General features: G+C 62.5%; 48 protein-coding genes, 1 tRNA gene, 3 pseudogenes and 2 riboswitches (1 of these 54 cut by a window edge). Of the genes and pseudogenes, 17 read left to right on the forward strand and 35 right to left on the reverse strand.

The genetic code is table 11. The features are described 5' to 3' along the window. Positions 1 to 72: 72 nt before the first annotated feature. Positions 73 to 313, reverse strand: a riboswitch (cobalamin riboswitch). A gap of 172 nt (positions 314 to 485) precedes the next feature. The 9 genes from MPZ60_RS10585 to MPZ60_RS10625 all read right to left on the reverse strand — a co-directional run bounded on the left by MPZ60_RS10585 (position 486) and on the right by MPZ60_RS10625 (position 13396). After that, positions 486 to 1106: a VWA domain-containing protein gene (locus MPZ60_RS10585; RefSeq protein ID WP_241781276.1), complete on the reverse strand. Its 621-nt coding sequence runs from the start codon at positions 1104 to 1106 to the stop codon at positions 486 to 488. Between the two features lie 44 nt (positions 1107 to 1150). Beyond that, positions 1151 to 2365, reverse strand: coding sequence for an ATP-binding protein (locus MPZ60_RS10590; protein ID WP_034351880.1), 1215 nt, complete (start codon positions 2363 to 2365; stop codon positions 1151 to 1153). Continuing rightward, positions 2362 to 6198 (reverse strand): cobaltochelatase subunit CobN, encoded by a 3837-nt coding sequence (gene cobN, locus MPZ60_RS10595; protein WP_034351881.1) that lies wholly within the window; start codon positions 6196 to 6198, stop codon positions 2362 to 2364. Before cobN ends, MPZ60_RS10590 begins: the two co-directional genes overlap by 4 nt. Before the next feature lie 63 nt (positions 6199 to 6261). Then, on the reverse strand, positions 6262 to 7308 hold the full coding sequence (gene cobW / locus MPZ60_RS10600; protein ID WP_034351882.1) for a cobalamin biosynthesis protein CobW: 1047 nt from the start codon (positions 7306 to 7308) through the stop codon (positions 6262 to 6264). Between the two features lie 21 nt (positions 7309 to 7329). Continuing rightward, positions 7330 to 8187 carry a (2Fe-2S) ferredoxin domain-containing protein gene (locus MPZ60_RS10605; protein WP_034351883.1) on the reverse strand — a complete coding sequence of 286 codons (858 nt, stop codon included), beginning with the start codon at positions 8185 to 8187 and terminating at the stop codon, positions 7330 to 7332. Then, positions 8184 to 8999 carry an ABC transporter ATP-binding protein gene (locus tag MPZ60_RS10610; protein WP_080746065.1) on the reverse strand — a complete coding sequence of 272 codons (816 nt, stop codon included), beginning with the start codon at positions 8997 to 8999 and terminating at the stop codon, positions 8184 to 8186. Before MPZ60_RS10610 ends, MPZ60_RS10605 begins: the two co-directional genes overlap by 4 nt. Beyond that, a complete protein-coding gene (locus tag MPZ60_RS10615; protein ID WP_034351885.1) occupies positions 8999 to 10135 on the reverse strand; it encodes an iron ABC transporter permease in 1137 nt (378 codons plus the stop codon). The genes MPZ60_RS10610 and MPZ60_RS10615 overlap by 1 nt, the downstream gene beginning before the upstream one ends. Then, positions 10132 to 11193 carry an ABC transporter substrate-binding protein gene (locus MPZ60_RS10620; RefSeq protein WP_034351887.1) on the reverse strand — a complete coding sequence of 354 codons (1062 nt, stop codon included), beginning with the start codon at positions 11191 to 11193 and terminating at the stop codon, positions 10132 to 10134. The genes MPZ60_RS10615 and MPZ60_RS10620 overlap by 4 nt, the downstream gene beginning before the upstream one ends. A gap of 70 nt (positions 11194 to 11263) precedes the next feature. Next, positions 11264 to 13396, reverse strand: a complete 2133-nt coding sequence (locus MPZ60_RS10625; protein ID WP_242607007.1) for a TonB-dependent siderophore receptor — start codon at positions 13394 to 13396, stop codon at positions 11264 to 11266. Between the two features lie 155 nt (positions 13397 to 13551). Then, positions 13552 to 13795, reverse strand: a riboswitch (cobalamin riboswitch). Positions 13796 to 14055: 260 nt separating this feature from the next. Between MPZ60_RS10625 and MPZ60_RS10630 the strand changes: the two genes are divergently transcribed. Together MPZ60_RS10630 and MPZ60_RS10635 are read left to right on the forward strand one after the other, a co-directional pair. After that, complete coding sequence (locus tag MPZ60_RS10630; protein WP_003062966.1) at positions 14056 to 14550, forward strand: DUF2721 domain-containing protein; 495 nt, start codon at positions 14056 to 14058, stop codon at positions 14548 to 14550. Between the two features lie 14 nt (positions 14551 to 14564). After that, complete coding sequence (locus MPZ60_RS10635; protein ID WP_012838045.1) at positions 14565 to 14894, forward strand: hypothetical protein; 330 nt, start codon at positions 14565 to 14567, stop codon at positions 14892 to 14894. A gap of 1 nt (position 14895) precedes the next feature. Here MPZ60_RS10635 and MPZ60_RS10640 read toward each other — a convergent pair whose 3' ends face one another. Then, positions 14896 to 15816: an HTH-type transcriptional regulator ArgP gene (locus MPZ60_RS10640; protein ID WP_003062964.1), complete on the reverse strand. Its 921-nt coding sequence runs from the start codon at positions 15814 to 15816 to the stop codon at positions 14896 to 14898. Positions 15817 to 15907: 91 nt separating this feature from the next. On the opposite strand from MPZ60_RS10640, the gene MPZ60_RS10645 reads away from it, so the two are divergent. After that, a complete protein-coding gene (locus tag MPZ60_RS10645) occupies positions 15908 to 16558 on the forward strand; it encodes a LysE/ArgO family amino acid transporter (protein WP_003062963.1) in 651 nt (216 codons plus the stop codon). Between the two features lie 58 nt (positions 16559 to 16616). On the opposite strand, the gene MPZ60_RS10650 is transcribed toward MPZ60_RS10645, so the two are convergent. Next, on the reverse strand, positions 16617 to 16925 hold the full coding sequence (locus tag MPZ60_RS10650) for a hypothetical protein (protein ID WP_003062961.1): 309 nt from the start codon (positions 16923 to 16925) through the stop codon (positions 16617 to 16619). Positions 16926 to 17089: 164 nt separating this feature from the next. After that, positions 17090 to 17566 (reverse strand): Lrp/AsnC family transcriptional regulator, encoded by a 477-nt coding sequence (locus tag MPZ60_RS10655; RefSeq protein ID WP_003062959.1) that lies wholly within the window; start codon positions 17564 to 17566, stop codon positions 17090 to 17092. Between the two features lie 88 nt (positions 17567 to 17654). On the opposite strand from MPZ60_RS10655, the gene MPZ60_RS10660 reads away from it, so the two are divergent. From MPZ60_RS10660 to MPZ60_RS10675, 4 genes are all read left to right on the forward strand, one after another. Continuing rightward, positions 17655 to 18554 carry an EamA family transporter gene (locus MPZ60_RS10660; protein WP_034351893.1) on the forward strand — a complete coding sequence of 300 codons (900 nt, stop codon included), beginning with the start codon at positions 17655 to 17657 and terminating at the stop codon, positions 18552 to 18554. A gap of 463 nt (positions 18555 to 19017) precedes the next feature. After that, on the forward strand, positions 19018 to 20940 hold the full coding sequence (locus MPZ60_RS10665; RefSeq protein ID WP_003062956.1) for a PrkA family serine protein kinase: 1923 nt from the start codon (positions 19018 to 19020) through the stop codon (positions 20938 to 20940). 76 nt (positions 20941 to 21016) lie between these two features. Further along, positions 21017 to 22285: a YeaH/YhbH family protein gene (locus tag MPZ60_RS10670; protein WP_034352205.1), complete on the forward strand. Its 1269-nt coding sequence runs from the start codon at positions 21017 to 21019 to the stop codon at positions 22283 to 22285. Further along, complete coding sequence (locus MPZ60_RS10675; protein WP_034351895.1) at positions 22282 to 23916, forward strand: SpoVR family protein; 1635 nt, start codon at positions 22282 to 22284, stop codon at positions 23914 to 23916. Before MPZ60_RS10670 ends, MPZ60_RS10675 begins: the two co-directional genes overlap by 4 nt. A gap of 239 nt (positions 23917 to 24155) precedes the next feature. Here the strand turns inward: MPZ60_RS10675 and MPZ60_RS10680 are convergent, their stop codons facing one another. Next, on the reverse strand, positions 24156 to 24941 hold the full coding sequence (locus MPZ60_RS10680) for a MetQ/NlpA family ABC transporter substrate-binding protein (RefSeq protein ID WP_003055852.1): 786 nt from the start codon (positions 24939 to 24941) through the stop codon (positions 24156 to 24158). 167 nt (positions 24942 to 25108) lie between these two features. On the opposite strand from MPZ60_RS10680, the gene MPZ60_RS10685 reads away from it, so the two are divergent. After that, the gene (locus MPZ60_RS10685) at positions 25109 to 25348 is read left to right on the forward strand and encodes a DUF3820 family protein (protein ID WP_012838051.1); all 240 of its coding nucleotides are present in this window, start codon (positions 25109 to 25111) and stop codon (positions 25346 to 25348) included. Positions 25349 to 25571: 223 nt separating this feature from the next. Here the strand turns inward: MPZ60_RS10685 and MPZ60_RS10690 are convergent, their stop codons facing one another. Then, on the reverse strand, positions 25572 to 27401 hold the full coding sequence (locus MPZ60_RS10690; protein WP_034351897.1) for a sensor domain-containing diguanylate cyclase: 1830 nt from the start codon (positions 27399 to 27401) through the stop codon (positions 25572 to 25574). Positions 27402 to 27796: 395 nt separating this feature from the next. Between MPZ60_RS10690 and MPZ60_RS10695 the strand changes: the two are divergent. The 3 pseudogenes from MPZ60_RS10695 to MPZ60_RS10705 form a co-directional block, all read left to right on the forward strand. Then, positions 27797 to 28141 (forward strand): annotated as a pseudogene (locus MPZ60_RS10695) (sigma factor-like helix-turn-helix DNA-binding protein); the annotation flags it as partial. Between the two features lies 1 nt (position 28142). Continuing rightward, positions 28143 to 28727 (forward strand): annotated as a pseudogene (locus MPZ60_RS10700) (PepSY domain-containing protein); the annotation flags it as partial. A 68-nt stretch (positions 28728 to 28795) separates the two neighbouring features. After that, positions 28796 to 29114, forward strand: a pseudogene (locus tag MPZ60_RS10705) (DUF3325 family protein). A 292-nt stretch (positions 29115 to 29406) separates the two neighbouring features. Here MPZ60_RS10705 and MPZ60_RS10710 read toward each other — a convergent pair. From MPZ60_RS10710 to mfd, 6 genes are all read right to left on the reverse strand, one after another. Beyond that, positions 29407 to 29928, reverse strand: coding sequence for a hypothetical protein (locus MPZ60_RS10710; protein WP_034351899.1), 522 nt, complete (start codon positions 29926 to 29928; stop codon positions 29407 to 29409). A gap of 314 nt (positions 29929 to 30242) precedes the next feature. Continuing rightward, positions 30243 to 30800 carry an NADPH-dependent FMN reductase gene (locus MPZ60_RS10715; RefSeq protein WP_034351901.1) on the reverse strand — a complete coding sequence of 186 codons (558 nt, stop codon included), beginning with the start codon at positions 30798 to 30800 and terminating at the stop codon, positions 30243 to 30245. A 143-nt stretch (positions 30801 to 30943) separates the two neighbouring features. Beyond that, positions 30944 to 31657 carry a phosphoserine phosphatase SerB gene (gene serB, locus MPZ60_RS10720; RefSeq protein ID WP_034351911.1) on the reverse strand — a complete coding sequence of 238 codons (714 nt, stop codon included), beginning with the start codon at positions 31655 to 31657 and terminating at the stop codon, positions 30944 to 30946. Between the two features lie 155 nt (positions 31658 to 31812). Then, positions 31813 to 32835, reverse strand: a complete 1023-nt coding sequence (locus MPZ60_RS10725; RefSeq protein ID WP_034351913.1) for a tripartite tricarboxylate transporter substrate binding protein — start codon at positions 32833 to 32835, stop codon at positions 31813 to 31815. A gap of 181 nt (positions 32836 to 33016) precedes the next feature. Then, complete coding sequence (locus tag MPZ60_RS10730; RefSeq protein WP_034351915.1) at positions 33017 to 33688, reverse strand: hypothetical protein; 672 nt, start codon at positions 33686 to 33688, stop codon at positions 33017 to 33019. Positions 33689 to 33778: 90 nt separating this feature from the next. Continuing rightward, positions 33779 to 37270 carry a transcription-repair coupling factor gene (mfd, locus tag MPZ60_RS10735; RefSeq protein ID WP_034351917.1) on the reverse strand — a complete coding sequence of 1164 codons (3492 nt, stop codon included), beginning with the start codon at positions 37268 to 37270 and terminating at the stop codon, positions 33779 to 33781. Between the two features lie 277 nt (positions 37271 to 37547). Between mfd and ispD the strand changes: the two genes are divergently transcribed. Further along, positions 37548 to 38315: a 2-C-methyl-D-erythritol 4-phosphate cytidylyltransferase gene (gene ispD, locus MPZ60_RS10740; protein ID WP_034351919.1), complete on the forward strand. Its 768-nt coding sequence runs from the start codon at positions 37548 to 37550 to the stop codon at positions 38313 to 38315. Positions 38316 to 38437: 122 nt separating this feature from the next. After that, positions 38438 to 38920, forward strand: coding sequence for a 2-C-methyl-D-erythritol 2,4-cyclodiphosphate synthase (ispF, locus tag MPZ60_RS10745; protein WP_003070287.1), 483 nt, complete (start codon positions 38438 to 38440; stop codon positions 38918 to 38920). A 34-nt stretch (positions 38921 to 38954) separates the two neighbouring features. Here the strand turns inward: ispF and MPZ60_RS10750 are convergent, their stop codons facing one another. The 3 genes from MPZ60_RS10750 to ompR all read right to left on the reverse strand — a co-directional run bounded on the left by MPZ60_RS10750 (position 38955) and on the right by ompR (position 41833). Further along, positions 38955 to 39350, reverse strand: a complete 396-nt coding sequence (locus MPZ60_RS10750; RefSeq protein WP_034351920.1) for a GFA family protein — start codon at positions 39348 to 39350, stop codon at positions 38955 to 38957. Positions 39351 to 39410: 60 nt separating this feature from the next. Beyond that, positions 39411 to 40913, reverse strand: coding sequence for a sensor histidine kinase (locus MPZ60_RS10755; protein WP_012838069.1), 1503 nt, complete (start codon positions 40911 to 40913; stop codon positions 39411 to 39413). A gap of 188 nt (positions 40914 to 41101) precedes the next feature. Beyond that, on the reverse strand, positions 41102 to 41833 hold the full coding sequence (gene ompR / locus MPZ60_RS10760; protein ID WP_003055820.1) for a two-component system response regulator OmpR: 732 nt from the start codon (positions 41831 to 41833) through the stop codon (positions 41102 to 41104). A gap of 313 nt (positions 41834 to 42146) precedes the next feature. Between ompR and MPZ60_RS10765 the strand changes: the two genes are divergently transcribed. Next, complete coding sequence (locus tag MPZ60_RS10765) at positions 42147 to 42896, forward strand: SIMPL domain-containing protein (RefSeq protein ID WP_034351922.1); 750 nt, start codon at positions 42147 to 42149, stop codon at positions 42894 to 42896. Between the two features lie 144 nt (positions 42897 to 43040). On the opposite strand, the gene MPZ60_RS10770 is transcribed toward MPZ60_RS10765, so the two are convergent. Next, positions 43041 to 43823 carry a 3-hydroxybutyrate dehydrogenase gene (locus MPZ60_RS10770; protein ID WP_034352209.1) on the reverse strand — a complete coding sequence of 261 codons (783 nt, stop codon included), beginning with the start codon at positions 43821 to 43823 and terminating at the stop codon, positions 43041 to 43043. 76 nt (positions 43824 to 43899) lie between these two features. On the opposite strand from MPZ60_RS10770, the gene MPZ60_RS10775 reads away from it, so the two are divergent. From MPZ60_RS10775 to MPZ60_RS10785, 3 genes are all read left to right on the forward strand, one after another. Beyond that, positions 43900 to 44916: an alpha/beta fold hydrolase gene (locus MPZ60_RS10775; RefSeq protein ID WP_187771873.1), complete on the forward strand. Its 1017-nt coding sequence runs from the start codon at positions 43900 to 43902 to the stop codon at positions 44914 to 44916. Further along, a complete protein-coding gene (locus MPZ60_RS10780; protein ID WP_242881742.1) occupies positions 44913 to 47144 on the forward strand; it encodes a bifunctional (p)ppGpp synthetase/guanosine-3',5'-bis(diphosphate) 3'-pyrophosphohydrolase in 2232 nt (743 codons plus the stop codon). Before MPZ60_RS10775 ends, MPZ60_RS10780 begins: the two co-directional genes overlap by 4 nt. A 106-nt stretch (positions 47145 to 47250) precedes the next feature. Further along, positions 47251 to 47327: transfer RNA gene (locus MPZ60_RS10785), tRNA-Val, on the forward strand. Positions 47328 to 47667: 340 nt separating this feature from the next. On the opposite strand, the gene ccmI is transcribed toward MPZ60_RS10785, so the two are convergent. The 11 genes in view from ccmI to MPZ60_RS10840 are tightly spaced (at most 53 nt apart) and all read right to left on the reverse strand, a layout consistent with a single transcriptional unit that may run on beyond the window. Next, positions 47668 to 48939: a c-type cytochrome biogenesis protein CcmI gene (gene ccmI / locus MPZ60_RS10790; RefSeq protein ID WP_034351926.1), complete on the reverse strand. Its 1272-nt coding sequence runs from the start codon at positions 48937 to 48939 to the stop codon at positions 47668 to 47670. Then, positions 48936 to 49409 (reverse strand): cytochrome c-type biogenesis protein, encoded by a 474-nt coding sequence (locus MPZ60_RS10795; protein ID WP_034351928.1) that lies wholly within the window; start codon positions 49407 to 49409, stop codon positions 48936 to 48938. The genes ccmI and MPZ60_RS10795 overlap by 4 nt, the downstream gene beginning before the upstream one ends. Further along, positions 49406 to 49924: a DsbE family thiol:disulfide interchange protein gene (locus MPZ60_RS10800; protein WP_034351930.1), complete on the reverse strand. Its 519-nt coding sequence runs from the start codon at positions 49922 to 49924 to the stop codon at positions 49406 to 49408. The genes MPZ60_RS10795 and MPZ60_RS10800 overlap by 4 nt, the downstream gene beginning before the upstream one ends. Beyond that, positions 49924 to 51930, reverse strand: coding sequence for a heme lyase CcmF/NrfE family subunit (locus tag MPZ60_RS10805; protein ID WP_034351932.1), 2007 nt, complete (start codon positions 51928 to 51930; stop codon positions 49924 to 49926). Before MPZ60_RS10805 ends, MPZ60_RS10800 begins: the two co-directional genes overlap by 1 nt. Next, complete coding sequence (ccmE, locus tag MPZ60_RS10810) at positions 51927 to 52439, reverse strand: cytochrome c maturation protein CcmE (RefSeq protein WP_034351934.1); 513 nt, start codon at positions 52437 to 52439, stop codon at positions 51927 to 51929. Before ccmE ends, MPZ60_RS10805 begins: the two co-directional genes overlap by 4 nt. After that, positions 52436 to 52579, reverse strand: a complete 144-nt coding sequence (ccmD, locus tag MPZ60_RS10815) for a heme exporter protein CcmD (RefSeq protein ID WP_012838106.1) — start codon at positions 52577 to 52579, stop codon at positions 52436 to 52438. Before ccmD ends, ccmE begins: the two co-directional genes overlap by 4 nt. Next, entirely contained in the window at positions 52579 to 53340 is a 762-nt protein-coding gene (ccmC, locus tag MPZ60_RS10820) for a heme ABC transporter permease CcmC (RefSeq protein WP_187771874.1), read from the reverse strand. The genes ccmD and ccmC overlap by 1 nt, the downstream gene beginning before the upstream one ends. Before the next feature lies 1 nt (position 53341). Further along, positions 53342 to 53938 (reverse strand): heme exporter protein CcmB, encoded by a 597-nt coding sequence (ccmB, locus tag MPZ60_RS10825; protein ID WP_045839152.1) that lies wholly within the window; start codon positions 53936 to 53938, stop codon positions 53342 to 53344. 53 nt (positions 53939 to 53991) lie between these two features. After that, entirely contained in the window at positions 53992 to 54681 is a 690-nt protein-coding gene (gene ccmA / locus MPZ60_RS10830; protein WP_080746066.1) for a heme ABC exporter ATP-binding protein CcmA, read from the reverse strand. 4 nt (positions 54682 to 54685) lie between these two features. Then, on the reverse strand, positions 54686 to 55333 hold the full coding sequence (locus MPZ60_RS10835) for a cytochrome c3 family protein (RefSeq protein WP_003070157.1): 648 nt from the start codon (positions 55331 to 55333) through the stop codon (positions 54686 to 54688). A 24-nt stretch (positions 55334 to 55357) separates the two neighbouring features. Then, on the reverse strand, positions 55358 to 55759 hold the 3' portion of the coding sequence (locus tag MPZ60_RS10840; protein WP_034351940.1) for a nitrate reductase cytochrome c-type subunit. 105 nt of this gene lie beyond the right edge of the window; only the last 402 of its 507 coding nucleotides appear in the window; its start codon lies beyond the right edge, outside the window; its stop codon occupies positions 55358 to 55360.

Below are 55759 nucleotides of genomic sequence, written 5' to 3' on the forward strand. Positions count from 1 at the left end.
TGTGCAGAGGGAAATGAAGAGGTGATGAGCCGCACGCAGGCGCTGGCTATCACAAGCCACATGCAATCCCGCTGCGCCTTGTACACATCAGGCCGGTCTCCGGACTTACAGAGCCCACCTGAGGGTGGCATGTCGATGCGCCTTCCCGCTTTCGCAGTGGCGGCCATGGCCGTGGGCCAGAGCGTGCATCGCCATATATCTGATTACCGTTGCGGGTGCAGTGCAGGATTGATGGGGATTCCATTCACCTGCTTCTCGTTTCACCTCCGCGTGCAAAAGCACGCCATGAGGCACCTGTGGTGGCGCGATCTTACGCGATAACCTGGTGCACACGGCCGAACTCATCGGCCTGACAGCCGCTTTCCTGCCGCCCGTGTGGCCGCTGAATATCGATAGGGCGAGCAGGGGGAGTGTGATGCCCTGTCAGATGATTATCAAAATAGATAGCTATTAACGCTTTCCTGTTAAGCGGTAGATGCCTTTTCTTAGCTAATTTTCAGCGGCAGTCGCAGAGTATCCGGCCAGGCCTTTGCCAGCCGCTCGGCACCACCAAACAGGCGCTTGTTCTGGCCCGCAGCGGCTTCACAGTCCACCAGAATCTGCGCAAGGGCAGGTATGGGGCCGCGCTCCAGCTGCAGTACATCGGGGCTGCGGAAGTCGCTGATCAGCCAGAGGCAGGATGGTTGCCGGGAGTATCTGGCCGCCATCTGCCAGCCCGCCTGCAGGGCCTGGGCCAGCGGCGTGCCGCCACCGCCACGCAGCGGCTCGATCAGATCGGCATTCCAGCGTGGCGCCCGCGTGGGCTCCAGCAGCCAATGGAGCCGGCCTGAGCCGAAGCAGAGCAGGGCCACGGATTCGCGCTGCAGGTAGGCCCGGCGCAGCCACTGCAGCAGCAGGCCCTTGGCCTGGGCGAATGCGCCGCTCTCCACCATGGAGGCCGAGCAGTCCAGCAGGAACAGGTGTTGCCTGCGCACTGCTCCCTCGGGCTGGCGCCAGCGCAGATGTGCGTGTGCCAGTGGCTGGCCCTGGCGTTGGCGCAGGGTGGCTGTCCAGTCAATCGATGCCCCTGGCATCTTGTGGACGCTGGATACGGCATGGCTGGCCAAGGCCAGGCCATGGTTTTCGGAGCCGACTTGCCCCCGGCCGGCGCTCAGCGCAGCGGACCGGAGGCTCGGGCTTTTTTTGCGGCCAGGGCCTCCAGGGCTGCCTGTGCCATGGCGTCGGCCTGTTGAGCCTCAAATACGACGCTGCTCACGGCTTGAGCCTGTCCCCAGCCGGCAGGCGGCTGTTCGAGGCTCGGGCCTGCCTCTTGAGGCAAGGAGCTGGTGGCGCCGGGCTCGCGGTTAGCCGGTGAATGAGATGCTGGTGCCTGGGTATCGGGCTCTGTGCGGGCTGAGCTGCCCGCGGCTGACGGTGTGGCGGGCGTTGCCGGCGGCTGGGCAGAAGGCGTGGCTGCGGGGGGCTGCCGCAGCTGGCTGGAGCTGCCCGGATCTGGCTGGCTGGCGCGATGCTGCAGCACCAGTGGCGCGACTTCGGACACATGTGCGGGCGTGATGCTCTGACTGCCTTGCCAGGCCGCCAGGGCGCGTGCAGCGCGCAGCATGACCAGGTCGGCGCGCAGCCCGTCGACCTGGGCGGAAATACACTGCAGGGCCACGGCCTCGTGGACGGCATCGCTCCAGGCCAGCTCCGAGGCATTGCGGCAACGGCTGCGGGCCAGCGTCAGCCTTTGGCGAATCTCCTGCTGCCCGGTTGCATGAGATCGGGCGAAGCCCTGGGGATCCTGATCAAAGCGTAGCCTGGCTTTGACAATGCTGCTGCGCAGTTGCGGATCATTGGCATTGTCCAGTTGCACGCAAAGGCCCAGTCGGTCCAGCAACTGTGGCCGCAGCATGCCTTCCTCGGGGTTCATGGTGCCGATCAGCACAAAGCGCGCGGCATGGCTGTGCGAGATGCCGTCGCGCTCTATGCGATTGATGCCGGAGGCCGCCACGTCAAGCAGCACATCGACGATGGCATCGGGCAGCAGATTGATTTCATCGACATAGAGCACGCCGTCGTGCGCCTTGGCAATCAGACCCGGAGCGAAGCCCACTTCGTGGCCTGAGAGCGCCTTGGACAGGTCCAGACTGCCGGTCACATGCTCGATGGAAGCGCCTAGCGGCAGGGTGACAAAGGGCGCAGGGGCCAGCAGGTCCGCCAGCGCGCGGGCCGCCGTGGACTTGGCCGTGCCGCGCGGGCCTCGAATCAGCACGCCGCCCAGCTGCGGCTCTATCGCGGCGAGCAGCAGGGCCTGCACGAGGGCGGGCTGTCCCTGTATGGCAGAGAGTGGGAATACGGGTGCCGGATCGTGGTTCGGGCTCATTGGGAAACCTGTCCTTCCATGAATTCTTCGTGCTCCAGCATCTGGGTCAGCAGGCTCTGGCGATGCTCGCCGGGCTGCTCCCACATGCCGCGGTCTATGGCTTCCAGCAGGCGCGAGACGATATCTCCCAGCGCCTGTGGATTGTGCTGGCGCAGAAACTGGCGCACGCTCTCATCTTCCACATAGGCCTGGGTGACCATGGCGTAATGCTGGTCCGAGACCAGCGCGGTGGTGGCATCGAAGCCGAACAGATAATCCACCGTCGCCGCCATCTCGAAGCCGCCCTTGTAGCCGTGGCGCATGGCGCCCGCAATCCACTTGGGGTTGGTGACGCGGGCGCGCACCACGCGGCCGATCTCCTCGGCCAGGGAGCGAATCCTGGCAGACTGAGGATTGCCGTGGTCGCCATGATAGACGGCAGGGTCGCTGCCGCCCAGGTGCCGCACTGCCGCCACCATGCCGCCCTGATGCTGGTAGTACTCGCTGGAGTCCAGCAGGTCATGCTCGCGGCTGTCCTGGTTCTGTAGAACCACATCGAGTGTCTGCAGACGCTGCTCCAGCGCGGCGCGGGCCGGCACGCCATCGGCCTGCTGGCCGTAGGCATAGGCTCCCCAGTGCAGATAGTGGCGTGCAAAGTCGCCCGCGTCGGTCCACTGGCCGCTACGCAGCATCTCATGCATGCTGGCACCATAGCTGCCGGTGGGCGCTCCGAAAACGCGCCACAACGCCTGTTCGCGGGCCGCGTCGGCGCTCAGGCCCTGATCCACGGCAGCCTGCGTATCTCGCAGCACGCGCGCGCGGATGGGGTTGTCCTCGGCGTCCTCATCGAGCTCGGCCACGGCACGCACCGCGGCATCGAACATCTGCACCACGTTGGGAAAGGCATCGCGGAAGAAGCCGCTGATGCGCAAGGTCACGTCGACACGCGGGCGACGCAGCCCCACGGCGGGAATGACTTCAAAGTCGGTCACGCGCTGGCTGCCGGCCGCCCATTTGGGACGAACCCCGATCAGGGCAAAGGCCTGGGCGATATCGTCACCGCCGGTACGCATGGTGGCTGTTCCCCATACGGAAAGACCGATGGCCTGTGGATATTCGCCATGCTCCTGCAGATAACGCTCCAGCACGCGCTGCGCGGACTGCTGCCCCAGTGCCCAGGCGGTCTGGGTGGGGATGGCACGGGTGTCCACGGTGTAGAAGTTGCGCCCTGTAGGCAAGGTGTCGCAGCGCCCGCGCGAGGGCGAGCCGCTGGGGCCGGGTGGCACAAAGCGTCCTTGCAGTGCTTGCGAGAACTGCAGCAGCTCCTGCGGGCCGCAGGCATCCAGTGACGGTGCAATCTGCTGCTCTATGCGCGTCAGCACTTGTAGTGTGTGCGGCCAGTCGCGGGCCAGCGTGGGATTGGCAATGACCTGCAGGGCCAGCAGCTCGAGCCGCTCGCGCGTGTCGCCGCCATGGCGCCAGCTGCCGGCATCCTGCTGCTGCAGCGCGGCCGGGCGCGGGCCGTTCCAGGGGGCTGCGGCATCCATGTCCAGCGGGTTCCAGTCCATGGCCGGCAGCAGGTCGGCTGTCAGCGCATTGAGCAGGCCTTGCTCGCTGCCGACATTGCCGGGATAGCGTGCCAGCGAGAGCAGGGTGGATTCGCGCAACTGGCCCTGTGGCGAGCTGCCGAAGATATGCAGGCCATCGCGGATCTGGGTTTCCTTGAGTTCGCACAGATAGGCATCGATGCGTTCCAGCAGCAGCTCGTCGGCACCGGGCTGCGCGCCCGCCGCTTCGAGACCGAGTTCGCGCAGCAGATCCTGCTGTCTGGCGCAGTCCAGAATCTGCTTGCGCAGCATGCCGGAACGGCGCAGATCGACCAGCAGGGCTTCGTAGTACTCGTCCACCAGGCGTTCCAGCTCCTGCATGGGACCGTGGTTTTCGGCGCGCGTGAGCGGTGGCATCAGATGGTCGATGATGACGGCCTGGCTGCGGCGTTTGGCCTGAGCCCCTTCGCCGGGGTCGTTGACGATGAAGGGGTAGACATGCGGCAGCGGGCCGAGAATGGCATCGGGCCAGCATTGCTGCGACAGCGCGAGGCTCTTGCCCGGCAGCCATTCCAGATTGCCATGCTTGCCCACATGGACCATGGCGTCCACGCCGAACACATCGCGCAGCCAGAAGTAGAACGCCAGATAGTGATGGGGCGGCACCAGCTCGGCGTCGTGATAGCTGGCGTAGTCATTGCGCCCGTCGAGAGAACGTGCGGGCTGTATGCCGACAAAGACATGGCCCAGCTGCAGGCCCGCAATCATGAACCAGCCATCGCGCAGCATGGGGTCTTGCTCGGGCGCTCCCCAGCGCTCGGCTATGGCCTGGGCCATATCGCCGGGCAGTTGTGCCAGACGCTGTTGATAGGCCTGCAGCGAATAGCCCTGACTTGCAGGGCGCAACGGCCATTTTTTGGGGTCATTGGCGATGCCTTGCTGCAGCAGGCCCATCAGCGCCAGGCCGGAGTCGGGCCGCGCAGCAGCATCCCCCAGTTGCCAGCCGTCGCGTGCCAGCTGATCCAGCAGGGCAATGACGGATTCCGGCGTATCGAGACCCACGCCGCTGCCCATGCGTGCCTCGCTGCCCGGGTAGTTGGCCAGTATCAGCGCGGCTTTCTTCTGAGCCGCAGGCTTGCTGCGCAGCTGGCACCAGCGCCAGGCCAGCTCGGCAATCCAGGCAATGCGGTCGGGCTCGGCCTGGTAGCTGATCACATCGGTTTGCGTCAGCTCGCAGCGATGGGCCAGGCCTTTGAAGCTCATGGCGCGTGTCATGATGCGACCGTCCATCTCGGGCAGCACCACCTGCATGGCAATGTCGCGCGGGCGCAGGCCCTGGCTGTCGGCCAGCCAGTCCTCGCGGTTGCTGCCGCTGGCAATCACCTGCAGCACGGGAATGTCGCCGGCCAGCGCGTCGGCCGCCTCGCCGGTGCGCGCATGTTCTCCGAGGGCCGCAAACGCCGTGGTGTTGAGAATGATCTGCACCTGGTGGGTGATGCACAGGGAGCGCAGCGTCTGCAGGCACAGCCCGTCCTTGAGCGACTCCAGGGCCAGCGGCAGCGGGTTCAGGCCGCGCGCGAGCAGGGCGTCGGCCATGGCATCGAAGGCCTCGGTATTGGCCGCCAGCAGATGCGAGCGATAGAAGACCAGCATGGCCACGGGGGCGCCGGGCGTCCAGCGTGCCTGCAGGTCGTCCAGGCCCGGAAGATGCTCTGCATCGTCAGCCAGCCAGGCTTGAGGCACATGCACGGCCACGGGGGGCAGCACCCGCACGGGCGCTCCCTCGCGGCCCTGGTTCAGGCCCCAGGCTGCCGCCATGTGCAGGAACTCGCGTGCATTGCCCAGGCCGCCGGCGCGCAGGTATTGCCACAGCGCACGGCTTTGCTCGGGCTCCAGCGTGCCTTTGGCCAGCAGTTCGGGATCTTCCTGGTTGTCGCCCGAGAACATGGCCAGCTTCTGGCCCTTGCGGCGCGCCAGCTTTTGCAGCTGCTCGATGCCGTAGGGCCAGGTGGACTCGGCTCCCAGATGATCGACGATGACCAGCCTGGCATGCTGCAGCACCTCGTCGATATACAGATCGAGCGAGGCGCTCTGGCGCAGATGCAGCAGGTTGGCCAGGCGCAGCGTGGGCGTGGACCCTGCGGCCCGGGGCTCGGCCTGCAGCCACATCCGGTAGGCATCGGCCAGCAGCGACAGCGTGGTGTCGGCAGAGCTGAGCACCACCATGTCTGCAGGCGTCTGGTCCAGACGGGTGATGATGCTGTCGTCTTCGACAAAGCCGCCGGGGCGGGAGCTGAGCAGGTGCATGATTCAAAAAGATAGCTTTATCCGCTTGCCAGTAAAGCGATAGAGGCCGATTTGGCTAGGATTTTATGCCTGGGCGCCCATCAAGGCCTGGCGCAACATGGCGGCGTCCAGCTGCTTGCCGATGAACACCAGACGCGTGGCCGCAGCTTCGCCGTCGGCCCAGGCACGGTCGAAATAGGCATCAAAACGGCGGCCCACGCCCTGCACCAGCAGACGCATCTTCTTGCCAGGCAGAGCGGCAAAGCCCTTGACGCGCAGCACGCCATGCTGCTCCACGATGGACTGCAAGGCCTGCATCAGGCGGTCGCGGTCCACGGCACCCAGGTCGAGGTGCAAGGAGTCGAAGGCATCGTGGTCATGGTCTTCGTCATGGTCATGGTGGCTGTGCTTGTCGTCGATCGACAGCTCGGCGGCGCGATGCTGGCCCAGCAGCACGTTCAGGGGCACCTGGCCCTGCACGGCTTCGATCATCTTCACGCTGGCCGGTACTTCTTCGGCCACCAGGGCTCGCACCTGACCGAGTTGTTCGGCCGTGACCAGATCGGCCTTGGACAGCACCACCAGGTCAGCGGCCGAGAGCTGATCCTCGAACAGCTCATGCAGGCTGGCGTCATGGTCCAGATTGGGGTCGGCCTGACGCTGCTCGTCGACAGCATGCGGATCATGGGCAAACTGGCCGGCGGCCGCAGCGGGCGTGTCGACCACGGTGACCACGGAATCGACGGTGAAGACATTGGCAATGTCGGGCCACTGGAAGGCCTGGACCAGGGGTTTGGGCAGGGCCAGGCCGCTGGTCTCGATCAGCAGCACATCGATGTCGGCGCGGCGTTCTGCCAGGGCCTTCATGACGGGGAAGAACTCTTCTTGCACGGTGCAGCACATGCAGCCGTTGGCCAGCTCGTAGATCTGGCCGTCTGCGCCGCCTTCCTCCTTGCAGCCTATGGCGCAGGTCTTGAGGATTTCGCCGTCAATGCCCAGTTCGCCGAACTCGTTGACGATGACCGCCACGCGCAGGCCCTTGGCCTGCTCGAGAATATGGCGCATCAGCGTGGTCTTGCCGCTGCCGAGAAAACCGGTGACGATGGTGGCGGGGATTTTGGTGGTTTGCATGGATCACTCTCCGGATGGGGATCAACAGGGAAATTCGACAGGTAAAACTGATTCGTGCAGCGCGGGCCGTGGCCCATGCACGCGCAGGTGTTCGTGGGGGCAGTCATGCTGCTGCACATGGGCTGTCAGCACGGGCTCGATCGTCGTGGCATCCATGGGGCCGTACCACACGCCTTCGGGGTAGGCGATCATCAGCGGGCCGTGGTTGCACGGGTACTGGCAGCTGGTTTGCAGCAGCATCACCTGCTTTTTGAGCAGCGGGTTTTGCTGCACGGTGCGTGCCAGTTGCGGCCACAGCGCGACGGCTCCCTTGGCCGCGCAGCGTGGGCCCACGCACCACAGCACATGGTGCTGGTGCTCCGGCACTTGGGACCAGGCTTTGGGGTCGCGCTCCCAGTCTTCATCGGCCAGCAATTGCGGCACATCGGGCTGTTGCAGTGCGCTGGGAATGGTGGCGGCCAGCAGCTCGGCCAATGCCGGCAACTGCAGCAGGGGTTGAGCAAAAACGATGCGAGGGGCGTATTTGCCGGGTTGCCCTCCAGCCTGTTGCTTGGCGCGCCAGCGCATGATGAGCTTGTGCAGCCAGCGGCGCAGCGAAGGCTCGTCGGGCACCATGACGGGCAGGATCAATATCTGATCGGCATCGGCGCACAGGTCCAGCGCTTCGGGCAAGGCAGGCTGTGCTCGGTCCACAAAGGCCGGCTGCACACGCAGCACAGGCGTTTGTGCGGCAGCCAGCCGGGCCTCAAGCTGCGTTGCCAGATCGCTCAGTTCCGTCAGGCCGCCCGCATAGGCCGCACCGCGGCTGAGCACCACGATGGCCAGGCCGGCGTTGGCTGCAGGTAAAGAGGGCGTGGGCTCAGTGCAGGTCTGGGTCATAGCAGCTCATCCGGCATGAATTCGATCACGGGCTTGCCCGTGCGTGCGCTGGTGTGCACCTGGGCGCGCACGCCGTAGACACGGGCAATGGTCTCTGGCGTCAGCACTTCGGTCGGAGTGCCTTGCGCCACCAGTGCACCGTGCTGCAAAAGGTAGATGCGGTCGCAGTAGTGCGCGGCCAGCGGCAGCTCGTGCAGAGCGGCCAAAGTGGTCAGGCTCAGGCCGCGAATCAGATTCATCAGCTCGAACTGGTGGCGCACGTCGAGGTGGTTGGTGGGCTCATCCAGCACCAGCAGCGGTGCCTGCTGGGCCAGTGCGCGGGCCATGAGCACGCGCTGCTTCTCACCCCCCGAGAGCGTGGAAAACATGCGCTCGGCCAGTGGCTGGGCCTGCACCCGCGCCAGCGACTGGGCGACGATGGCAAAGTCTTGCGCGCTGTCTTTGTCAAAGGCGCTTTGGTGCGGCGTGCGTCCCATCAGCACCACATCGCGCACGCGCAGATCGAACTCGCTGGCATTTTCCTGTGCCAGCACGGCCATGGCACGGGCGTTGTCGCGGGCACTGTGCCGCCAGACGTCGCGCTCCTGCATACAGACCGTGCCGCTGGCGGGTCTGAGGATGCGGTAGATCATGCGCAGCAGCGTGGACTTGCCACTGCCGTTGGGCCCGAGCAGGCCCACGAACTGGCCACGCGCCACTTGCAGGCTGACATCACGCACGATATGCGCCGCTGCGGCCTGAAAGTTGAGCTGACTGGCCTGCAAAAGCAGCTCGCACTGGCTGGGTGCCTGAGCTTGATGGGCTTGGAACATCACAGGCTCAGCCTTTCCCGGGCATTCTTGCGGCACAGCATCCAGACAAAGAAGGGGCCGCCCAGCAGCGAGGTGATGACGCCCACAGGCACCTCGGCCGGAGCAAAGCTGATGCGCGAGAACACATCGACCCAGACCAGAAAGATGGCGCCAACCAGCGCCGCCACGGGCAGCACGCTGCGATGCTCGGCCCCCACAAGCATGCGCGTGACATGGGGCACGATGAGGCCCACGAAGCCGATTGGGCCTGTCAGCGCCACCAGCACGCCGGTGACCAGGGAGACCAGTACAAACAGCCAGCGCCTGGTGCGCGTGGTGTCCACGCCCAGCGTCATGGCGGTTTCTTCGCCTGCGAGCAGGGCATTGAGTGAGCGCGCCTGCGTCAGCAGCAGCACCACGCCCGCCAGCAGCAGCAAGGCTGGCAGACCCAGCTCGTCCCAGCGCGTGCCGGCCAGGCTGCCCAGTGTCCAGGTCAGCACCGAGTTGGCCAGTTCGCGCTGATCGGCCGTGAGCACGATCAGGCTGGTGACGCCGCCCAGGCAGTAGGCAATGGCCACGCCGCCCAGAATCAGGCGCGAGGCCAGTAGCCTGCCGTGGGCATGGGCGAGAAAATACACCGTGGTGCAGGCGGCCAGCGCGCCGCCAAAAGCGCCCAGCGGCAGGGCCAACTCGCCCGCAAAGGCCAGTGTGCCAAAGGCCAGCACGCTGACCGCGCCTACCGAAGCGCCAGACGACACGCCCAGCAGATAGGGGTCGGCCAAGGGGTTGCGCACCATGGCTTGCATGGCCACGCCCACCACGGCCAGTCCTGCTCCGGCCAGAGCGGCGAGCAGCACGCGCGGCAGGCGCACGCGCCAGACGATTTGCTGCTGGGCCACGGTCCAGTCACCTCCGGACCCGCCAAAGTTCAAGCCCAGGTTGTTGAGCTGCAGGCCTATTTCATGCGCCGTGATCTGCCATGCCAGTTGCGGCGCCATGCGCACCGGCCCCAGCGTGATGGCTAGCGTGAGCGAAAGCAGCAGCAGCGCGATCAACGCCGCCAGCCACAGTGCCAGTTGACGGCGCTGGGCCGAGAAAGCATTGGCGGTGGCGCTGACCGAAGCCGCACTGCTTGGGTGCTCGGCGGTCTGCATCATGGCTCGCTCACCTGCTCGGGTATCTGCTCAGGGTGCAGCGCATGGGCCAGGCGCTGGGTGGCGGCGACATTGCGCGGGCCTGGCGTTGCCTCGGCAAACTCCAGCAGCACGAACTTTTGCTCGCGTATGGCCTTGAGGTGGGCCAGCTCGGGCTTGGCCAGCAGAAACTGGCGTTTGCCGTCGGTCACGGGTCTGTCGTTATCGACGATGACTATCCAGTCCGGTTCGCGGGCAATCACGTCTTCCCAGTTGCCGCGCATCCAGCTGCTGTCCAGATCGTCAAAGATATTCGTTGCGCCCGCGGCCTCGATCATGGCCTGGGGCATGGCATAGCGGCCCGTGGTGACGGGGATGTCTGTGCCGCTGTCAAACACAAAGACCTTGGGTTTGTGGCTCACGTTCTGGAGGGCATCGGTCACGCGCTGCAGCTGGGCGCGCTGCTTGCCCACCAGCGCCTGGGCGCGTGCCGCGATGTCAAAGATGCGGCCCAGGTTGAGCAGGTCGTTGAAAGTGTCTTCCAGCGAAACGCGTTCGCGAGCCACCTGCCGTATGCAGGATTCGCTGAGCACATAGCTGGCGATGCCCAGCTCCTTGAGGCTGGCAGGAGTGATCTGGCCGGGTCTGAAGCCATAGGACCAGCCGCTGAAGACAAAGTCCGGCTGTGCGTTGAGCAAGGTTTCCAGGTTCATGCCCTGGCTGGACAGATCGGGCACGCCGGCCAGCAGCGGCTGCATGGCGGTGGGCAGGCGGCTGATGTCGCGCAGACCGCCATAGCCCACCAGCCTGTCCTGCAGGCCCAGGGCAAGAAACATCTCCAGCAGATTGATGCCGTGCACCACGGCACGCTGCGGAACTTTGTCATAGACCACGGGCTGGGTGCAGACATCGATGGTGAGCGCTGTTTTTGCCGGTTTGCTGGGTGAGGCCTGCGGGATGCTGCCGGCCTGATGGCTTTCGCCGCAGGCGCTGAGCGCTGCTGCCGAAGCCAGCACCGCGGCAAACCATAGCGGTTGCTTCAGTAACAGGAGCTGCTGGCGCATGTATTTAAAGGACTTCATGGCTAAAAGTGTCTTAACTCAAGAAAATACAAGCGCAGGCAGCTACTGATATCAAAGCGATGCATGGCACTTAGAACGTGAACTCGGCCGTGAGATCGACGCGCCGCCCCTCACCCGGGTAAGCCTGTGACGCCCTGGCGCTGGAGACGGCCGAGTAGGTGTAGAGCTTGTCCGTCAGGTTGCGCAGCGTCAGGCGATAGGTGCTGTGCGGCTGGGGACGCCAGCTCAGTGCTGCATCCCAGACGGTGTAGCCGCCGCTGCGCGCGGTGTTGGCGTTGTCCGCAAAGCGGCTGCCCACTGCACGTGCGCCCAGCGATGCCTGCCAGCGGCCCAGGGTGCTGTGGGTGGTGTAGTGGGCCCACAGATTGGCGGTGTTGCGCGCCACATTGGTGGGACGCTTGCCGGAGCGGTCGGCGCCACCAGCTTCGATCAGTTGGTCATACTTGGCGTCGACAAAGGCGTAATTACCCTCAAGGCGCCAGTTGGGCGACAGGCGCATCACCGCGCTCAGCTCCAGCCCCTGCGAGCTTTGCTTGCCGCCTTGCACGGACAGCAAAGCGTTGTTCGGGTCGCGCGTGATGATGTCTTTCTTCTCGATGCGATAGGCGGCGGCCGTCCATTCGCCCTGGCCCTGGGCGAACTGCTGCTTCAGGCCCAGCTCGATCTGGCGTGCCGTGGTCAGCTTGAAGGGGCTGTTGCCCAGGTTCAGGGTCAGCACATTGGTGACTGGGTCATGGCCTTGGGATAGCTGGCCGTAGAGGCTGGTCTGGGCACTGAGCTTGTGCGTCAGACCCAGGCGCCAGGCCGTTCCGCTCAGACGTTTGTCGAAGGAGCCGCTGCCCACCAGGTCATTGCGCTCAAAGTCCGTGAGGGCGCGGCGTATGCCGGCCAGCAGCAGCCATTTGTCGGTCAGCGTCCAGGCATCCTCGGCATAGAAGTCATGCGTGGTGGCCTGAGTGCGGTAACTTGGCAGCATGGGCGAGGTATTGGGCCAGTAGCCCAGCGAGGGCTCGTTCACGCCGATGGTCGCGCTGCCCGCATAGTCGTTGCGGGCAAAGTTGAACCGGGCGCGGCTTACCTCCCAGCCCGCTACTACTTTGTGTGCTCCGGCCTGGATGGTGGTTTCCAGCCGATTGCCGGTCTGGGCCAGATCGTGGGCCAGCTCCAGATAGTCACCCAGCGTCACTTGCTGCTTGCTGGGGTTGTAGCTATAGGCTTCGATGTTGCGCCAGTAGCGATCGGCCTTGAAATGGTAGAGCTCGTTGCTCACGCTCAGCCAGTCGTTGACCTGGTACTGGGCACGGGCGCGCACGCGCTTGTCCTTGATGCGGATATCGCTGTCAGCGGTGTTGAAGTTGCGTCCCAGCAGCTCGGGCACGATGGCACCGTTCACGGTGGGCGTGCCGAAATAGCGTGCAGGTTTTTCGTCGCTGACATCGGCCAGCAGTTCCATGCGCAGGGCCGCCGTGGGCTGCCAGCGCAGCGTGCTCATCAGCTTGCCGCCGCTGGCGCGGCTCATGTCGTGCTCGCCATTGGTGTGGTGGCCATAGGCATCCAGGCGGTAGCTCAGCGTGTCGCTCAGCGCGCCGCCCATGCCCAGACCAAGCTTGGCCGTACCGTGCGAGCCGGCCCCGACCAGTACTTCGCGCACCGTCTCCTTGCTGGGCTGCTTGCGCACCACATTGGCCGTGGCGCCCACGGTACCCGTGCCATAGACGATGGAGGCAGGGCCGCGCAGCACTTCCACGCGCTCATAGCCCCAGCTGTTGGCAGGGTAGGGCGTGGTCGACGAGGCCACGCTCAGGCGCACGCCGTCTTCGGCGATGCCCACCGAGTTGGTGCCGGTGAAGCCGCGCGTGCTGAAGGACAGGCTGCTGTAGCTGGTGGCAGACAGTGGCGTCATGCCCACGGTGCGGCCGATGATGTCGGCCATGCGGCTGTCACCGCGCTCCTGCCAGGTCTGCTCGTCCACATAGTCGAGGCTGGCGGGCAGGTCGCGGGTGGCGATGCCGGTCCGGCTGCCCGATGTTGTTGGCTGCGACAGACCCAGTCCGCCAGGGGCGTTGTCCGTGACCTGTACGGTGGGCAGTTGTGCTGCCGAGGAGAAAGTGGAGGGGCTTGAGCTGTTGGCCGAAGGTTCTGCGGCCAAGGTCAAGGCAGGTGCCAGGCCGATCAGGGCAGCAGGCAGGGCGAAAGATTTCATGTCGTCAGCGAGAACTGACCAGCCTGCATGCATGTGACGAGACATGACCGGTGTCCGGAGTGCGCCTGGTTGTGCGCGCCTGTCGCCGATCAGTTGCCGTCACGCTGCTCCCCGCAGACGGTCGTTGCAAATGCCGACTGCCGGAGTTGCACCCGGACGGTCAGCGCTTAACAGGCCGGTATCCGGGCTGGCAGATTGCGCGAGGCATGCCACTTCGTCTTCCCAGCGCTGCCGCGCACCTCTTGAAGAGGTCACGTAGAACGCCAGTGACTGGTTCTTGCTGGTGCAAAAGCCGTGAAGTGGATTGATCTGCTTACCGTTGCGGGGGCAGCCAAGGCTTTGAACCTTGTTCCCGTTTAACCCGATGAAACATCGGGCACCTGCTACGTTGAACAAGCTTGGCAGACCGCAGTCTGAAAGATCGTTCGCTAAAAATTATATAGCAGCAGCCATCGGCAGTGACTACGAGGCGGGATCCATGGCGACAAGGAAAGACACAGGGCCAGCATCGGCATCGCGGCAGGCATGCCAATTGCCGTCAAACATCTGGCGCAGTAGAAAAACAGCCATGGCTGTTTTTTGAGTGAATTCAGTCAAAACTGAGCTGATATTTGTGCATAAAAATAGAGGCTGAGACAGCCCCTGATTTTGAGGACACCATGAGCATCTGGTCCATCGACGCACAGACCGTCACCCACAGCATTCAGCTCGCTGTTGCGCCGGTTTTTTTTCTGACTGCCGTGGCCGGCATGATTGGCTCCGTAGCGGGGCGGCTGGCCCGCATCATTGACCGCGCCCGCAAGCTGGAGGAAAGCCTGCGCACCCTGGACGATCACGATCTGATCGCCCGCCATCTCAAGGAGCTGCATTTTCTGCGCGAGCGCGGGCGGCTAGCCAACGTCTCCATCGCGCTGCTGACGCTGTGCGGCATGTGCATAGGGCTGACCATTGTGCTGCTGTTCGTGGGCCAGGCCTACGGCGTCAGCGGACACGGCTATGCCGTTTTCAGCTTTCTGCTGGGGGTGCTGGCCTTTGTGCTGGCTCTATGCTGCTTCCTCTGGGAGACCATCATGGCGACACGCATTCTGGACTTTCATATGCTCACCCAGGCCAGGGCGGCCGTGCGCCATGTGGAGTCCGAGCATCGCCCCTGATTGCGCTGCGAGACATGTTTTTCCTGCCTCTGATCCTGGTGCCCATCGTCTTCCTGATGGCACTTGCTCGCCTCTATCAGATTCCCGTGCAGCTGCGTTCGGGCCGGTTGCTGCTGGTCGAGCGCGGCAGACTGCTCTTGCGTCTGGCCACCTTGCTGGCCTATGCCGGCCTGCTGGCAGGTAGCGGGGCATTGCTTGCGGTCTTGGTGTATGCAAGCTTTTTCGCGGCCGACCGATGGTCGGCCTATCTGCATCTGGCCCCTTATCTGGCGCTTTATCCCTTTCTCTACCTGGCGGCTGCCTGGGTGTTCTATTACGGCCTGAAAAAGTCTTCAGCAGACTGAGCTAGTCCTTCATGGGCTCCAGCCAGGCAGCTGCGGCATGGATGATGCAGTCGGTCAGGCGTTGCAGGCTGGCCTGAGCATTGCGGGTATGGGCCCAGTACATAGGGATGTGGAGATCTCTGCCCGGAAGCAGTTCCGTCAAATCGCCACTGGCCAGCTGCGGGGTGATCAGCTGTGCCGGGTGCATGCCCCAGCCCATGCCCAGTTCCACGGCACGGGTGTAGCCCTGGTTGGAGGGCAGAAAGTGACGCGCGTTGTTGCGCCGTCCGTCCAGCCCCAGGCCGTGCAGCCATTGGTCCTGCAGGCTGTCCTTGCGGCCGTAGTACATCATTGGCGCCTTGGCCAGCATCTGGGCCAGTTCCCGGTCTGATTCGGCCTGGGCCAGGTGGCGCTGCACAAACTCCGGGCTGGCCACGGCGATATAGCGCATGCGGCCCAGGGGCCAGGTGTTGCAGCCAGCAATCGCAGAGCCCGTGGCCGTGACGGCGGCCATGACTTCGCCTTCCTTGATGCGTTTGGCCGTGTGGTCCTGGTCGTCAATGCTGATGTCCAGCAGCTCGTTGCCATCCTGCGTGAAGGCCGCCATGGCATCCATGAACCAGGTCGACAGGGAGTCTGCATTGACAGCCAGCTTCAGCGTGGGCAAGGCGGTCTGTCCTTCGGGGACCAGCTCGGGGTTCTTGCGGCGCAAATCGTTTTCCAGCAGCGCCACCTGCTCCACATGCAGGCACAGGCGTCGGCCGGCCTCCGTGCCGGTGCAAGGCGTGCCGCGCAGCACCAGCACCTGTCCCACGCGTTCCTCGAGCAGCTTGATGCGCTGGGAGATGGCGGAGGGGGTTACATGCAGCTTGCGCGCCGCACGCTCGAAGCTTCCCTCGCGCAATACGGCGGCAAGCGCTTCCAGTCCCGCGTAGTCCAACATTAGAAATTCTTCATTGAATTGAGTAAATGTAATTTTACTTAATTGCTTCGCAGAGCAAGAATCCGGGCCGGTTTGGAGGAGTCAGCGGCTCATGGACATGACAACTAATTTTTATTCCGCCTGGATTGCAGGCTTTACGGTGTGCGCTTCGCTCATTGTTTCCATAGGTGCCCAGAACCTGTATGTGCTGCGTCAGGCAGTGCATGGCGAACATGTGAAGGCCTGCGTGGCTCTGTGTGTGCTCAGCGACGGGCTGCTGGTTGCACTGGGGGTGGCCGGCATGGCGCAGATGCTGGCCAGCTATCCGGCATTGGCCCAGTATCTGACGCTGGGTGGCGCCGCATTCTTGCTGGCCTATGGCCTTTTCGCCTTGCGGCGCATGTGGCTGGCCCCGGATGCCGCCATGGAGGCCGGCGAGCGCAGGGCTGCACCACGCGGAATGATGAGCGTGCTGGCTGCACTGGCAGCCATCACTTTGCTCAATCCTCATGTGTACCTGGATACGGTCTTGCTGATGGGCTCGATTGGCGCCCAGCAGGAGGGTGCGGGCCGCTGGTCCTACGTGATGGGTGCGGCCTCGGCTAGCTGCCTCTGGTTTGTGCTGCTGGCGATGGCGGGGCGCCGTCTCAAGCACTTGTTTGCCAACCCCGGTGCCTGGCGCGTCATGGACGGTATCACCGGTGTGATGATGCTGTGTCTGGCCTGGTGGGTGGCAAACAGCGCTTTGGGAATGGAGATTTGAGTCTCAAGTTGCGCCAGCGCCATTCATCGCAGGCTCTTTCACACCCCCACATCGGGTTTCAAGCCTCTGCGGCTTGTTCCCACAGACCCACGGCTTCGATGAGGTTCCAGCTATTGCATTCAATGCGGTAGTGGCCTGTGGCTCCGGTCTTCTGGCTCTGGCCCTCGATTACCACAATATGCCTGCCATGGCGCTGGGCTTCGGAGAGCGGGCGGATTTTGTCGTAGTTGTGCCTCTCGGCAATGTCGCCACGAAAGGCAATCGTCACTTGCTCGCGCCGGGGGAAGTAGTCCTTGGCATATTTGTCCAGAGTGCGATCGGCAACCAGCGTGGCCATATCGGGCGAGGTGGCGGAAGAAGCGTTCATCGTGTCTCCTCAAGAGTGGACTCTTGTTTGTGTGCGGAATCTGAGCCGGTTTATGACGCAATTGTTGCATTTTGTTTCCGGTGGCGCCAGTGCCAATCTCCATGGCAGATGGCAGACCTCGTCCTGCATCAACTCCGGCCGGGCGGTCGCACGGCGGAACCGCCTTACGGCGCAGACAGCGGCAGCTGCAGACCTGTCTTGATGCGCTCCAGCGCGATCGAGGTGCTGTAGCGGCGAATGTTCTCGTCCCCTTCGAACAGGCGTTTGCAGATGGCCTGGTAATCATCCATGTCGGTTGCCGTGACGACCAGGATGTAGTCGGTTTCGCCCGTCACATAGAAGCACTGCTGCACAGCCGCTTCGTCGGCGATACGCGCCCTGAAGCCGCGCGACAGATCCGGCCTGTCATTGACCAACTGCACGGTGATGACCGCAGTCAGCGTGCGGCCCACCTTGACGGGCTCCAGCACGGCCACATTGGCGGCAATCACCCCGGTTTCCTGCAATCGTTTGATGCGCCGCTGCACGGCTGGGGCCGAGAGGTTGATGTGCTCAGCAATCAGACGCTGCGGCATGAGGTTGTCACGCTGGAGCAGGGCAAGAATCGCGTGGTCAAAGGAGTCCAGGTCGGCAGCAGGCATGGTGTTGGATGGGTTGAGAGCGAAACTTGCAGATTCAGGGCTGAAAACGAGCAAATTTCGCGGGTGACATGCAATATCGTACCCACCTATGTCAAAAAACAGCTGGAATCATTGGTGGCCCGTGTTGGCCGTATTGGGCTCGGTCACTGCACTCGGGTTGGGGACTTCGCTGGCCAAGCAGCTGTTTCCCTTGATTGGTGCCCAGGGTACATCGGCACTGCGAGTGGGTTTTGCCGCGTTGATTCTGGTGTGCGTCTGGCGGCCCTGGCGCTGGTCGCTCAACCGTCAGCAGGCACTGGCTCTGCTGGTTTTCGGCATGGCACTGGGCGGCATGAATCTGATGTTCTACATGGCGCTGCGCGATATTCCGTTTGGCCTGGCCGTGGCCATCGAGTTTTCAGGACCGCTGGCCGTGGCCATCTACTACTCACGCCGCGCGCTGGACTTCATCTGGCTGGCGCTGGCGGTTGTCGGCCTGGCCTTGATTCTTCCTCTGGGTGGCAGTGCTTCGGGCCTCCACCTGTCCCCGGTGGGTATTGCCTGCGCACTCGGAGCCGCCATCTGCTGGGCCTCCTACATCGTGCTGGGGCGCAGGCTGGGCCATATCCCCAGCGGCCAGGCCGTCTCCCTGGGCTTGCTGTGCGCGGCGTTGGTGGTGGTGCCGTTTGGTGTGGCAGAGGCTGGAGTCAAGTTGCTGACGCCGTCGATTCTGCTGTTCGGGCTGATGGTGGCGGCCATCTCCAGTGCCTTGCCTTATTCACTGGAAATGCTGGCTCTGCGCCGTCTGCCGCCTGCCACCTTCGGCATCGCGCTGGCGACCGAGCCGGCCATTGCAGCACTGATGGGCATGCTGCTGCTCAGCGAGAACCTGACGGCCACGCAGTGGACCGCCATTGCCTGCATCATGGCTGCGGCCATGGGCAGCGCCGTGACGCGCGCAGGTACCAAATCGCCCGTGGTGGATGCTTCGGCAGCCACTTCCGGATGAATACCCATGCTATGAAAAGAGATGCTGCTAGCGCTTGCTCATCAATGCTTTGCCGAAATATTTCTAGTGAATAACCCTTGGAATTTAAGCAGCAAGCTCTGTTTTCTGTAGCTGCAATAGTTCGAAACGCTGCTTGTGCAGCGTTTTTTGTTGCCACCCAGATTGCCTGTAAAGCGATGTTCCGATCAGTTTTTCGAGTCGTCGAAATCTTGAATGATGGCAGATAGATAGGGGCTTTATTGCTTCCATGAGGACAGACTTCTATGCTCATTTCGAGTCATATTTTTTGACCGATTTTTGCGCTATCCGGTTTGCGGTTTTGGCTGTCGTGGCTACTGCGTATTTGTAGGAATCTCGGTCTATTCAAATTAGGAGCGAGGTGCTACAACGGACGCACACGGTAACGAATGCCTTGCAACTTTGCGGCACTGATTCGAGCCCTGGTGCCGCCACGGGAGGTCATATGGATGTCATCAGCAATTCCGCAGCACGCTACGTTCGCCTGCGTGAAGAAGAAATGTCGCTGGACGAGTACCTTAGCCTTTGCCAGCGTGATCCCATGGCCTACGCCGGAGCCTCACAGCGCATGCTGTCCGTCATCGGCGAACCCGAAATGGTGGATACCCGCAACGATCCCGTGCTGTCGCGTCTGTTTGCCAACAAGGTCATTCGTCGCTATCCCGCATTCTCTGAGTTCTACGGCATGGAAGATGCCATCGAGCAGGTGGTGAGCTTCTTTCGTCATGCGGCCCAGGGTCTGGAGGAACGCAAACAGATTCTCTATCTGCTGGGACCGGTGGGCGGCGGTAAGAGCTCGATTGCAGAGCGTCTCAAATACCTGATGCAAAAGGCACCGTTCTACGCGCTCAAGGGATCGCCTGTGAACGAGTCGCCGCTGGGTTTGTTCGACCCCGTGGAAGACGGTCCGGTGCTGGAAGATGAGTTCGGCATTCCGCGTCGCAGTCTGCAGCATGTGCTCTCGCCCTGGGCCGTGAAGCGGCTGGAGGAGTTCGGCGGAGACATTCGCCAGTTCCGAGTGGTCAAACGCTACCCCAGCATTCTCAAGCAGATAGGCATTGCCAAGACCGAGCCCGGCGATGAGAACAACCAGGATATTTCCAGCCTGGTGGGCAAGGTGGACATCCGCAAGCTGGAAAACTTTTCGCAAGACGACACCGACGCCTACAGCTACTCCGGCGGCCTGTGCCTGGCCAATCAGGGTCTGCTGGAGTTCGTGGAAATGTTCAAGGCTCCGATCAAGGTGCTGCACCCCTTGCTGACGGCCACGCAGGAAGGCAATTACAAGGGCACGGAAGGCTTTGGCGCGATTCCGTTTGACGGCGTGGTGCTGGCGCACAGCAATGAAAGCGAATGGAAGGCGTTTCGCAACAACCGCAACAACGAGGCGTTTCTCGATCGTATCTACATTGTCAAGGTGCCTTACTGCCTGCGCGTGAGCGAGGAGGTCCGCATCTACGAGAAGCTGATCCGGGAGTCTTCGCTGGCCAACGCCATCTGCGCGCCTGGCACGCTCAAGATGATGGCGCAGTTCTCCGTGCTCACGCGCCTCAAGGAGCCAGAGAACTCCAGCATCTTCAGCAAGATGCAGGTCTATGATGGCGAAAGTCTCAAGGACACTGATCCGCGCGCCAAGAGCTATCAGGAATACCGTGACTACGCGGGCGTGGACGAGGGCATGGAAGGCATCTCCACCCGCTTTGCCTTCAAGATACTGGCCAAGGTCTTCAATTACGACAGCACCGAAGTGGCGGCCAATCCCGTGCACCTGATGTATGTGCTGGAACGGCAGATCGAGCGCGAGCAATTTCCGGCCGAACTGGAGACCAAGTACATAGGTTTCATCAAGGAATATCTGTCCCAGCGCTATGCCGAGTTCATCGGCAAGGAAATCCAGACTGCCTATCTGGAGAGCTATAGCGAGTACGGTCAGAATATCTTTGACCGCTACGTCACCTACGCCGATTACTGGATTCAGGACAGCGAATACCGCGACACCGATACCGGCGAGGTGTTCGATCGCAATGCGCTCAATGCCGAGCTGGAGAAGGTGGAAAAGCCGGCCGGCATTGCGAACCCCAAGGACTTCCGCAACGAGATCGTCAACTTCGTGCTGCGGGCCAGGGCCAACAACCAGGGCAAGAACCCCAGCTGGACCAGTTACGAGAAGCTGCGCGTGGTGATCGAGAAGAAGATGTTCTCCAACACCGAGGAGTTGCTGCCGGTCATCAGCTTCAACGCCAAGGCCAGTGCTGAAGATGCGCGCAAGCATGAGGACTTCGTCACTCGCATGGAAGCCAAGGGCTATACGCCCAAGCAAGTGCGTCTGCTTTGCGAGTGGTATCTGCGCGTGCGCAAGAGCAGCTGACAGCGGTGTCGGTGGCCCGGCGCGGCCACCGACAGGACGGTTGAGTTGAGAACAGCCCCTGGAGATGGGAGCACAGATGGCACTGCATATCATCGACCGCAGGCTCGCAGGCAAGAATAAATCGGTGGGCAACCGCGAGCGGTTTGTGCGGCGTTTCAAAGAGCAGATCGCGGAGGCGGTGCGCAAAGCCGTGTCTGCGCGCGACATCCGCCATATCGATCAGGCGGAAAGCATCACCATTCCGAAAAAAGACATTCAGGAGCCGGTCTTCAGGCATGGTCAGGGTGGTATCCGCGATATGGTGCTGCCCGGCAATCGCGAGCATGTGCGCGGTGATCGCATTGCCCGCCCGCCTGGTGGGGGCGGCGGTTCGGGGTCGCAGGCCAGCGATAGCGGTGAGGGGCAGGATGACTTCACTTTCACCTTGACCAAGGAAGAGTTCATGGAGCTTTTCTTTGAAGATCTGGCGCTGCCGCGCCTGCTGCGCAACCACATCGGCAATACCTTGCAATACAAGACAAGGCGCGCCGGCTACAGCCATGACGGCACGCCCAGCAATCTGGCGCTGGTGCGCACCATGCGCGGCGCCCTGGGGCGGCGCATTGCGCTGACCAAAGCTTCACACCGTGAGCTCAAGGTACTGGAAGAACAGCTTGAAGCTCTGCTGGCGCAGGACGACGGCACCAGTGAGTCAGTAGCCGAGTTGCAACGCCGTATCGATACCTTGCGTGAGCGTATCGGCGCAGTGCCTTTTCTGGAACAACTGGATCTGCGCTTTCGCAATCGCAGCAAGGTGCCCGTGCCCAGCAGCCAGGCCGTGATGTTCTGCGTGATGGACGTGTCCGGCTCCATGGATCAGGAGCGCAAGGAGCTGGCCAAGCGTTTTTTCATCCTGCTGTATCTGTTTCTCACAAGGCATTACGACAAGATCGAGATTGTTTTCATCCGCCACCACACCCAGGCTGCAGAAGTCAGCGAAGACGAGTTCTTTCACTCCACGGAAAGCGGTGGCACGGTAGTCAGCAGCGCGCTGGTCCTGCTCGAACAGATCATCAGGGCCCGCTACCCGGTCAACGACTGGAATATCTATGTCGCCCAGGCCAGCGATGGCGACAACTTCAGCGACGACGGCGGCAAATGCCACAGCCTTCTGGCCGAAAGAATATTGCCGCTGGTGCGCTACTACGCTTACCTGCAAGTGGTGCTCGAGGAGCAGAGTCTCTGGGAAGAGTACAGCCGCCTGCTGCCGCTGTTCCCCCATTTCGCCATGCGCAAGGTATCGGCAGCCAACGAGATCTACCCGGTGTTCCGCGATCTCTTCAAGAAGGATGGGGTATCGATATGAACCTCAATCTCTATCCCGTGCTGGATCTCAGCGCCAGCAGAAAGGCCGGAAATTCGCATGCCCAGGGGGAGTCGCGCTTTCGCGATGTGCCGCAGGCGCCTTTGATGGCGTCTCAGCGACCGGCGTCTCCCTTGCCCGACCCCAGCGACTGGACTTTCGAGCTGATCGAACAGTATCACGCGGCGATTGCGGCCACGGCTGAGCGCTACGGTCTGGATACCTATCCGAATCAGCTCGAGATCATCACGGCCGAGCAGATGATGGATGCCTATTCCAGCGTGGGCATGCCGGTCAACTACCGGCACTGGAGCTATGGCAAGGAGTTTCTGGCCACGGAGCGCCGCTACCGACGAGGTCATATGGGACTGGCCTATGAGATCGTCATCAATGCCAACCCTTGCATCAGCTATCTGATGGAGGAGAACAGCACGGCCATGCAGGCCCTGGTGATTGCGCATGCGGCCTATGGGCACAACAGCTTTTTCAAGAACAATTATCTGTTTCGCATGTGGTCCGACGCGGGCAGCATCATCGACTATCTCGTCTATGCGCGCGACTATGTGGCGCAATGCGAGGAACGCTATGGCTTCGACACCGTGGAGCAGTTGCTGGATTCCTGCCATGCGTTGTCGAACTTTGGTGTGGATCGCTATTGCCGTCCCTCGCATAAAAGCCTGTCGCGCGAGCGCGCCGAGAGAGAGGCGCGTGAAGCCTATGTGCAGCAACAGGTCAATGTGCTGTGGCGCACGCTTCCAGCCCGAAGGGACAAGGACAAGGACAGCACGACGCAAGGCAGCGAGCGCTTTCCCCGAGAGCCCGAAGAGAACATCCTCTATTTCATCGAGAAGAACGCTCCCTTGCTCGAACCCTGGCAACGAGAGATCGTGCGCATCGTGCGCAAGATCGCCCAGTATTTCTATCCGCAGCGCCAGACTCAGGTGATGAACGAGGGCTGGGCCACCTTCTGGCATTACACATTGCTCAACACTCTGTATGACGAGGGCTGGCTGACCGATGGCGTGATGCTGGAGTGGCTGTCATCGCATACCAATGTGATCTACCAGCCGCCCGCTGGCCACCGGGCCTTCAGCGGCATCAATCCTTATGCGCTGGGCTTTGCCATGTACCGCGATATTCGGCGGATCTGCGAAAAGCCGACCGAGGAAGATCGCCGCTGGTTTCCCGACATGGCCGGCACACCCTGGCTGCCGGCGCTGCACCACGCCATGCGCAACTACAAGGACGAGAGCTTTGTCGGCCAGTTTCTGAGCCCGCACCTGATACGCGACATGCGTTTGTTCTCTCTGCACGACGACCCTGACGAACGTGATGTTCTGGTCAGTGCCATCCACGACGAAGATGGCTACCGCACGCTGCGCCAGTTGCTGTCTCAGCAATACGACCTGGGGACGCGCGAACCCAATATTCAGGCCTGGAGCGTGAATCTGCGCGGCGATCGCAGTCTTACTCTGCGGCATACCCAGTACCAAGGCAGGCCACTGGCAGAAGATGCACAGGAGGTGCTCAAGCATGTGGCTCGCCTTTGGGGATTTGGCGTGCATCTGGAAAGCGTCAACGGCGATGGCGAGACACCGGTTTTGCGGCACTCGGTGCCTGCACCCTCGCATTGAGAAATCTCAAGTGGAAGTTGCTTTAAGCCCTTGCCTGTAAAGCGCTATAAGCTATCAAATCAAAAGAAAAAAGCGCTGCAGAAGCAGCGCTTTTTGCTGGGTCAGGTCGTCAAGTGTGGCCGGCTGCCGGTTCTGTCCGGCCCCGGGGCCACAGCAGGTGCCTGTGCCCGTACCCTTCACAACGCGGCAGTCTCTCCTGTCGAGGAGGGGCGCGCCAACGTTTCTAAGGCCTTTGCGAATCAGAACGCAGGAACCACGGCGCCCTTGTACTTTTCCTGAATGAACTTCTTGGTGTCTGCAGAGTGCAGAGCGCTCATCAGCTTGGCAATGTCGGCGCCGTTGGCGCGATCCTTGCGGGCCACCACGATATTGGTGTAGGGCGAGTCGGCACCTTCGATGAACAGGGCATCCTTGGTGGGGTTGAGCTTGGCTTCGATTGCGTAGTTGGTGTTGATCAGGGCCAGGTCGACATCAGCCAGGGCGCGGGGCAGCAAAGGCGCTTCCAGTTCCTTGAACTTCAGCTTCTTGGGGTTCTTGACGACGTCCAGAGCAGTGGGGGTCAGGCTCTTGGGATCCTTGAGCTCGATCAGGCCATGCTTGGCCAGCAGAATCAGTGCGCGGCCGCCGTTGGAGGGGTCGTTGGGAATGGCCACGGTAGCGCCATTCTTCAGATCCTTGATGTTCTTGATCTTGCTGGAGTAGGCACCGAAGGGCTCCACATGAACCTTGCCGTTGGGTACGGCCACCAGAGAGGTCTTGCGGTCCTTGTTGTAGCTGTCCAGATAGGGCTGGTGCTGGAAGAAGTTGGCATCCAGCTGCTTGTCTTCCACGGCGGCATTGGGCTGCACGTAGTCGCTGAACTCCTTGATTTCCAGATCGATGCCCTGAGCCTTCAGTGCGGGCTTGATGTGATTGAGGATTTCGGCGTGAGGAACGGCCGTGGCGCCCACCTTGAGCACGTCAGCAGCCTGGGCCGACAGCGCCAGAGTGGCAATAGCGATAGCAGAGAGAGCTTTCTTCAACATTGGTTCTGACCTTCTTCAGCAAGTTGCAATAAATTCCGGGCCCCATCTGGACCGCAGCGAACTAAGGTGCATAGTCTAGTGCCGTGTACCGACGTCTGCAGGACATTTTTCTTATTTGGTTATAAGAGCGTCGTTTTTTATACAAAATCTGATTCCAATTGACTGCCATGAATCCCGAAATGCTGGAGCGCCTGGTGCGCGTGCCTATGCCTTATGGCAAGTACAAGGGCCGTTTGATTGCCGATCTGCCCGGCAACTACCTCAACTGGTTTGCCCGCGAGGGCTTTCCCAAAGGCGAGATCGGTCAGTTGCTGGCCTTGATGCAGGAGCTTGACCACAACGGACTCAGCGGTTTGCTGGAGCCCATTCGCAAGGCGGCAGGGCTGCCGCCAAGAGCACAGGAATAGGCAAGAGAGAGGGCTGGCTGCGGTCGGCCAGATGAAATATGAGACAGGCGGGCCCGCAAAAGCCCTGGCAGCTTGCCTTTGGCCGGAAGCAGGTGGCTGGCCCTTGGGCTTGGCTGACTGCGGCCAGGCCACGAGTCTCCAAAATACCCTGCTTTGGTCCTGAAGGCGTTGTCGATCCTAGGCTCTGGACATATACAGATGCAGCTGGTCGCAGGGCGCGGCCTCAAGCCTCGGAGTCCTGCGAGAGGTCTGAATGCTGAACAATGCGTCCCTTGCCTGCATGTTTGGCCGAGTACATGGCCTCGTCCGCACTCTGCATCAGGTTGGCCGAGGAACTACCTGCGGTGCTGATGGAGATACCTATGCTGCTGCCGACTTGCACCATCGCTCCACCATTCAGTGCAATGGGCTGGCGCACGGCTTCCATGCAGCGCTTCATGACAGACATGGCCTCACCGGGAGTGTGCAAGCCCGATAGCAGCACCACGAACTCATCGCCGCCCAGACGGGCAACGCAGTCGCCGGCACGGGCCTGGGCCGTCAGTCGGGCAGCTACCACACGTAAAACCTCATCGCCTGCGTCGTGACCCTGGGTATCGTTGACCTGTTTGAAACCATCCAGGTCCATGAAGCACACGGCAAGCATCTGGCCGTCTGCCAGCTCCTGGTTCAGCGTTTCCTCAAGTGCTCGGCGGTTCGCCAGACCCGTCAGAGCGTCGTGGTTGGCAAGGTGATTGGCGGCTTGTTCGCCTCGTTTGAGGGCGTCGATGTCCACCAGAATCCACAGCGACTCTTCGGCATTCAGCAGTGTGCCGGATGCATCCACCCACAAAAGCTTGCCCTCGGCATTCTGCACCTGGAACTGAGCGTGAAATTTGCCCCGAGCCAGCAAAGAGCCATAGGCTTTTTCGCCGATACGCCTGTAGGAGGCTTCGTCCGGGTAAAGCATGCGCGTGGATGCGCCCTGCAGTGCAGCTGCTGGCTGCTTGAGCAGACGGCGCATGGCGGGGTTGGTCCAGACGATCTTGCGCTCGCGCAGGCGAGCCATGCCGATCAGGTCATTGTTGATGACCAGCTCCTGCTCTTTGCGGATGCGGCGTTCACGCTGCTGCAGCCGGTACAGGGCTACCGAACCCAAAGCAATCAGGGCAATGCACAAGCCGGCGAGACCCCATGCACGCCAGGCGGAGGCGCGCCACATGGCCATATAGGCTTCCGTACCCAGCCCGGTAAACACCGTCAGAGGATATCCGGGCAGCCGATGGTAGGCCGTGATGCGCTCCACGCCATCGATCAGGGTCGGTGTGATGTACCAGCCTTCCTCGTTGTTGCGGCTGATGGCCTGGTGATATTCGGACGAGACAGCGGCCTTGCCGATACCCGCGTCGGCATCCTGGCTTGCAGCCGGATAGCGCGCTACCAGCAGTGCCTGATCGGTGCGCAATGCCATGGCGCTGCTGGTGCCGAACGACTGGCGCTGGAATAGCTGGTGAAAATGTTCGGCCGCGACAATGGCATAGACGATGCCCTGGAACTGGCCGCCCTCGGCCTGAAGACGCCTTGCCAGCACGATAGACCATTTTCCGAAGGAGTGGCTGATCAGAGGCTCGGACACCACCATTCGGTCCGTTGCACGGGCCTGAGCGAAATAGGCGCGTTCCGCCACTGAAAACGGCACATCAATTTCGCTGGGAGTGATGAGTACCTCGCCAGCACTGTCTGTGATGCGCAGGGCGGTGACAAAAGGAATCAGGGCACGCTGTTCCTGAAGCATTTCGTACAAGGCAAAGTTGGCGGCGGCAAGTCCGTCAAGGCTGCGCGCGCGGTAACGACTGGCAATCGATGACAGAGCGTTGTCCACCAGTCGCACCTCTGCAGCCAGCTCCAAGCTCAGGCTGCGCGCTTGATGCCTGGAGACGGCTACTCCCAGGTCCATGTCCGCGCGGTGATTGGCATGCACGCCAAGCCACGTGGCAAAGCACAGCAAGGCCGCTACCAGCAGGTTGCCGAGCACGATGCGATGCAAAAGCTTGTGAGAGCGAAAGCTTGTCATCTTGATTCTTGAGGTCCTTGAATACCAACCTGGGTCGGAAACGGCTCGGTTCCGGACATTTGCATCAACCACCTGCCGAGTAAAGCATCGCAGAGCTCAACAGCGCAATAGTCTTGCAATCATCCAACAGGTGTCGGGAGGTGGCTGCGAGCATTCGCCCGAGAGGGGCGCCGCCTGCGCGAATGGCCAGAAGTGGGGTTCCAGACGCCGATGTATTCCTGGTGCGTGATTGTGCAGGGCCGATCGCTTTCTCCGTGCTCGTCGCGGGCACAAGGCGATGCGTTCCGGCAGAAGATGGCTCTGAAGCATATGCGGAAATAGTGAAGGCATTGAGGAAAACGGAAATGAGAATTGATATCGCTTGAGGTCTGTTTGAGATCTATTCCCATTGCACCATGCCCGTTGTCGCAACAGCCTCCCATCGTGAAGTCGCAGCGCTTTACACAGGTCATCACGGTTGGTTGCAGGGCTGGTTGCGCCGAAAGGTCGGCAATGCCTTTGACGCAGCAGATCTGACGCAAGACACTTTTGTCCGTATCCTGGGCGTGCGTGAGCCGCCGCGCATAAAGTCGCCGCATGCTTATCTGATTGATGCTTTGCCGCCGCTGGTACGGCGCACTTTTCTGCTTTCGCAGCTGGAGGACATGAAGTACGACGATATCGCCTCGCAGCTGGGCGTATCGCTGACCAACGTCACGCATTACATGGCCCAGGCTTTCAGGCAGTGTCTGGCGTTGATGGTTCGGAGGGCAGCCGCTCAAATGGCTGTATTTCCTATGCGGGCTGGTCGGCAGCGCCATGATGGCAACAAGGGCCATCCTGTTCATGGTCAAGTGTCGCAGCAAGCATCTGGGTCGGCAGGCTGGCGAGTTCGGCAGCGTCACGGCGCGCGTGTACCGGCTCGTCGAAGGACTCAATGTTGAGGCCATCGCAGGTCTGAGTCTGGGCTGCATCGGCCATCTGTGGGCCAACCGCCTGGTTCCCGTCGGGCTGTCCCATGGAGCGGGTTGGGAGCTGGCGGTGTTTTTCGGGCTTTGGAGTCTGGCGCTGCTGCATGCCCTGGTGCGTGCGCCCGCCGTGGCATGGCAGGAGCAACTAGGCCTGCTGGCGCTGTTGTGTTTGCTGCTGCTGCCGCTGCTGAACTGGATCACGCTAGGGGACAGCCTGCCGGCCCAGATTGCTCGCTGCGAATGGGAGAGTGCGGGTGTGGGGTTGTGTGCCGTGGCGCTGGGATTGCTTGCCGCCCGGGCCTGGGCTTATCTGAGGCGCCGCGGCGCCGATGCAGCGCGGCGTGTTCCTGCAGTCAAGATGGAGGTGGGAGCATGAATGCCTTGCAAGCTTCGGTGCTGGCTTTTGCGCTGGCCTTTGCCGGCTTGGTGGCACTGGCTTTTGCCATGGAGGGTCATCATGAACAGCTCACGGGAGCCATGGAGATTTCTCGGGCTCGATCGTGGCTGCTGCGCTGGAGCATTGCTGCTGGCGGTGGCCGTCATGCCCTGTCTGAGCGCCTGGGGCTTTTCCGTGGGAGTCATGGTCTGGCTGGGTTGGCTGTCGATAGGAGCGCTGCTCGCCGTCGCCCTGGTCAGCGCCGCCGCCCATTGGGCCTGCTGCTGCTGGCTGCATTCTTGGTGCGGCGGCTCTGGCTTGGGTCTGGCGCGTGTGACAAGGATCTGGCGGCCCATCATCGCCAGGTGCCGAGCGGATGACGCTTGATGCGTGCATGTCCTTCGGTGTCTTGCCGAGCTTCGCGTAATCGGCAGGGGCCGTGTGCCAGCCTCATGGGTCCACACGCCTGGGCATGCCCTGCTGCCGTGTATGGTCTGCGTTGCAGACCTTGTCTGTTGCCAGGAATGCACCGTAGCTGGCAGCTTACGGTGGCTGGAAACACCCGGAGGCTCGCAAAAAGGAATGAAAAAAGGGATGCAGAGCGCATCCCTTTTCGAATGAGGTCGGCAGGTCTGAATTCCTGGCCGGCCTGTATTGAAGCCCGGTTGCGGGCTGATGATTACTTGGCGGCCGCGCGTGCGGCTTCCGCCTTGGCCTTGGCTTCGTCCAGCTTCTTTTGCAGAGCGGCGGCTTCCGCTTCAGCCTTCTTGGCCTCTTCTTCCTTGGCCTTCTTGGCTTCGGCTTCCTTGTCGCCGCCACCCATGGCGCCGGCAATGGCATTGCCAGCCATGGTGCCGGCCACGGCGCCAACGGCAGCACCTGCCATGGTGCCCATCATGCCGGAGCCACGAGCGGCAGGAGCCGCTGCTGCTGCGGGAGCAGCCGCAGGAGCTGCCGCAGCGGCGGGGGCTGCGGGTGTGGCAGGTGCAGCAGCCTTGGGTGCGGCGGCGGCAGGAGCCACGGGTGCGGGCTGAGCGGGCGCCTTGCTGCCGATGCTGGCAGGGCGAACGGACTTGCTGCTGCCCATGCGCTTGGCCTGAGCCAGGGAAGGCACGGTCAGCGATGCGATGGCGATGGCAATCACGGAGGCAGCAGCACGGTACGAAGTCTTCACGAATTGGTTTCCAGTCATGGTTGTCATAGATGGCCGCCTGCTTTTCAAGGGTGCAGACAACCAGCGAGCCTTGCGACGCTTGTCGCATCAGGTTTGCTTGCTATGGTATTTAAAGTCAATGGTTGGATTTTCAAGGTGCTGAACTGAAACTGTCCGTAAAAGGACAGGGCTCAGACCCCGACGGCCGGATGTTGTGTGATGTATGAGGCCGCACGCTATTGTAGGAACACTCTGCATGCGCAAAAGTTCCAGCAGTCTTCAATGCAGGGAAATAGTCATGAAGTGCCCCGCAGCGCCTGAAACGTGAGCGGGGCGAGCTATCGAGCCAGAGGAAGATTGGTTTAGCGCTTCTGGTGCAACTGCACCCAGTCGAGAAAGTGTGTCATGTACTTGACGAGGAAGTCATGGCTGACCTGGCCGATCTTGCCGTCGGCGTCGAGCAGCGTGTCGGACCAGCGCACAAAGCCCTCGGGCTGGGGCAGGGTGGGCATGTCCAGCGACACCAGCACATTGCGCAGGTGCTGCTGGGCCATGGCCGTGGCGGCCGCGCCGGGCGAACTGCCTATCACGGCGGCCGGCAGCCCAGCCCAGACGGACTGGCCATAGGGACGGCTCAGGCCGTCGAGCACGTTCTTGAGCGATGCGGGTATGGAGCGGTTGTATTCGGGCGTCACGAACAGAACGCCGTTGCAGCCGCGAATCAGGGGTTTGAGGTCGTCGAAGGGCTTGAAATCAGGGGTGTTGTCGAAGTCGCGGTTGTAGAGCGGCAGGCGGCTGATATCGATGAATTCGAAATCGGCCTTGCCCTGCATGAGTGCGGCCAGGCCCTGGCCGAGCTGGCGGTTGATGGACTGCTTGCTGAGGCTGCCCACGATGACGGCGATTCTGAGTTGGCTCATGCTCTGACCTTTCGACCGGGTTGGGGAAGATGCATGGCACTGTAGCAAAGCTGCCGAGGATTGCCGCGCCGCAGCGGGCGCAAAAAAGCCGCGGTCCCCGGGAGCAGGGACCGCGGCTTGGTGCTGGGCTGGTCTGTTTCAGCCTATCGGAGCACTTCCAGCAGGCGATCCAGGCCGCCCTCGTTGATGGCGACCTTGGCCTCGTTGCGCACGCGTGGCTTGGCGTGGAAGGCCACGGACAGGCCGGCCGCCTGCATCATGGGAATGTCGTTGCTGCCATCGCCCACGGCAATGCATTGGCTGGCATCGATACCGATCAGCGAGGCCACTTCCAGCAAGGTGCGGCGCTTTTCCGCGCCGTCGCAGATATCGCCCCAGGCCTGCTCGACCAGACCGCCGGTCAGTGCACCGTCCTTGATCTCCAGCACATTGGCGCGCACAAAGTCGATATCCAGCAGGCCGCGCACATGCTCGGCAAAGTAGGTAAAGCCGCCGGAGACCAGCAGCACCTTCAGGCCGGCGGCCTTGGCGGCCCTGACCAGCGTCTCGGCACCCTGCGAGAGTTTCAGGCGTTCGGCCAGAACGCGGGCCATGTCGGCCTCGGTCACTCCGACCAGCTTGCCCACGCGCTGGCGCAGGCTGTCCTTGAAGTCGGTGATTTCGCCGCGCATGGTGGCTTCTGTGATGGCTGCCACTTCGGCCTTCTTGCCCGTGGCGTCGGCGATCTCGTCGATGCACTCGATGGTGATCAGCGTCGAGTCCATATCAAAGGCGATGAGCTTGTAGTCCGCCAGCTTCTGGGGGGCGGTAAAGCCGCGGATCATCAGGCCGGGAGCGAATTCGGTGGCGTCGGTCATTGCGAGTCGTGCGAATGAGGGGGTAGCAGAAAGGGGAATGGCAGAGATCGGGTCTGCGCCATTCCTCAAGATGGCCGCCATTATCCGCTGTTGTGGCGGGCTTCGGCTGGCCATTCACCCAGGAGTCTGCCTCCTGGTGCTGCACGAGACGGCATCTACTGCGGCTGAATGCCGGCGGCCTTGACCAGCTCGGCATGCAGCCTGATGTCCTGGGCCACGGTCTGCCTGAGCTGCTCTGGCGTCGATGGCGCGACTTCCATGCCGTTTTCACCCAGCTTGGTCTTGATCTCGCTGTCCAGGGCAACGCGCACGGCGTGGTTGAGCTTGTCGATCACGGGCTGCGGCGTCTTGGCCGGGGCGAACAGGCCGACCCAGGCAGAGAGGTTGAGGTCGGCAAAACCACCTTCCGCCATGGTCGGGGTGTTGGGCAGCATGGCCGCGCGCCTGGGTGCCATCAGCGCCAGGGCATGCAGCTTGCCGGCCTGGATATGGGGCAGGGCTTCGGGCAGCACGGCAAACAGCATGTCCACATTGCCCGCCAGCGTATCGTTGACGGCTGGCGCGCCGCCTTTGTAGGGCACGTGCAGCATCTTGGCCTGGGTGCGCGTCTCGAACATCAGCGCGGCCAGGTGCTGGGGGCTGCCGTCGCCGGATGAGGCAAAGGTCAGTTTGCCTGGTGCGGCCTTGGCTGCCGCCACCACGGCAGCCACACTGGGGAATTTCTGCTTGTCCTTGACCACCAGCACCATGGGCTGGTTCACCAGCTTGCTGATGGGCGCGAAGTCGGTCTCGGGGTCATAGGGCAGGGATTTGAAAATGCTCTTGTTGGTGGTCAGGAATGAGGCCGGCGAGACCATCAGCGTATAGCCGTCCGGGGCGGAGCGTGCCACGGCCGGTGTGCCGATCTGGCCCGAGGCACCGGCGCGGTTGTCCACCACAAAAGGCTGCTTGAGTTCGCTGGCCAGCTTTTGACTCACGACTCGGGCAATCATGTCGGCGCTGCCTCCGGCGGGCAGGGCAACTATGACCTTGACCGCGCGCTCGGGATAGGTGTCCTGTGCCTGCGCCGTGGCGGCAAAGCCTGCCGCCACGGCGCAGGCCAGTGCGGGGCGGGCCATGGCATGAGCGGCATGGCGAATATGGCGTTGAACAATGTTGCGGACGGGTTGGAGCAGCATGCGATCCCTCTCTTTCTCAAGATATGCACCAGCTTGGTGATGGCTGCAGTGCGATAGTCCGATGATGAGCAAGCCCTGTGCCAGTTGCCTTGGCGTTTTGCCGGATGGGAAAGATGCGGTTTGTGCAGTGGCCGGGAAAGTGGCAGAGCTGAAGTGGCAGAGCTGATGCGCCTCGACGGCCTCAGCTTTCAGGGTTGCCAGGCGGCCGCAGATATATGGCATCCGACCAGGTGGCCACCCAGTGCGGGCGAAAGACTACGAACACCGCCGTCAGCATGCCGGTGGTCACGCCATCGGCCCAGGCCATGAGCCAGCGGGCCATGCGCGAGAGGTCTTCGTTGACATTGGGCAGCACATGGCCTGCCCATTGACCGACCAGAGATGCGACAAACAGACACAGAACTGTGCCCAAAAAGCCGCGCAAAAGAATGAATACAAAAATGTTGTGCCAGCACCAGCGGCGCACTGCCACACCCCAGAGCATGGCCAGCGTGGCTGGCACCAGACCTTGCCAGACCACCATGCCAAGGGCTTCTTCCAGTCCCAAGCCAGGAGCCAGTGCAAAAGCTATGGCGCCCACCGAGAGCAGCACGGGTACTGCAAGCGGCCAGCCAATCAAAAGTACGACCAGCGGTGCACCAGACCAGCGCAGCTGCAGCGGCATCTGGTGCAGCGCAGGCAGCGCCCAGACCCAGGGCAGCAGCACCACAATGGCCAGCAGCGGCGTGATCAGAGGCGACAGTATCGGGTCATGCATGCCGCCGGGGCCGGCTCGGCTGCCCAGCATGCGCCAGGGGCGGCAGAGCAGGGCCAGCAACAGGGCCAGCAGGGCAATGGCGGCTTCAAGAAACATGGGGGCTACGCAGATCGGGTTCTGCCGCCATCTTGCACCGTCTGCATCGGTAGGGCCTCAATAGCCCTGCTGGCTTTGTCAGCAGCCCTGTCAGGCATGAACGGCAGTTTCGTTCTTGAGCGGCTGGCCCAGGCTGCGCAGCACATCGCGCACCATCTGCGCACGGTCCTTGGGGTTCTCCAGCTCTTTTTCGATGCGCAGCTTTTCGTTGCCCGCCAGCTTGATGTGCTTGTTCTTCTGGATCAGGTGAATGATGTTCATGGGATCGATCGGCGGCTGGGGCTTGAAGCTGATGTTGATCACGCCAGGAGCGGCATCGACCTTGACCACGCCATAGGGCTGGCTCAGCACGCGAAGGCGGTGCACGTCGATCAGGGTCTGCGCCTGGGGCGGCAGCTTGCCGAAACGATCCACGATCTCCTCAAGCAGGGTATCGATCTGATCAGCCGTCTTGGCCGTGGCCAGCTTCTTGTAGAACGACAGGCGCAGATGCACGTCGCCGCAGTAGTCGTTGGGCAGCAGGGCCGGGGCATGCAGATTGATGTCGGTGGATGCCGATAGCGGCGAGAGCAGATCGGGCTCCTTGCCAGCCTTGAGGCTGCGCACGGCTTCGGACAGCATCTCGTTATAGAGCTGAAAGCCCACTTCCATCATATTGCCGCTCTGGTTTTCGCCCAGCACCTCGCCGGCGCCACGGATTTCCAGGTCATGCATGGCCAGATAGAAGCCCGAGCCCAGCTCCTCCATCTGCTGGATGGCCTCCAGTCGCTGCTGGGCCTGCTTGGTCAGGCCGTCCAGGTCCGGCACCATCAGATAGGCATAGGCCTGATGGTGGCTGCGTCCCACGCGGCCACGCAGCTGGTGCAGCTGGGCCAGACCGAACTTGTCGGCGCGGCTGATGAGAATGGTGTTGGCCGATGGCACGTCGATGCCGGTCTCGATGATGGTCGAGCACAGCAATATGTTGTAGCGCTGGGCCACGAAATCGCGCATCACACGCTCCAGCTCGCGCTCGGGCATCTGGCCGTGGGCCACGGCGATGCGGGCCTCGGGCAGGATTTCCTCCAGCTTTTGCTTGCGGTTCTCTATGGTCTCGACCTCGTTGTGCAGGAAGTAGATCTGTCCGCCCCGCTTGAGCTCGCGCAGCACGGCTTCGCGAATCACGCCCGTGCCCTCGTTGCGCACAAAGGTCTTGATGGCCAGGCGCCGCTGCGGCGCCGTGGCAATCACCGACAGATCGCGCAGCCCTTCCAGCGCCATGCCCATGGTGCGCGGAATCGGGGTGGCCGTCAGTGTCAGCACATCGACCTCGGCACGCATGGCCTTCATGGCCTCCTTGTGGCGCACGCCAAAGCGGTGTTCCTCGTCGATGATGAGCAGGCCCAGGTTCTTGAACTGCGTGGATTCGGACAGCAGCTTGTGCGTGCCGACCACGATATCCACCGTACCGTCCGAGATGCCCTTGATGGCCGCCGTGATCTCCTTGCCCGAGCGGAAGCGCGACACCTCGGCCACCTTGATCGGCCATTTGGAGAAGCGGTCCACCAGAGTCTGGTAATGCTGCTCGGCCAGAAGCGTGGTGGGGGCGAGGAAGGCGACCTGCTTGCCGCCCATGGCCGCCACAAAGGCCGCACGCAGCGCGACCTCGGTCTTGCCGAAGCCCACATCGCCACAGACCAGACGGTCCATGGGCTGGGGGCTGATCATGTCCTGCACCACGGCGTGGATGGCGGCGCGCTGGTCGGCCGTTTCCTCGAAGCCGAAGTCGGCCACAAACTGCTCGTAGTCGGCCGTGGGGAAGCGGAAGGCATGGCCCTGGCGCGCGGCGCGGCGGGCGTAGATATTGAGCAGCTCGGCGGCCGAGTCGCGCACCTGTTCGGCGGCCTTGCGCTTGGCTTTTTCCCATTGCGTGCCGCCCAGCTTGTGCAGCGGCGCGTCGTCGGGCGAGACGCCGGTGTAGCGGCTGATCAGGTGCAGCTGGCTGACGGGTACATAGAGCACGGCATCGGCCGCATATTCCAGATGCAGAAATTCCTGCAGCGCGGGCGTGCCGTCCGGGTTCTTCTGGCCCATGTCCATATTGATCAGCCCGCGATAGCGGCCTATGCCGTGGTCGGCATGAACGATGGGGTCGCCCACCTTGAGCTCGGACAGGTCCTTGATCAGGGCCTCCACATCGCTGACCTGCTCCTGGCGGCGGCGACGGCGGCCTGTGGGGCTGCTGGCAAACAGCTCGGTTTCGGTGACGAAGTCCAGGCCTTCCTCGACCCAGGCAAAGCCCGTCATCAGGCTGGAGGTGGCAATGCCGACCTTTTCCGTGGCATCGGCCTGGAACTCGGCCAGCGAATCGAACACGGGCGGGTTGACGCCCGAGGCACGGAAAAAGTCGAGCAGGCTCTCGCGCCTGCCATCGGATTCGGCCAGAAGCAAGACCCGGCTTGCGCTGGATGCTATATGTTTTTGCAGCTTGGCCAGCGGGTCATCGGCTCCGCGCAGCACGGAAAGGTCTTCGAGCTTCTGGAAGATGGCGCTGTCGGCCACATCTTCTGTGCCCGGGCGCAAGGCCAGCTGGGCATGTTCCTTGCTGCGGGTATAGAACTGGTCGGCGCTGAGAAACAGCGTCTCTGGCGGCAGCGCCGGGTGGTCGGGGTCGCCCTGCACCAGGCGGTAGCGGTCCTTGGTGTCCTGCCAGAAGCGCTGGAAGGCCGGCTCCAGATCGCCGTGCAGCACCACGGTGGCCTCATCGCCCAGATAGTCGAAGACCGTGGCCGTCTCGTCAAAGAACAGCGGCAGGTAGTACTCGATGCCGGCCGTGGCAATGCCGGCACCCATGTCCTTGTAGATGCGGCTGCGCGTGGGGTCGCCTTCTAGCAGCTCGCGCCAGCGGCTGCGGAACTTGGCGCGCGCCTCTTCGTCCATAGGGAATTCGCGACCTGGCAGCAGGCGCACTTCGGGTACGGGGTAGAGGCTGCGTTGCGTGTCGGGGTCGAAAGTGCGGATGGAGTCGATCTCGTCGTCGAACAGATCCACGCGGTAAGGCTGGAGCGAGCCCATGGGGAACAGATCGATCAGGCCGCCGCGCACCGCGTATTCGCCATGGCTGACCACTTGGGACACATGCTGGTAGCCCGCCAGCGTGAGCTGGGCCTTGAGCTTGGCTTCGTCCAGCTTCTGGCCCTGCTTGAATTCAAAGGTATAGCCCGCCAGAAACGAGGGCGGGGCCAGGCGATAGAGGGCCGTGGTGGCGGGCACGATGACCACATCGGCGCCATGCTGCTTGTCGCGCTGGTTGATGCGCCACAGTGTGGCCAGGCGCTCGCTGATCAGATCCTGGTGCGGCGAGAAGCTGTCGTAGGGCAGGGTTTCCCAGTCGGGAAACAATGCACAGCGCAGCTCGGGGGCGAAGAAGGCCATCTCTTCCATGAGACGGTGGGCGTCGGCGGCATCGGCCGTGACGATGGCAGTGACCCGGCCGTCTTGCTTTTCGCGCTCGCCTAGCCTGGCCAGCAGCAGCGCGTCGGCGCTGCCAACTGGACGGGGCAGGTGAAAGCGTTTACCGGGGGTGAGCTTAGGCAGTTGCATGGTTTTTCACAGACGAACGCAGGCAGCGGCGCGCAGGCGCGGGCTGGATGCAAAAAAAACGGGGACAGATTGAAAGCGGGCGAGTCCGGCCATCAAAGGCAGGGCTCACAGCCCAATCAGCGCGTAGCTGATGGTTGGCGGCGCATTCACTCAAAATGGGGACACCTCAAGGCGATGCAAGCCGAAAGCAGGTCGTCGATGGATCTCACGGGCTTTCGGACGAAACGGTGATTTTAAAATACTGTGCATGACAGATCGGTTTTTCTCGCCTGAGTCCATGACGGACGACAAGGCAAACGCTGCGGCGGCTTCATCGCCTGCATCTGCGCCCCGCTGCTGGGGGCTGATTCCCTGCGCGGGCGTCGGTCTGCGCGCCATTGCCGCAGACTCCCCGGCCCCCGAGCTGCCCAAGCAATATCAGATGGTTGCCGGCCAGCCCATGGTCATGCACACGCTGGACGCCATGTTGGCGGTGCAGCGCATCCACCGTGTGCTGCTGGTGGTCTCTGCTTCCGATGGCTTCTGGCAGGAGCGCGCCACGGACGCCCGGCTCGGCATTGCTGCGTGTGGCGGAGCCACCCGTGCCGAGACCGTGAGCAACGGCCTGCAGGAGTTGCTGCGCATGGGAGCCAGCGCCGAGGACTGGGTGCTGGTGCATGACGCGGCGCGCTGTCTGGTCGCATCGGCGCAGGTCAATGCCTTGATCGATGCCTGCCTGCCCGATGCCGTGGGGGGGCTGCTGGCGCTGAAGCTGCCCGACACCCTCAAGCAGCAGGCCGCAGGCGCGGGTCCGGCGCGTGTGGCGCAGACGGTGGAGCGCAGCGACAAATGGCTGGCTCAGACGCCGCAGATGTTCCGTATCGCAGCCTTGCTGGCTGCGCTGCAGGCGGCGGGCGCTGCCGTGACCGATGAAGCCAGCGCCATGGAACTGGCCGGTCACTCACCGAGACTGGTGCCGGGCGGTGCGCAGAACTTCAAGGTGACCTACCCCGACGACTTTGCGCTGGCCGAGGCGGTGCTGCTGCAGCGCAAGGCGCGTGGCTAGACGGATTCGCCATCGGCAGGGCTTGGCGACGGGCAAGTCCGTGTCCGAGCCGGATTGGCGCAGATGGTATTTAATTTGATAGCTGCTTGCGCTTTATGAGCAAGGGTTTGACAAGGATTTTTATGAATTTTCGTATTGGTGAAGGCTGGGATGTACATGCCCTGGTCCCTGGACGCAAGCTGATTCTCGGCGGTGTCGAAGTGCCTCATAGCCTGGGGCTGCTCGGCCATTCTGATGCCGACGTGCTGCTGCACGCGATCACCGATGCCCTGTTCGGCGCCGCGGCGCTGGGCGATATCGGCCGCCATTTCTCGGACACCGACGCGCAGTTCAAGGGTGCTGACTCCGCCGTGCTGCTGGCCGAAGCTGCCAGGCGCGTGCGCGCCAAGGGCTTCGAAATCGGTAATATCGACAGCACCATCGTGGCCCAGGCGCCCAAGCTGGCACCCCATATCGAGAAGATGCGCGAGCGTATTGCCCAGGTGCTGGAACTGGATGTGGAGCAGGTCAACGTCAAGGCCAAGACGGCCGAGAAGCTGGGGCCTGTGGGTCAGCAGCAGGCCATGGAGGCTCGTGCCGTGGCCTTGCTGGTACGGACAGCCTAGCCTCGTTCGCCGCAATGGCCGCTGCGAAAGCCGGTCAGGAATCGCTGTAGAGGGCTTGCACCTCGGCCCCGGTCAGGGTCGGGGTGTCATTGGCCAGCGCGTAATAGTCGGGCTTTTCGTCGATATAGATCTGCTGCGCCAGTTTCAGGCCCTGGGCGTCCTGAAACAGCCCGGCAGACAGAAAATGCTCGTTGCTTGCCAGCAGGCGGTAGAAGAGGTGGGTGCCGCAGCTGCTGCAAAAAGCCCGCTCCGCCCAGGGCGAGGAGGCATAGCGCGTGACGGGGCCGCTGGTCTGCACCGCCGTGCCGCCATGCAGGGTGAAGGCTGGGCCTTCTCCCCAGCGCCGGCACATGCTGCAGTGGCAGACGTGAACTTCTTGGGTTTCGGGCGCGGTGACGAGAACGGCTTTGCACAGGCATCGGGCTTGCATGGTGAGCTCTTCGGCAGATGATTGAAAGGCGATGCCGATTGTGCAATGAGGCGGGCAGATTCAGTCTTCCACGGTCTCATCGTCTTTCTTGTCGCGCGGCAGATTGCGCTTGACCTGGGGGCGCTGCAGGCGCTGTTCGGGCGCCGCACCGGCCGTCACACCCATGGCGCGCTGCAACTGCAGATGGGCGACCAGGCCGCCTGTCGATGAATTGGACAGGGCAAACATGCCGCCCATGCGCTGCACCGTCTTGTCCACGATGGACAGACCCAGGCCTGCGCCTGCGGCCGCCGTGCGCGCCGTGTCGCCGCGGAAGAAGGGCTGGGTCAGATTGGCCAGTTGCTCGGCCGGAACGCCCTTGCCATGGTCGCGGATGCGGATGACCACCCATTTTTCGCTTTCCTTGGCAACCACATCCACCTCGGTGGTGTCGGTCGATGGGGTCTTGCCATAGCGGCGTGCATTCTCAAAGAGGTTGGAGATGACGCGCGCCAGCTCCACCTCATCGGCCATGACGTAGAGGTCTTCGGGCACGTTCATGGTGATCTGCAGCTCACGGTGGTCCTGCACGGCATAGACGCAGGAGGCAACCACGGCGTGCAGATCCACGGGGCTGAGCATGACGCGATGATCGGGGCGGGCGTAATCCAGGAATTTGTCGATGGTGGCGTCCAGTTGAACGATGTCGGCCACCATATGCTCGCGCGCCACATCGTCATAGACGCTCATCTCGGTCTCCAGACGCAGCCGCGCCAGCGGCGTGCGCAGGTCGTGGGAGATGCCGGCCAGCATCACGGCACGGTCCTGCTCCAGCTTGGCCAGCTTCTGCGCCATGCGGTTGAAGCCAATATTGACTTCGCGGATTTCGCTGGTCACGGCTTCCTCGTCGAGCTGGCTGGCGTCGAAGTCGCCCTCCCGCACGCGATTGGCTGCATAGGACAGTTGTTTGAGTGGCCGGTTGATCAGGCGGGCGATGGCGGCCGCGCCGATGAGCGAGAGCAGGGCGGCCGTGATCAGCCAGATCAGCCAGGTCTGGCCGCTGGCGGGAGTGAAGCGCGACTGGTCCATCAGCATCCAGTTGCGGTCGCCGTTGATGGTGAAGCCAACCCACAGGCCGGGCTCTCCGTTGACGCTGCGCGCCACCACGGTGCCGTAGCCCAGGCGGGTGGTCAGCTCCTCGGTCAGCTTCTGGCCAAGGGCGTTTTGCTCCAGCAGCTCGAAGGAGTCGCCAGGCTCACGAGGCAGAATGCGCACGCCTTCCTGGTCGGCCATGGTCTTGATCAGGGAGACGCGGTTGATCGCATCCGAATGCTCGAGGGCAGCGCGGCTCAGATTGACCAAAGAGGCCACTTGCTTGGCCGTCTGCAGCGTGCGCGGCTCGAAATCCAGTGCCCGCAATGTCTGCAGCCAGGCCAGAATGCTGCCCACCAGCAGCAGGGCCAGCAGGCAGAAAGTACGCCAGAACAGATTCAGCCCCACAGGGGAGCGAGCTGTGCTGCGCCGCTCGTACTCCAGAGGTACGGGGCTGGTGGCGTCGGGCGGCGGATGGTGAAAAGCGCTCATGAACAGCAATGCGGAAATAACTGGACCCGAGGGTACGCCCAATATGGGCGACGCGGGTTACGGTTTGTCCAAAAAGTGTCTATCTACTGGTGGTTGTTGAAAGAGCTTGACTTATGGGCCCTATGGACCGGTACCCAAGCGCAACAAGCCGCGCAGCGGGCGGCTTGTTGCGATGAAGGCGGGCAGAATCAGTTCATGCCATCGGGTACGAACACATAGCCCACGCCCCAGACGGTCTGGATATAGCGTGGAGCGGCAGCGTCTTCCTCGATCAGCTTGCGCAGGCGGGAAACCTGCACGTCCAGGCTGCGGTCGAACGGCTCGAATTCGCGGCCACGGGCCAGCAGGGCCAGCTTTTCGCGCGACAGAGGCTGGCGCGGGTGGCGCACCAGGGCCTTGAGCATGGCGAATTCGCCGGTGGTGAGTGGCAACTCCTCGCCATTCTTTTGCAGCACGCGAGTGCCCAGGTCGAAGGTGAAGGGGCCAAAGGTCACCACCTCGTTGTCGCCTGAAGGCGCGCCCGGTGCTTCCTGAGGCGGACGGCGGCGCAGCACGGCATGGATGCGGGCCAGCAGCTCGCGGGGGTTGAAGGGCTTGCCCAGATAGTCGTCGGCGCCCACTTCCAGGCCCACGATGCGGTCCACATCCTCGCCCTTGGCGGTCAGCATGATGATGGGAGTGCGGTCGTTGGCGGAGCGCAGGCGGCGGCAGATGGACAGGCCATCCTCGCCGGGCATCATCAGATCCAGCACGATCAGGTCGACAGTCTCGCGCAGCAGGATGCGGTTGAGCGCCTTGCCGTCCTCGGCAATCATGATCTCGAAGCCTTCCTGCGTCAGATAGCGGCGCAGCAGGTCGCGGATGCGTGCATCGTCATCCACCACGAGGATCTTGTCAGTACGGTTGTTCGTCGTTGCCATGATCGTCCTTGTCGATTTATTTGTAACTGGTCCATTGTTATCGCTAGATCAAAAAAATCCAGCAAAACAAGGTCAAGTCTTGCTGCTTGTTACGATTGTTGCGTTTATTAATGGAACAATAAATGTTTCATGAGGAACTTTTCAAGAGTATTTTGCACTATTGTTTCAGTGTTTGTTCTGTTGGTGTGTCTAATGTGGAGTATTCGTACATAAAGTCACACTCTGGGCTGACATGCTGCGCTGCAGCGACTTTGCGCAATGGTGAAATGCATGTGTATCTGCATGGCCTGATTTACTTACAAGGGTGAACCGCATGAATCAATTTTCCAAGTCTTCCTCTTCCTCTCGCGCCGCGGCTGCCGCACTTGCGCTGGCTGCGGCCTGCGCTGGCGGCAATGTATGGGCCCAGGGCGCCGCGCGTGACATGCATAGACCTGCCAATGTGGTGCAGCTGTCGGCTCAGGGAACCGTGGAGGTCAAGCAGGACTGGATGACGGCAACCCTGTCGGCCAGCAAGGATGGCCGCGATGCCGCGTCCGTTCAGTCCCAGCTGCAAAAGATCGTGGAGTCCGCCATGACCACGCTGCGTAACGATGCGCAAGGTCGGCAGATGGAGTTGAGCACCGGTAATTTCTCCATCTCGCCGCGTTATGGCAACAACGGCAAGATCGAAGGCTGGCAGGGCCAGGCAGAGATCGTGCTGCAGGGGCGCGACTTTGTGCGCATCACTCAGGCTGCGGCCAAGGTGCAGGACATGACGCTGGCCAGCATGAGCTTCGGCCTCTCGCGTGAAGCACGGGAAAAGGTGGAGGGCGAAGCCCAGGCCAAGGCGATCGAGAGCTTCCGCCAGCGTGCTGCGGCCATCTCCAAGAGCTTCGGTTTTGCGGGCTACAGCCTGCGCGAGGTCAATGTGAGCAGCAGCGGCGGCGGCGGGCATCCCATGCCTCGCCCGCGCATGATGAGTATGGCCAAGGCCAGCTATGCGGATGCCGCGCCCGTGCCGGTGGAGGCGGATCGCACCGAGGTGACGGTCAGCGTCGGTGGCTCGATTCAGATGCAGTGATCGGATCCGCGCGGCGTGTATAAAAAAGGAGCAGCTTGCGCTGCTCCTTCTTGATTTTCATCATGATTTGATGCTGAATATGTTTTCTGGCAAGCGCTAGATGCTATCTAATTGATAGACGCATGGGCTGGAGCCGAGCGGCTTTTATTGTGCGGCCCAGCCGCCGTCCATATTCCATGCCACGCCGCGCACATTGTTGGCCGCGGCCGAGCAGAAGAAGACGGCCAGCTCGCCTAGCTCTTCGGGCGTGGTGAACTGCATCGAAGGCTCTTTCTCTCCCAGCAGTTGCTTGGTGGCGTCTTCATTGCTGATGCCTTGGGCGGCAGCCTTCGCGTCCACCTGCTTTTGTACCAGCGGCGTGAGCACCCAGCCGGGGCAGATGGCGTTGCAGGTCACGCCGGTGGTGGCGTTTTCCAGCGCCGTTACCTTGGTCAGGCCGACGATGCCGTGCTTGGCGGCGACATAGGCCGATTTTTCGGCCGAGCCGACCAGCCCGTGTACCGAGGCCACATTGATGATGCGGCCCCAGTTGGCCTGCTGCATGGCGGGCAGGGCCAGGCGCGTGGTATGGAAGGCGCTGCTCAGGTTGATGGCGAGGATGGCATCCCACTTCTCCACGGGGAAGTCCTGCACCTTGGCCACATGCTGAATGCCGGCGTTGTTGACCAGGATGTCGACGCGGCCGAATTCGGCGGCGGCGTATTTCATCATGGCTTCAATGTCGGTGGCCTTGCTCATGTCCGCTCCGTGGTAGCCGACTTCGATACCGGCTGCTTTGCCGGCATCAAGCACCTGGGCGCGTGGTGCTTCGACATCGCCAAAGCCGTTGAGCACGATATTGGCACCCTGGCGTGCCAGAGCGATTGCGATACCTAGGCCGATTCCGCTGGTCGATCCCGTCACGAGAGCGGTTTTGCCTTTCAACATGGACATACAAGGTCTCCGAATGAATTACGATGCGACGACAGCCATTATCGGCCCCGGTCTTGAAAACGCGTTCTCCATGAATCAACCTACGCTGAATTACGTATCGTGTCCCGGAGCCTCTGCAACGGCTCCCACCTGGGCCAGTGCTCAGCGCCGCCAACAGGTCGAGGCTCAGCCCGAGGGAACGCACCGCATGGCGTACTGGGAATGGAACCATACCGGCAATCCAAGACATCCTCATGTCATCGTCTGCGTGCACGGCCTCTCACGCCAGGGGCGAGACTTTGATGTGCTGGCCGCCGAGCTCAGCCGTTTTGCCCGCGTGATCTGCCCCGATGTGGTGGGGCGCGGCGAAAGCGACTGGCTGGCCGACCCCATGGGTTATCAGCTGCCGTTGTATGCGGCCGATATGTTGGCGCTGCTGGCCCAGTTGCATGCTCAGGCACCGATTGAAACCCTGGACTGGGTCGGTACCAGCATGGGTGGCTTGATCGGGATGGGTGTCGTGGGGCAGCCCGGTCTGCCGCTGCCGGTGCCTGTTCGGCGGCTGGTGCTCAACGACGTAGGGCCGGCGATTGAATGGGAGTCGCTGGAACGAATCGGCTCCTATGTCGGAAAAGGCTTGCAGTTTCCCAACTTTGAGAGCGCTGCTGCTGCCATGCGCTTGATTTCCGAGGGATTCGGCCCACATAGCGATGAGCAATGGAGCCGGCTCTCGCAAGCCATGATCAAGCCAGATGCTCAAGGAGGTGTGGTGCTGCATTACGACCCCCGTATTGCAGTGCCCATGGCCCAGATGACGCGCGAGACTGCTCAGGCCGGTGAGGCCTTGCTCTGGCAGCTTTACGACCAGATCAAGGCACAGGTATTGCTTATCAGAGGGGCCGAGTCCGATCTGCTTTCCAGCCGTACCGCCAAGGCCATGACCGAACGTGGCCCCAGGGCGCATTGCACGGAACTGCAGGGCGTGGGACATGCTCCAACGTTGGTCGTGCCGGGGCAAGTGGCGTTGATACAAAAGTTTTTACAAGGGGATAAGGGTTTGCCTGCGAACATCAGTCTTGCGCAGCAGGCCCAAGAGGAAGCTGCATGAAGACCAGCGATACCGTAACCACAGTCTCTGACGCCGCACCAAAGCTCACGGAGCCGACGCCGCATCTGATTACCGCCACATCCGAGGTTTTGCCCGATCAAGTCAATGCGCTGGTGCGCGCCCGTGCCTTTGCAGAACCTCTGATTGCCGGCGAAGTCATGGAGACCGGTGAAAACACCCTGACCCATGCCGACGCCGTTGCCGCCATCCTCAAGAAAATCGGTGGCTCGGAAACCATGCAGGCGGCCATTTATCTGGTACATGCCAGCGTGCACCTGAACAAGCCGCAGGAAGTGATTGCCAAGGCGTTTGGAGACAATTTTGCGACCCTGGCGGTCGAAACCATCAAACTCATCCGGGTGCAGCAGCAGGCGCGAGACGCCGAGCTGAGCAGCCAGCATGTCGATGGCGTGGCCACCCAGACCGAGAACGTGCGCAAGATGCTGCTGGGCTTTTCGCGCGATCTGCGCGTGGTGCTGCTGCGCCTGGCGTCGCGCCTGCAGACGCTGCGCTACTGCGCGGCTGAGAAGAGTCCGGTTTCACCCAGCATCGCGCGCGAAGCTCTCTATGTCTTTGCGCCGCTGGCCAACCGTCTGGGAATCTGGCAGATCAAATGGGAGCTCGAAGATCTGGCTTTCCGTTTTCTGGAGCCCGATACCTATCGCCAGATCGCGCGTCTGCTCGACGAAAAGCGGGTCGAGCGCGAAGCCTATATGGAGCAGATGCGTGCGCGGCTCGAGGCCGACTTGCGCGCCCACAGCATCAGCGCCTCCGTTCAGGGGCGTCCCAAGCACATATACAGCATCGTCAAGAAGATGCGCGGCAAGTCGCTGAGCTTTGACCAGCTGTTCGATATCCGTGCCATGCGCGTCATCGTGCCTACGGTCAAGGACTGCTATGCAGCCCTGTCCTGGGTGCATGAGCAATTCACACCGCTGGAAAAGGAGTTCGACGACTACATCGCCAAACCCAAGCCCAACGGTTATCAGTCTCTGCACACGGTGGTGCGCGATGAAACCGGCCGCACCATAGAGATCCAGATCCGCACCCAGGCCATGCACGACCATGCCGAGCATGGCGTGGCCGCGCACTGGGCTTACAAGGAAGCCGGCACCAAAGGCTATGCGGGCGTGTCTGCGTCCAGCGAATATGACGCCAAGATCGCCGTGCTGCGCCAGTTGCTGGCCTGGGGCAGCGACCTGACGGGCTCGGCCCAGCGTGGTCTGTTTGAAGATCGCATCTATGTGCTGACTCCCGATGCGGCCGTGATCGAGCTGCCGCAAGGGGCCACGCCGGTGGACTTCGCCTACTCGGTGCACACCAGCCTGGGCCATCGTTGCCGTGGTGCGCGTGTGGACGGGGCCATGGTGCCGCTGAACACCGCTCTGGAAAGCGGCCAGACGGTAGAGATCAACACGGCCAAGGAAGACCGCCCCTCCCGCGACTGGCTCAATGCCGAGCTGGGTTATCTGGTCAGCAACCGCGCCAAGGCCAAGGTGCGCGCCTGGTTCAATGCCCAGGCTACGCATGAAACCGTCTCGCGCGGGCGCGAGGCCGTTGAAAAGCTGCTGCAGCGCGAAGGCAAGACGGCGATCAAGCTTGAAGAGCTGGCGGCACAGCTGGGCTTCAAGTCTGCCGATGCACTGTTTGAAGTCGTGGGCAAGGACGAGTATTCACTGCGCAATATCGAAGTCGTGCTGCGTCCCAGTGAAGAAACGCCAGAGGAAGATGCATTCACGCCGGTGCGCAAGGCGCGTGGGCATGACTCGTCGCGAGGTGGAGTGCTGGTGGTGGGCGTCGATTCGCTCATGACCCAGCTCGCCAAATGCTGCAAGCCGGCTCCTCCGGACGAGATCGGCGGCTTTGTGACCCGTGGCAAGGGCGTGAGCGTTCACCGCTGCGATTGCTCGAATTTCCGCGAGATGATGGCCAAGAGCCCGGAGCGTGTCATCGAGGTCGACTGGGGCACCCCCAAGCATGTGGACAAGGGTGGACCGGTTTACCCTGTGGACGTTGCGGTGGAGGCGGCCGACCGTCAAGGCTTGCTGCGCGATATCTCGGACGTGTTTGCACGCGAGAAGACCAATGTCATCGGAGTGCAGACCCAGTCCGTCAAGGGGACGGCATGGATGACGTTCACGGTGGAAGTGGCAGATTCGGGTCGTCTCAACAAGGTACTTGGCATCGTCGCCAGTGTCTCCGGCGTTCGCTCGGCCAGAAGGCGCTGATGTAAGTCCCGATTGCGCACTGACAGTGCTCGATGACAAGAAAATGTTAGCTCTCAAAAAATGAGTGAAAAACCCGTGCTACAATTGCTTCATCGAACAGAACAACAGGCGCGTAGCTCAGCTGGTTAGAGCACCACCTTGACATGGTGGGGGTCGTTGGTTCGAGTCCAATCGCGCCTACCAAACGTGCAGACGAAACCAGAGTTTGCAACAGAAAATGCCCGCTAAAAAGCGGGCATTTTTGTTTTGTCGGTATGAAGCCAGCCGTTAGCGGAAAACGGCATTCAAACAGACATTTTGTCGCAGCTGTCGGTTGATTTCTGCCAGTGTCCAGATCGCGCATCCCGATCACCGTCCAGAGCGGAGTCGTGGTTCAGGATTGAGCCGCCCCTCGCAATATAGCGGCTCTTGACTCCGTATTCCGATTCGCTGTCACAGCACATGCATGACGGCGCAATGCCTGTACCAGAGATGCCAATAACGCACGTTGTCTGCCTGGCTGCTTGCAGTCCAGACACACTTGCTAGAAAGCCGGATTCAATTCCAGCAGCAAGTTCGAGGAGCCGGGAGTCACCGAGAGCGACTGGCTGTAGATATCTCCTGCTCGTGGCATGGCTTGGCCGTCCAGCGACAGCCGCGCCTGCAAACGTAGCTCCGGGAATGACGACAGCGAAACTGCAGGATCGAGCAGGTTCTCCGGTCCCAGCGTGAAATGTGTCGGCAGGGCGGTCGCAGGCAGGCGCAGCACTGCCACAGGCCGGGGGTGACCGTCGGCGCGAGCCACGACAAAGACTTGAGCCTTGGCCAACCGGGACAGTTCAGATGGATTGGCCTTGGAGGCTGCCCATCGCAATTCTCCGCTCAGGCGGCTCTTGGATGCGGCCGCAGTTTTGGCAGTGATGCTCGAGCTGTCTTCAGACGCCAAAGCCTCCAGCTTGAGCAGGTCGTCCTGCACGCGCAGCGCCATGTCCGATCCGGGCTCTAGCTGCGCCAGCAGGGCCCGCCAATGCTTGCCCGCCTCATCCAGCTGGCCATGGCGCACGGCGGCACTGCCGGCAAGGGCCAGCGCCTTGGGTTGGCTCGGCTGCAACTGCAGTGCCTGGGCGATGGCCTTGCCGGCCTCGCCATCCAGATCACCGCCCTGGGCCGATGCCAGCGCGTCGGCCAGATCGGCCCATAACCTCGCCTGGACTTCCTCATCCATCGCGCTACGCCGCGCCTCCTGCAAAGCCTGCCGGTATGCCTGGGCCGCAGCGTCAAATAGCTCCAGAGTCTCATAGGAGCGGGCCAGCATCACCCAGCCAGGCAGGTTCCGGGGTTGTTCCTCAAGACGCCGGGCCAGCCCATCCACCATGGCCTGCACTTGCGTATCGCCCGCGCCGTCTCCGTGCGCGTCGGGCTGCTCCTGCGCCAGCTGCGCCGCAGCCTTTGGGTCACCCACCTGCAGGTACAAAGCGAACGCGGCGACAGGGAGCAGCACCGCCAACAACAGCGCGCTGCTACGGCGCAGCCATGGACTTTGGCGCCAGGCGACTGATGCTCGGGGTCTGTCCAGTTCTCTGAGCAGACGCCGCTGCAGTTCTTCGACCGCTTGAGCGTGGTCGGTCTCGCTCAGGCGCCCCCCTGAGCGCTCCAGCTTCAGCTCGGTCAACTGGGCCTGGTAGAGGCGGCGCAGCGCTTCATCAGGATCGCTGGCGGGCGATGGGGCCTCGGCCAGCAGAGGCGGCAGCAGTACAGCCAGGCTCAGAAGCATCAGGGCGGTGGCACCCAGCCACAACCAGTGCATGGCGCTCATTGGCGTTCCTCCTTCGAGGTCGTGTCCAGCCATTGACGTGCACGGTCTCGTTGCTGCGCAGTGAGTGGCTCGTCCGGCATGCTCCTTTGGCGCAGTGTGCGCCGCAGCAGGACAAAGCCGCCCAGCGCGGCAAGGAACGGGCTGCTCCACAGCAACCAGGTCGATGGCTTCCAGGGCGGGTTGTAGCGCACAAAGGAGCCATAGCGCTGTTCGAAGAAGTTGATCACCTGCTCATTGCTATGGCCCTGCTCGAGCTGGTTGCGGATCTCGCGGCGCATGTCCTCGGCCATGGGGGCACGCGATTCGGCCACGGTCTGGTTCTGGCAGACGACACAGCGAAGCTGAGCGGCCAGCGCCATTTCACGATCCAGCAGTTCCTGGTCCCGAGCGGTCTGCCCGGCCTGGGCCAGCATTGCCATGCAGGCCAGCAAGGCCGCTGTGAAGGCAGCGCCGATACTTCGCGGTTTCATTGCAGACTCCTGATGACCGGCAGCAGCCGATCGCGCCATATCTCTGCGGTTACCGGGCCCACGTGGCGATAGCGCACGCGGCCCTGGCTGTCGATGACAAAGGTTTCCGGCACTCCCTGGATGCCGAAGTCCATGCCCACGCGGCCATCGCCGTCGATGGCTGAAGCTCGGTAGGGATTGCCCGCCACCCGCAGCAGCGCGCGAGCCTTGTCCGGCTGATCCTTGTAGTTCAGGCCGTAGACGGCAACAGCGTCGCGCTTCGAGAGTTCGGCCAATACGGGTAGCTCCTGCCGGCAGGGGGCGCACCATGAGGCCCAGACATTGAGCAACCAGGCCCGGCCTCGCAGGTCCTGCAGATGCAGGACTTGCTGCTGATCTTCGAGCAGAGGGCGGTCTATGGCCGGTGCGGGCTGTTCCAGCAGCGCCGAAGGCAGGGCCCGTGGGTCACGCTGCAGGCCAAGCCCGAGCATGATGGCCAGGCCTAAAAATATTGCCAGGGGCAGGACAAAGCGCATCAGACAGCTCCTTGCAGGGCCGGAGCGCCGGACTGGCGATGCGCTCGCTGCTTGGCTGTACGAAAGCGCCGGTCCATAAGGCTCAGGCCCGCGCCCAGCGCCATCATCAGTGTGCCTATCCAGACCCAGTCCATGAAAGGCTTGACCTGTAGGCGCACGGTCCAGCGCAGGCCTTGATCGTCCAGTGGATCGCCCAGGGCCACGAAAACGTCGCGTGTCCAGCCGCTGTCAATGGCGGCCTGGCTCAGCGCCATGCCCTGGGCGCGGTAAACCCGCTTCTCGGGAAACATGCTCCAGCTGTCCTGCCCCGCTCGACTGACAGTGAATTGGGCACGCTGCGCGTCATAGTTGGGGCCGGCTGTCGGACCAAGGCTGTCGAAGCGGAAGCGGTAGCCACCCGCCTCGGCAGTCTCACCCTGCGCCAGCGTGGTCTCGTGCCGGCTCTCCAGCCCGTCGGCCAGGCTTACCGCCAGCACGAACACGCCCGCACCGGCATGGGCCATCAGCATGCCCCACCAGCCCCAGGGCTGGCGCGACAGGCGCTGACCCAGATGGCCGATTTCCAGGCCTTGCCCCAGGCGCTGCCAGATATGGGCCAGTGTGCTGAGCAGGCACCACAGGCCCAGGGCCAGGCCCAGCAAGGTGGCCGGGGACAGGCGCACACCCATCCAGCCGCCTGCCAGTGCCAGCACTGCCGAGCAGGCAAGGCTCAGCACGAGGGCCACGCGAAGGCGCCGCCACAGCTCGCCAACCAGGCTGCTCTTCCAGCGCGCCACCGTGCCCACGCCCATCAGGGCCAGGGCCGGCAGCACCAAAGGCAAAAAGACGGCCTGGAAGTACGGCGGCCCCACGGAGATCTTCTCGCCGCTCAGCACATCGAGCGCCAGCGGGTACAGCGTGCCTATAAGCACCGCCAGCGCGGCAGCGGTGAAGAGCACGTTGTTGATCAGCAAAAAGGTTTCGCGCGAGAGCATGGCAAATTCCCCGGAGCCGCGGCCCAGCTCCGGTGCGCGCCAGGCGAACAGCCACAGCGATGCTCCCACCACAGCCACGATGAAGCACAGGATGAAGAGCCCCCGCCCTGGGTCCACGGCAAACGCATGAACCGAGGTAAGCACGCCTGAGCGCACGAGAAAGGTACCCAGCAGGCTCAGCGAAAATGCGCAGATGGCCAGCAGGGCCGACCAGCTGCGGAAGGCGCCGCGCTGGTCGGTCACGATCAGCGAATGCAGCAGGGCCGTACCCACCAGCCAGGGCATGAAAGAGGCGTTTTCCACCGGGTCCCAGAACCACCAGCCGCCCCAGCCCAGTACGTAATAGGCCCAGGCGCTGCCCAGCAGAATGCCCAGTGTGAGAAAGCCCCAGGCCGCCAGCGTCCAGGAACGCGACCAGCGCGCCCAGGCCGCACCCAGCTCGCCCGAGATCAGTGCCGCAAGTGCGAACGCAAAGGGCACGGCAAAGCCCACATAGCCCATGTACAGCAGCGGCGGATGCAGCACCATGCCGGGATCCTGCAGCAAGGGGTTGAGGTCCTTGCCTTGCGCAGCCGCCGGGATCAGGCGTGCAAACGGGTTGGAGAGAAACAGCAGGAACAGCAGCAGGCCCACGCTGATCCATCCCAGCACCGCGAGCACGCGCGCCACGAAGGCCGGCGGCAGGTCTCGGCTGCGCCAGGCCACCGCCAGGGTCCAGCCCGAGAGCATGAGCTGCCACAGCAGCATGGAGCCTTCATGACCACCCCAGAACGCTGCCAGCTTGTAGGCCATGGGCAGGTCGCTATGGGAATTGGCCGCCACATACAGCACCGAGAAGTCTCCGCGCCAGAAGCACCAGAACAGGCTGGCCGAAGACAGCACGCACAACGCGCATAGCAAAAAGGCTGCGGGCCGGGCCAGCCTTACCCAGCCCGCCAGTCCCCAGTGGGCACCGGCCAGCGGCAGCACCGCCAGCAGCACTGCCGTAACCAGGGCCAGTACCAGGGCGAACACGCCAAGTTCAGCGATCATGTGCGGCCTCCGCTGGAGACGGCATCGGCGCTGTCCTGGCCGGCTTCCCTGACGGTGGCGTCGTCGGCAGACTTCTCCGACGGCTTGCCGGCGGCGTTTTTCAATGCATGGGCCGCTTCGGGCGGCATGTAGTTCTCGTCGTGCTTGGCCAGCACCTCGGAGGCTTGGAAGGCACCGTCCGCCTGCATACGGCCCGATACCACCACACCTTTGCCCTCGCGGAACAGGTCGGGCAGCAATCCTCGATACTGCACAGGTACACTGCGCACTTCATCAGTCACGGCAAAGCGCAGCAGCATTCCGTCGCCGCTGCGCTGCAGTGAGCCAGGCTCCACAAGGCCTCCCAGGCGAAAGGCCGCACCATGCGGAACCTCACCTGCATGAACCTGGCTGGGGCTGTAGAAGAACATCACATTGGAGTTGAGCGCTCGCAGCACCAGCGTGACGGCTGCGGCCACCAGCGCAAGTCCTGCCAACACCCACAGCAGGCGACGCTGGCGCGGCTTCATGGGTTCTCCCTGGCTTCGAGTCCGGACGCGGCTTCAGCCTTCAGGCGACGGCTGCGCACAAAGATGCTGACCAGCTCGATACCCAGCGCCATCGCGCTCACACCGTAGGCCAGAGCAATGAAAAAAGCATGATCCTGCATTACAGACTCTCCTCGCGGGCTCGCTCCAGAATCAGGCAACGTGCCCGTACCAGGGCGACGGCCAGCGTATAGGCCCAGCAGGCCAGCGCCATCAGCAGCATGCCGGCCAGCATGGTGTGTGTCATGCTGGGAGCTGTATCCATGCGGATACTCGCACCCTGATGCAGGGTGCTCCACCACTGAACCGAGAAATAGATGATGGGAACATTGACCACGCCAGCAAGCAGCACGATGGCGCCAGCGCCATCGGCCCGACGCGAATCCTCTATGGCCGAGACCATGGCCATATAGCCCAGATACAGGAACAGCAGGATCAGCTCCGACGTCAGGCGCGCATCCCATACCCACCAGGCCCCCCAGGTAGGCTTGCCCCAGGCAGCCCCGGTCCATAAGGCGATGGCTGTGAACAAGGCTCCCGTGGGGGCCAGGGCCCTTGCCAGCAGGGGGGAGAGACGGGTGCCGTAAATCAACCCCAGGGCGGCATGGAGCGCTGCCACCAGATAGATGAACATGGACATCCAGGCGGCCGGCACATGCAAAAAGATGATGCGGTAGACCTCGCCCTGTTGGTGATCCGTAGGTGCCAGTCCAAATCCGACCCATAGACCCGCAGCAGCCAGCACGGCAGCCAGCACGGCCATCCAGGGCCAGACTCGACCCGCCCAGTGGTAAAAAATCGGGGGCGAGGTCAGTTGGCGCCATTTGTGGCCGCTGGCCCCTGCTGCAGGCGTTGGTGATGCATTGGAAGTAAGGGAATTCATATCACTCCAGCGCGAGGCGCAAGGCCGCTGCTATAGCCCAGGGGCCGGCCAGTAACGCCAGGCACAGGCAGGCCCCCAGCAGATTGAGAGCAGGCGCTGCGCTCAGCCCTTGCTGCGCCTGGGCCACGGCATGGCTGCCAAAGATCAGGATGGGCACGCTCAGCGGCAGCACCACCAGAGCCAGCAGCAACTGCCCCCGCACACCCAGTGTCAGTGCTGCGCCCAGAGCCGCCAGCAGGCACAGGCTGGGCGTTCCCAGGGCCAGCGATGCCAGCAGAATGCTGACCACCGTCCCATCCAGGCCGTACTGCCAGCCCAGCAAGGGAGCCACCAGCAACAATGGCAACACACCCAGCAACCAGTGCGTGGCCACCTTGAGGCCCACCAGCAGCGAAAGGGGCGCAGGCGCCAGCAACCATTGCTCCAGCGACCCGTCGGCCATGTCGCTCTCGAACAGCCGGTGCTGCCCCAGCAGCACGGCCAGCAAGGCCGCGACCCACACAATGCCCGGCGCAATCTGCCTCAGCAGGGGGGCGTCCGGCCCCAAAGCCAAGGGGAAAAGACTGCCCACCAGCACGAAAAAGAACAGCCCGCCCAAGGCATCGGAAGGCCTTCGAGCGGCCAATTTCAACTCTCTTGCGCACACAGCTCTCAGCAAACAGCCACCTGCTCATTCATTGCCGTCGTGACCACGGAGCGGGATAAGTCCAGTATCGACACCCGGGGCGTCGGCAGCACCAGGTTGCGGTGCGAAGCCACCACGGCCATTCCTCCTGAGGCCAGATGCTGCTCCAGTGCCTCGACCAGATATTGTTCGCCCTGGACATCCAGACAGTTGTCGGGTTCGTCCAGCAACCAAAACGGACGCTCGCCCAGCAAAACACGGGCCAGCCCCAGTCGCCGACGCTGACCCTGGGACAGTCGGCCAAAAGGCCGTGCGACGACTCCCGTCAACGACAAGGCCTGCAAAACGGCTTGCACGCGTGCTTCATTCCAGCTCACAGCCATCAGAGCCAGCGCAAAGCGCAGATTCTCCATCCCTGTCAAGGTGTCGCTCATTCCTGCCTGATGTCCCATATAGGCCAGTTGCCGCTGGTAGGCTGGATCCTGAGGGGACAGCGTACCGCCGCACCACTGGAGGCTTCCAGTACGCCATGGCAGAAGGCCGGCCAGACAACGCAGCAGGCTGCTCTTGCCCGCGCCGTTATGACCTCTGAGCATCAGGAGTTGACCGTCACCGAGTTCCAAGCCCAGATCGCGCAGCACCACTCGGCCGCCGCGTACACAACCCAGGCCGGATATACAAAGAAATCTGGAAGCAGCCGTGCCCAAGCCATTCATCCCGCTACTGCACCGACGCAACCGAAGCCTCAGCTGGCCCAGGTACTTTCTGACCTGGCGTGTCGCTGGGGCCCTGTCCGGGAGGAATGTGAGGCAGCTTGTGGGCAATGCCCTTGTGGCAGTCGATACAGGTTTTTTCCTTGCTGGCCAAATAGGTGCTGTGCATGTTCTGTGCACGCAAACTCTGCCGCGTCATATCCATGGAGTCGTAGTTATGGCAGTTGCGGCACTCCAGAGAATCATTGGCCTTGAAGCGAGCCCACTCGTGCTGCGCCAACTCCAGCCGCTTGGCTTCGAATTTTTCAGGCGTGTCGATTGTTCCGAAGATCTTGCCCCACACTTCCTTGGAGGCCTGCATCTTGCGAGCGATCTTGTCAGTCCAGTCGTGCGGCACATGACAGTTGGAGCACACGGCACGTACGCCCGAGCGGTTGGTGTAGTGGATCGTGCTCTTGAGTTCTGCAAACACGTTGTCCCGCATCTCGTGACAACCCGTGCAGAATTTCTCCGTATTGGTCAGCTCCATGGCGGTATTGAACGCGCCCCAGAAGAGGATGCCGCCGATGAAACCGCCGATGGTCAGAAAGCCCAGGCTGAAATGTACGCTGGGGCGGCGGATCACCGCCCAGTAGCGCTTGAGAAGTGTCAACATAGATGAGCCTCGTGCGCCGCAGCGTCAGTTTTTCTTGGATGTCTTGCCCGACTGGGACTGCAGGGCCTTCAGGATCACGGTATCCACATCTTCGAAGGTGTTGCTGACCAGAGGGCGGACGGCATCCTGAGCCACATGGCATTGCTGGCAGAAATAGCGTCGCGTGGACACCTGCCCCAACATGCGCCCGTCGCGGTCCATATAGTGCGTGACCGATACCGGCACTGCCTGCGAGATCTCGGCCTTGGTTCGCGAATGGCAGTCCATGCATTTGTTGAAGTTCTTGTCCACCTGGTAGCCGTCAACGCGATGGGGGATCGTGGGCGGTTGCCAGGTGTAGTTGCGCGTGCGGCGCACGTCATCATTGACGGCATTGCCAAGCACTGGCGGCTTGGTTGCCTGCATGATGGGCGTGGGGCCACGCGC

Source organism: Comamonas sp. 7D-2 (assembly GCF_022749555.1).
GTDB lineage: Bacteria > Pseudomonadota > Gammaproteobacteria > Burkholderiales > Burkholderiaceae_C > Comamonas > Comamonas thiooxydans.

What these genes read in the sequence shown, in the direction of transcription:
- MPZ60_RS10590 (WP_034351880.1), bottom strand. Translation starts at nt 2,365, where the DNA reads ATGAGCCCGAACCACGATCCGGCACCCGTATTCCCACTCTCTGCCATA.
- cobN (WP_034351881.1), bottom strand. Translation starts at nt 6,198, where the DNA reads ATGCACCTGCTCAGCTCCCGCCCCGGCGGCTTTGTCGAAGACGACAGC.
- cobW (WP_034351882.1), bottom strand. Translation starts at nt 7,308, where the DNA reads ATGCAAACCACCAAAATCCCCGCCACCATCGTCACCGGTTTTCTCGGC.
- MPZ60_RS10605 (WP_034351883.1), bottom strand. Translation starts at nt 8,187, where the DNA reads ATGACCCAGACCTGCACTGAGCCCACGCCCTCTTTACCTGCAGCCAAC.
- MPZ60_RS10610 (WP_080746065.1), bottom strand. Translation starts at nt 8,999, where the DNA reads ATGTTCCAAGCCCATCAAGCTCAGGCACCCAGCCAGTGCGAGCTGCTT.
- MPZ60_RS10615 (WP_034351885.1), bottom strand. Translation starts at nt 10,135, where the DNA reads ATGATGCAGACCGCCGAGCACCCAAGCAGTGCGGCTTCGGTCAGCGCC.
- MPZ60_RS10620 (WP_034351887.1), bottom strand. Translation starts at nt 11,193, where the DNA reads ATGAAGTCCTTTAAATACATGCGCCAGCAGCTCCTGTTACTGAAGCAA.
- MPZ60_RS10625 (WP_242607007.1), bottom strand. Translation starts at nt 13,396, where the DNA reads ATGAAATCTTTCGCCCTGCCTGCTGCCCTGATCGGCCTGGCACCTGCC.
- MPZ60_RS10630 (WP_003062966.1), top strand. Translation starts at nt 14,056, where the DNA reads ATGAGCATCTGGTCCATCGACGCACAGACCGTCACCCACAGCATTCAG.
- MPZ60_RS10635 (WP_012838045.1), top strand. Translation starts at nt 14,565, where the DNA reads ATGTTTTTCCTGCCTCTGATCCTGGTGCCCATCGTCTTCCTGATGGCA.
- MPZ60_RS10640 (WP_003062964.1), bottom strand. Translation starts at nt 15,816, where the DNA reads ATGTTGGACTACGCGGGACTGGAAGCGCTTGCCGCCGTATTGCGCGAG.
- MPZ60_RS10645 (WP_003062963.1), top strand. Translation starts at nt 15,908, where the DNA reads ATGGACATGACAACTAATTTTTATTCCGCCTGGATTGCAGGCTTTACG.
- MPZ60_RS10650 (WP_003062961.1), bottom strand. Translation starts at nt 16,925, where the DNA reads ATGAACGCTTCTTCCGCCACCTCGCCCGATATGGCCACGCTGGTTGCC.
- MPZ60_RS10655 (WP_003062959.1), bottom strand. Translation starts at nt 17,566, where the DNA reads ATGCCTGCTGCCGACCTGGACTCCTTTGACCACGCGATTCTTGCCCTG.
- MPZ60_RS10660 (WP_034351893.1), top strand. Translation starts at nt 17,655, where the DNA reads ATGTCAAAAAACAGCTGGAATCATTGGTGGCCCGTGTTGGCCGTATTG.
- MPZ60_RS10665 (WP_003062956.1), top strand. Translation starts at nt 19,018, where the DNA reads ATGGATGTCATCAGCAATTCCGCAGCACGCTACGTTCGCCTGCGTGAA.
- MPZ60_RS10670 (WP_034352205.1), top strand. Translation starts at nt 21,017, where the DNA reads ATGGCACTGCATATCATCGACCGCAGGCTCGCAGGCAAGAATAAATCG.
- MPZ60_RS10675 (WP_034351895.1), top strand. Translation starts at nt 22,282, where the DNA reads ATGAACCTCAATCTCTATCCCGTGCTGGATCTCAGCGCCAGCAGAAAG.
- MPZ60_RS10680 (WP_003055852.1), bottom strand. Translation starts at nt 24,941, where the DNA reads ATGTTGAAGAAAGCTCTCTCTGCTATCGCTATTGCCACTCTGGCGCTG.
- MPZ60_RS10685 (WP_012838051.1), top strand. Translation starts at nt 25,109, where the DNA reads ATGAATCCCGAAATGCTGGAGCGCCTGGTGCGCGTGCCTATGCCTTAT.
- MPZ60_RS10690 (WP_034351897.1), bottom strand. Translation starts at nt 27,401, where the DNA reads ATGACAAGCTTTCGCTCTCACAAGCTTTTGCATCGCATCGTGCTCGGC.
- MPZ60_RS10710 (WP_034351899.1), bottom strand. Translation starts at nt 29,928, where the DNA reads ATGACAACCATGACTGGAAACCAATTCGTGAAGACTTCGTACCGTGCT.
- MPZ60_RS10715 (WP_034351901.1), bottom strand. Translation starts at nt 30,800, where the DNA reads ATGAGCCAACTCAGAATCGCCGTCATCGTGGGCAGCCTCAGCAAGCAG.
- serB (WP_034351911.1), bottom strand. Translation starts at nt 31,657, where the DNA reads ATGACCGACGCCACCGAATTCGCTCCCGGCCTGATGATCCGCGGCTTT.
- MPZ60_RS10725 (WP_034351913.1), bottom strand. Translation starts at nt 32,835, where the DNA reads ATGCTGCTCCAACCCGTCCGCAACATTGTTCAACGCCATATTCGCCAT.
- MPZ60_RS10730 (WP_034351915.1), bottom strand. Translation starts at nt 33,688, where the DNA reads ATGTTTCTTGAAGCCGCCATTGCCCTGCTGGCCCTGTTGCTGGCCCTG.
- mfd (WP_034351917.1), bottom strand. Translation starts at nt 37,270, where the DNA reads ATGCAACTGCCTAAGCTCACCCCCGGTAAACGCTTTCACCTGCCCCGT.
- ispD (WP_034351919.1), top strand. Translation starts at nt 37,548, where the DNA reads ATGACGGACGACAAGGCAAACGCTGCGGCGGCTTCATCGCCTGCATCT.
- ispF (WP_003070287.1), top strand. Translation starts at nt 38,438, where the DNA reads ATGAATTTTCGTATTGGTGAAGGCTGGGATGTACATGCCCTGGTCCCT.
- MPZ60_RS10750 (WP_034351920.1), bottom strand. Translation starts at nt 39,350, where the DNA reads ATGCAAGCCCGATGCCTGTGCAAAGCCGTTCTCGTCACCGCGCCCGAA.
- MPZ60_RS10755 (WP_012838069.1), bottom strand. Translation starts at nt 40,913, where the DNA reads ATGAGCGCTTTTCACCATCCGCCGCCCGACGCCACCAGCCCCGTACCT.
- ompR (WP_003055820.1), bottom strand. Translation starts at nt 41,833, where the DNA reads ATGGCAACGACGAACAACCGTACTGACAAGATCCTCGTGGTGGATGAC.
- MPZ60_RS10765 (WP_034351922.1), top strand. Translation starts at nt 42,147, where the DNA reads ATGAATCAATTTTCCAAGTCTTCCTCTTCCTCTCGCGCCGCGGCTGCC.
- MPZ60_RS10770 (WP_034352209.1), bottom strand. Translation starts at nt 43,823, where the DNA reads ATGTTGAAAGGCAAAACCGCTCTCGTGACGGGATCGACCAGCGGAATC.
- MPZ60_RS10775 (WP_187771873.1), top strand. Translation starts at nt 43,900, where the DNA reads ATGAATCAACCTACGCTGAATTACGTATCGTGTCCCGGAGCCTCTGCA.
- MPZ60_RS10780 (WP_242881742.1), top strand. Translation starts at nt 44,913, where the DNA reads ATGAAGACCAGCGATACCGTAACCACAGTCTCTGACGCCGCACCAAAG.
- ccmI (WP_034351926.1), bottom strand. Translation starts at nt 48,939, where the DNA reads ATGAGCGCCATGCACTGGTTGTGGCTGGGTGCCACCGCCCTGATGCTT.
- MPZ60_RS10795 (WP_034351928.1), bottom strand. Translation starts at nt 49,409, where the DNA reads ATGAAACCGCGAAGTATCGGCGCTGCCTTCACAGCGGCCTTGCTGGCC.
- MPZ60_RS10800 (WP_034351930.1), bottom strand. Translation starts at nt 49,924, where the DNA reads ATGCGCTTTGTCCTGCCCCTGGCAATATTTTTAGGCCTGGCCATCATG.
- MPZ60_RS10805 (WP_034351932.1), bottom strand. Translation starts at nt 51,930, where the DNA reads ATGATCGCTGAACTTGGCGTGTTCGCCCTGGTACTGGCCCTGGTTACG.
- ccmE (WP_034351934.1), bottom strand. Translation starts at nt 52,439, where the DNA reads ATGAAGCCGCGCCAGCGTCGCCTGCTGTGGGTGTTGGCAGGACTTGCG.
- ccmD (WP_012838106.1), bottom strand. Translation starts at nt 52,579, where the DNA reads ATGCAGGATCATGCTTTTTTCATTGCTCTGGCCTACGGTGTGAGCGCG.
- ccmC (WP_187771874.1), bottom strand. Translation starts at nt 53,340, where the DNA reads ATGAATTCCCTTACTTCCAATGCATCACCAACGCCTGCAGCAGGGGCC.
- ccmA (WP_080746066.1), bottom strand. Translation starts at nt 54,681, where the DNA reads ATGAATGGCTTGGGCACGGCTGCTTCCAGATTTCTTTGTATATCCGGC.
- MPZ60_RS10835 (WP_003070157.1), bottom strand. Translation starts at nt 55,333, where the DNA reads ATGTTGACACTTCTCAAGCGCTACTGGGCGGTGATCCGCCGCCCCAGC.